Source organism: Streptomyces sp. NPDC048248, assembly GCF_043201875.1.
Classification (GTDB): Bacteria; Actinomycetota; Actinomycetes; order Streptomycetales; family Streptomycetaceae; genus Streptomyces.
This window is the reverse complement of sequence record NZ_JBICZL010000014.1, coordinates 147662-204419: the sequence shown is the minus strand read 5'-3', so window position 1 is coordinate 204419 and position 56758 is coordinate 147662. Positions and strand designations below refer to the sequence as shown.

At 72.9% G+C, this 56758-nt stretch carries 45 protein-coding genes (1 of these 45 only partly in view); 16 read left to right on the top strand and 29 right to left on the bottom strand.

The genetic code is table 11. The annotated features are described in order from the left end of the window. Positions 1-254, bottom strand: partial view of a roadblock/LC7 domain-containing protein gene (locus tag ACGFZW_RS29100; RefSeq protein ID WP_393896217.1) — the 5' portion only. It extends 193 nt beyond the left edge of the window; only the first 254 of its 447 coding nucleotides appear in the window; the start codon lies at positions 252-254; its stop codon lies beyond the left edge, outside the window. Next, positions 251-3133: a nitrate- and nitrite sensing domain-containing protein gene (locus tag ACGFZW_RS29095; RefSeq protein ID WP_393896216.1), complete on the bottom strand. Its 2883-nt coding sequence runs from the start codon at positions 3131-3133 to the stop codon at positions 251-253. The genes ACGFZW_RS29100 and ACGFZW_RS29095 overlap by 4 nt, the downstream gene beginning before the upstream one ends. Positions 3134-3502: 369 nt before the next feature. Here ACGFZW_RS29095 and ACGFZW_RS29090 point away from each other — a divergent pair, with 369 nt between their 5' ends. Further along, complete coding sequence (locus ACGFZW_RS29090; protein WP_393896215.1) at positions 3503-3898, top strand: hypothetical protein; 396 nt, start codon at positions 3503-3505, stop codon at positions 3896-3898. Between the two features lie 105 nt (positions 3899-4003). Here the strand turns inward: ACGFZW_RS29090 and ACGFZW_RS29085 are convergent, their stop codons facing one another. Beyond that, positions 4004-4333, bottom strand: coding sequence for a bifunctional 3-phenylpropionate/cinnamic acid dioxygenase ferredoxin subunit (locus ACGFZW_RS29085; protein ID WP_393896214.1), 330 nt, complete (start codon positions 4331-4333; stop codon positions 4004-4006). 162 nt (positions 4334-4495) lie between these two features. Here ACGFZW_RS29085 and ACGFZW_RS29080 point away from each other — a divergent pair, with 162 nt between their 5' ends. Together ACGFZW_RS29080 and ACGFZW_RS29075 are read left to right on the top strand one after the other, a co-directional pair. Continuing rightward, positions 4496-5302 carry an IclR family transcriptional regulator gene (locus ACGFZW_RS29080; RefSeq protein WP_393896213.1) on the top strand — a complete coding sequence of 269 codons (807 nt, stop codon included), beginning with the start codon at positions 4496-4498 and terminating at the stop codon, positions 5300-5302. A gap of 233 nt (positions 5303-5535) precedes the next feature. Next, the gene (locus tag ACGFZW_RS29075; RefSeq protein WP_393896212.1) at positions 5536-6621 is read left to right on the top strand and encodes an S-(hydroxymethyl)mycothiol dehydrogenase; all 1086 of its coding nucleotides are present in this window, start codon (positions 5536-5538) and stop codon (positions 6619-6621) included. 57 nt (positions 6622-6678) lie between these two features. Here ACGFZW_RS29075 and ACGFZW_RS29070 read toward each other — a convergent pair whose 3' ends face one another. The 8 genes from ACGFZW_RS29070 to ACGFZW_RS29035 all read right to left on the bottom strand — a co-directional run bounded on the left by ACGFZW_RS29070 (position 6679) and on the right by ACGFZW_RS29035 (position 18444). Then, positions 6679-11430 carry a hypothetical protein gene (locus tag ACGFZW_RS29070; RefSeq protein WP_393896211.1) on the bottom strand — a complete coding sequence of 1584 codons (4752 nt, stop codon included), beginning with the start codon at positions 11428-11430 and terminating at the stop codon, positions 6679-6681. Between the two features lie 69 nt (positions 11431-11499). Continuing rightward, positions 11500-12438, bottom strand: coding sequence for a hypothetical protein (locus ACGFZW_RS29065; RefSeq protein ID WP_393896210.1), 939 nt, complete (start codon positions 12436-12438; stop codon positions 11500-11502). A gap of 79 nt (positions 12439-12517) precedes the next feature. Then, entirely contained in the window at positions 12518-14041 is a 1524-nt protein-coding gene (locus tag ACGFZW_RS29060) for a hypothetical protein (protein ID WP_393896209.1), read from the bottom strand. A gap of 84 nt (positions 14042-14125) precedes the next feature. Then, on the bottom strand, positions 14126-15232 hold the full coding sequence (locus ACGFZW_RS29055; protein WP_393896208.1) for a DUF2891 domain-containing protein: 1107 nt from the start codon (positions 15230-15232) through the stop codon (positions 14126-14128). Next, complete coding sequence (gene pcp / locus ACGFZW_RS29050; protein WP_393896207.1) at positions 15229-15873, bottom strand: pyroglutamyl-peptidase I; 645 nt, start codon at positions 15871-15873, stop codon at positions 15229-15231. Before pcp ends, ACGFZW_RS29055 begins: the two co-directional genes overlap by 4 nt. A gap of 51 nt (positions 15874-15924) precedes the next feature. Beyond that, positions 15925-16893, bottom strand: a complete 969-nt coding sequence (locus ACGFZW_RS29045; protein ID WP_393896206.1) for a DUF979 domain-containing protein — start codon at positions 16891-16893, stop codon at positions 15925-15927. Further along, complete coding sequence (locus ACGFZW_RS29040) at positions 16890-17597, bottom strand: DUF969 domain-containing protein (protein WP_393896205.1); 708 nt, start codon at positions 17595-17597, stop codon at positions 16890-16892. The genes ACGFZW_RS29045 and ACGFZW_RS29040 overlap by 4 nt, the downstream gene beginning before the upstream one ends. A gap of 103 nt (positions 17598-17700) precedes the next feature. Beyond that, complete coding sequence (locus ACGFZW_RS29035; protein WP_393896204.1) at positions 17701-18444, bottom strand: GntR family transcriptional regulator; 744 nt, start codon at positions 18442-18444, stop codon at positions 17701-17703. A gap of 291 nt (positions 18445-18735) precedes the next feature. Between ACGFZW_RS29035 and ACGFZW_RS29030 the strand changes: the two genes are divergently transcribed. The 3 genes from ACGFZW_RS29030 to ACGFZW_RS29020 are packed head-to-tail and all read left to right on the top strand — an operon-like array spanning position 18736 to position 21121. Next, a complete protein-coding gene (locus ACGFZW_RS29030; protein ID WP_393896203.1) occupies positions 18736-19512 on the top strand; it encodes a LamB/YcsF family protein in 777 nt (258 codons plus the stop codon). Continuing rightward, positions 19509-20201 carry a 5-oxoprolinase subunit PxpB gene (pxpB, locus tag ACGFZW_RS29025; protein WP_393896202.1) on the top strand — a complete coding sequence of 231 codons (693 nt, stop codon included), beginning with the start codon at positions 19509-19511 and terminating at the stop codon, positions 20199-20201. Before ACGFZW_RS29030 ends, pxpB begins: the two co-directional genes overlap by 4 nt. Further along, positions 20198-21121, top strand: coding sequence for a biotin-dependent carboxyltransferase family protein (locus ACGFZW_RS29020; protein ID WP_393896201.1), 924 nt, complete (start codon positions 20198-20200; stop codon positions 21119-21121). Before pxpB ends, ACGFZW_RS29020 begins: the two co-directional genes overlap by 4 nt. Here the strand turns inward: ACGFZW_RS29020 and ACGFZW_RS29015 are convergent. The 4 genes from ACGFZW_RS29015 to ACGFZW_RS29000 all read right to left on the bottom strand — a co-directional run bounded on the left by ACGFZW_RS29015 (position 21106) and on the right by ACGFZW_RS29000 (position 28920). After that, positions 21106-24729, bottom strand: coding sequence for a hydantoinase B/oxoprolinase family protein (locus ACGFZW_RS29015; protein ID WP_393896200.1), 3624 nt, complete (start codon positions 24727-24729; stop codon positions 21106-21108). The genes ACGFZW_RS29020 and ACGFZW_RS29015 overlap by 16 nt on opposite strands. Before the next feature lie 91 nt (positions 24730-24820). Continuing rightward, positions 24821-26110 carry a glycosyltransferase gene (locus ACGFZW_RS29010; RefSeq protein ID WP_393896199.1) on the bottom strand — a complete coding sequence of 430 codons (1290 nt, stop codon included), beginning with the start codon at positions 26108-26110 and terminating at the stop codon, positions 24821-24823. Next, a complete protein-coding gene (locus ACGFZW_RS29005; protein WP_393896198.1) occupies positions 26107-27234 on the bottom strand; it encodes a glycosyltransferase family 4 protein in 1128 nt (375 codons plus the stop codon). Before ACGFZW_RS29005 ends, ACGFZW_RS29010 begins: the two co-directional genes overlap by 4 nt. A 261-nt stretch (positions 27235-27495) precedes the next feature. Then, on the bottom strand, positions 27496-28920 hold the full coding sequence (locus tag ACGFZW_RS29000; protein ID WP_393896197.1) for a HEAT repeat domain-containing protein: 1425 nt from the start codon (positions 28918-28920) through the stop codon (positions 27496-27498). 323 nt (positions 28921-29243) lie between these two features. Here ACGFZW_RS29000 and ACGFZW_RS28995 point away from each other — a divergent pair, with 323 nt between their 5' ends. Then, the gene (locus tag ACGFZW_RS28995; protein ID WP_393896196.1) at positions 29244-30731 is read left to right on the top strand and encodes a PP2C family protein-serine/threonine phosphatase; all 1488 of its coding nucleotides are present in this window, start codon (positions 29244-29246) and stop codon (positions 30729-30731) included. 182 nt (positions 30732-30913) lie between these two features. Here ACGFZW_RS28995 and ACGFZW_RS28990 read toward each other — a convergent pair whose 3' ends face one another. Further along, a complete protein-coding gene (locus ACGFZW_RS28990; RefSeq protein WP_393896195.1) occupies positions 30914-32449 on the bottom strand; it encodes a hypothetical protein in 1536 nt (511 codons plus the stop codon). Between the two features lie 285 nt (positions 32450-32734). On the opposite strand from ACGFZW_RS28990, the gene ACGFZW_RS28985 reads away from it, so the two are divergent. Both ACGFZW_RS28985 and ACGFZW_RS28980 read left to right on the top strand, forming a co-directional pair. Continuing rightward, positions 32735-33868, top strand: a complete 1134-nt coding sequence (locus tag ACGFZW_RS28985) for an aminoglycoside phosphotransferase family protein (protein WP_393896194.1) — start codon at positions 32735-32737, stop codon at positions 33866-33868. 319 nt (positions 33869-34187) lie between these two features. Next, positions 34188-36197 carry an N-acetylmuramoyl-L-alanine amidase gene (locus ACGFZW_RS28980; RefSeq protein ID WP_393896193.1) on the top strand — a complete coding sequence of 670 codons (2010 nt, stop codon included), beginning with the start codon at positions 34188-34190 and terminating at the stop codon, positions 36195-36197. Positions 36198-36294: 97 nt separating this feature from the next. Here ACGFZW_RS28980 and ACGFZW_RS28975 read toward each other — a convergent pair whose 3' ends face one another. The 3 genes from ACGFZW_RS28975 to ACGFZW_RS28965 form a co-directional block, all read right to left on the bottom strand. Beyond that, positions 36295-36795 (bottom strand): hypothetical protein, encoded by a 501-nt coding sequence (locus ACGFZW_RS28975; protein WP_393896192.1) that lies wholly within the window; start codon positions 36793-36795, stop codon positions 36295-36297. Between the two features lie 111 nt (positions 36796-36906). Further along, the gene (locus tag ACGFZW_RS28970; protein WP_393896191.1) at positions 36907-37302 is read right to left on the bottom strand and encodes an ACT domain-containing protein; all 396 of its coding nucleotides are present in this window, start codon (positions 37300-37302) and stop codon (positions 36907-36909) included. Next, on the bottom strand, positions 37292-37921 hold the full coding sequence (locus tag ACGFZW_RS28965; RefSeq protein ID WP_393896190.1) for a CGNR zinc finger domain-containing protein: 630 nt from the start codon (positions 37919-37921) through the stop codon (positions 37292-37294). Before ACGFZW_RS28965 ends, ACGFZW_RS28970 begins: the two co-directional genes overlap by 11 nt. A gap of 49 nt (positions 37922-37970) precedes the next feature. Between ACGFZW_RS28965 and ACGFZW_RS28960 the strand changes: the two genes are divergently transcribed. From ACGFZW_RS28960 to ACGFZW_RS28950, 3 genes are all read left to right on the top strand, one after another. Next, entirely contained in the window at positions 37971-38624 is a 654-nt protein-coding gene (locus tag ACGFZW_RS28960; protein WP_393896189.1) for a pyridoxal 5'-phosphate synthase, read from the top strand. Continuing rightward, positions 38624-39334 (top strand): maleylpyruvate isomerase family mycothiol-dependent enzyme, encoded by a 711-nt coding sequence (locus ACGFZW_RS28955; protein ID WP_393896245.1) that lies wholly within the window; start codon positions 38624-38626, stop codon positions 39332-39334. Before ACGFZW_RS28960 ends, ACGFZW_RS28955 begins: the two co-directional genes overlap by 1 nt. Positions 39335-39401: 67 nt before the next feature. Further along, positions 39402-40142, top strand: coding sequence for a leucine-rich repeat domain-containing protein (locus ACGFZW_RS28950; RefSeq protein WP_393896188.1), 741 nt, complete (start codon positions 39402-39404; stop codon positions 40140-40142). Positions 40143-40189: 47 nt separating this feature from the next. Here ACGFZW_RS28950 and ACGFZW_RS28945 read toward each other — a convergent pair whose 3' ends face one another. The 5 genes from ACGFZW_RS28945 to ACGFZW_RS28925 all read right to left on the bottom strand — a co-directional run bounded on the left by ACGFZW_RS28945 (position 40190) and on the right by ACGFZW_RS28925 (position 44749). Continuing rightward, positions 40190-40417: a DUF397 domain-containing protein gene (locus tag ACGFZW_RS28945; RefSeq protein WP_393896244.1), complete on the bottom strand. Its 228-nt coding sequence runs from the start codon at positions 40415-40417 to the stop codon at positions 40190-40192. Between the two features lie 149 nt (positions 40418-40566). Then, on the bottom strand, positions 40567-41733 hold the full coding sequence (locus ACGFZW_RS28940) for a thiolase domain-containing protein (RefSeq protein ID WP_393896187.1): 1167 nt from the start codon (positions 41731-41733) through the stop codon (positions 40567-40569). Next, the gene (locus ACGFZW_RS28935; RefSeq protein ID WP_393896186.1) at positions 41730-42773 is read right to left on the bottom strand and encodes a thiolase domain-containing protein; all 1044 of its coding nucleotides are present in this window, start codon (positions 42771-42773) and stop codon (positions 41730-41732) included. Before ACGFZW_RS28935 ends, ACGFZW_RS28940 begins: the two co-directional genes overlap by 4 nt. Beyond that, a complete protein-coding gene (locus ACGFZW_RS28930; protein WP_393896185.1) occupies positions 42773-43753 on the bottom strand; it encodes a Zn-ribbon domain-containing OB-fold protein in 981 nt (326 codons plus the stop codon). Before ACGFZW_RS28930 ends, ACGFZW_RS28935 begins: the two co-directional genes overlap by 1 nt. A gap of 15 nt (positions 43754-43768) precedes the next feature. Continuing rightward, on the bottom strand, positions 43769-44749 hold the full coding sequence (locus ACGFZW_RS28925; protein ID WP_393896184.1) for a crotonase/enoyl-CoA hydratase family protein: 981 nt from the start codon (positions 44747-44749) through the stop codon (positions 43769-43771). A gap of 106 nt (positions 44750-44855) precedes the next feature. Between ACGFZW_RS28925 and ACGFZW_RS28920 the strand changes: the two genes are divergently transcribed. Next, positions 44856-46484 (top strand): acyl-CoA synthetase, encoded by a 1629-nt coding sequence (locus ACGFZW_RS28920; RefSeq protein WP_393896183.1) that lies wholly within the window; start codon positions 44856-44858, stop codon positions 46482-46484. Positions 46485-46571: 87 nt separating this feature from the next. Here the strand turns inward: ACGFZW_RS28920 and aroQ are convergent, their stop codons facing one another. Continuing rightward, complete coding sequence (gene aroQ, locus ACGFZW_RS28915; RefSeq protein WP_393896182.1) at positions 46572-47198, bottom strand: gamma subclass chorismate mutase AroQ; 627 nt, start codon at positions 47196-47198, stop codon at positions 46572-46574. Between the two features lie 192 nt (positions 47199-47390). Beyond that, a complete protein-coding gene (locus tag ACGFZW_RS28910) occupies positions 47391-47918 on the bottom strand; it encodes a DinB family protein (RefSeq protein WP_393896181.1) in 528 nt (175 codons plus the stop codon). A 141-nt stretch (positions 47919-48059) separates the two neighbouring features. On the opposite strand from ACGFZW_RS28910, the gene ACGFZW_RS28905 reads away from it, so the two are divergent. Beyond that, positions 48060-48896 carry a class I SAM-dependent methyltransferase gene (locus ACGFZW_RS28905; RefSeq protein WP_393896180.1) on the top strand — a complete coding sequence of 279 codons (837 nt, stop codon included), beginning with the start codon at positions 48060-48062 and terminating at the stop codon, positions 48894-48896. A gap of 337 nt (positions 48897-49233) precedes the next feature. Here ACGFZW_RS28905 and ACGFZW_RS28900 read toward each other — a convergent pair whose 3' ends face one another. After that, positions 49234-49932, bottom strand: a complete 699-nt coding sequence (locus ACGFZW_RS28900) for an alpha/beta fold hydrolase (RefSeq protein ID WP_393896179.1) — start codon at positions 49930-49932, stop codon at positions 49234-49236. 122 nt (positions 49933-50054) lie between these two features. On the opposite strand from ACGFZW_RS28900, the gene paaK reads away from it, so the two are divergent. Beyond that, complete coding sequence (gene paaK / locus ACGFZW_RS28895) at positions 50055-51383, top strand: phenylacetate--CoA ligase PaaK (RefSeq protein WP_393896178.1); 1329 nt, start codon at positions 50055-50057, stop codon at positions 51381-51383. 76 nt (positions 51384-51459) lie between these two features. Here the strand turns inward: paaK and ACGFZW_RS28890 are convergent, their stop codons facing one another. Then, a complete protein-coding gene (locus ACGFZW_RS28890; protein WP_393896177.1) occupies positions 51460-52260 on the bottom strand; it encodes a VOC family protein in 801 nt (266 codons plus the stop codon). Between the two features lie 237 nt (positions 52261-52497). Further along, complete coding sequence (locus tag ACGFZW_RS28885) at positions 52498-54030, bottom strand: acyl-CoA synthetase (protein ID WP_393896176.1); 1533 nt, start codon at positions 54028-54030, stop codon at positions 52498-52500. A 177-nt stretch (positions 54031-54207) separates the two neighbouring features. Here ACGFZW_RS28885 and ACGFZW_RS28880 point away from each other — a divergent pair, with 177 nt between their 5' ends. Next, complete coding sequence (locus ACGFZW_RS28880) at positions 54208-56619, top strand: penicillin acylase family protein (RefSeq protein ID WP_393896175.1); 2412 nt, start codon at positions 54208-54210, stop codon at positions 56617-56619. Positions 56620-56758 lie beyond the last annotated feature (139 nt).

Here is a 56758-nt window from a genome sequence, read left to right as displayed (position 1 = left end):
ACCCGCCCCGCGTCGAAGTGCCTGCCGACCCCCTTGGCCAGGCTGTGGAAGCCCGAGGCCACCGCGGCCAGGTGCTCGCCGTCCTCGCGGGTCAGGTCCTTCGAGGCGCCGGTGGCCAGCCCGTCGCTGGAGAGGACGAGTGCCTTGCGGATGCTGCCGACCCGGTCGACCAGCTCGTCCAGGAGCCAGTTCAGTTCGCCGGTTCCCTTCGTTGCGCCCGATGCGGTGGAAGCTGCTGCCTTCGGTGCGGTCATGGACCGTCCCCTCCCGATGTGGTTCCTGGTGCTGTGTCCGAGCCGGCGTCGTCGCCGTCCCGCACGGTCGCGTCACGGGCCGGGCCCGTGCGCTGTGCTTCGTCGTGGTGCCGGGGATCGGCGCGCCCTGTTGCCGCCTCGCTCCCGGCGTCCTCGCGCGGTGTCCGCCGGCCCGCCCCGTGGGCGTCCTCCGGGGCCTCGCCGTTGTCCTGCCGACCCCGCTGCCAGCCACGCTGGAGCGAGGCCATCCGCGCGCGCACCGCGTCGGCGTCGCGATCCTCCAAGGGCTCCTCGACCCGCCGGTCCGTCTCGGCCCGACGCTCCGGGTCGGCCTTCAGCTGGGGCGCGAGGCTGGCCTGCCGTACCCGGCGGGGCAGTCCGACCGGCGTCCTGGAATGGGGGGCCTCCCCGGGCGGCGCGGTGGCGTCGTCAGCGCCCGGGGACGCGTCCGACCCGCCCTGCACGGGCTCCTGGGGACGGCGGCCGGGGCGATCGGAGTCCGGCCGGTCGGCGGCCGCCTTCGCGCGCGTCTCGCCGTCCTCCACGGTCCTGCCGTGGTCGGAGACCAGGACCGGGGGCCGGGGACGGCGCGGCAGGGGCGTGAGCCCGCCCGGCGCCTGGTCGCGCGTCTGCTGGTGCTGTTCACCGGACGGTACCGGGGGCACCGACGTGATGCCCGATGTCTTGGCCGGCCCGGCGCTCTGCCCGGCGGACGGTCCCCGTCGGCCCCGGCCCCGTCCGCGCTCCCGGTCACGGAAGATGTTGTCCTCGTCGTCGAGGGAGTCCAGCTCGTCCAGCCCGAGCGGCGCCTCGAGTTCGACCGGCCCGTCGAGGGCTGCGGGGGTACGCGCCTGCCGCGCCGGGAACGGCACCGGCGCCTGGGAGAGCGCGGCGAGTTTGCCGGCCGCGTGCTCCAGCTCGTTGCCGAACCGCAGGCCCGCAGGGTCCGCGGAGTCCAGTTCCCGGTCCTCACGGCCGCCCTCGGAGGACTCGGTGAGGATGGTCCCGGGGATGAGCACGACGGCGGTGGTGCCGCCGTAGGGCGACGGCTGGAGCGAGACCCGGACGCCTTGCCGCTGGGCGAGCCGGCTGACCACGAACAGCCCGAGCCGGTCGGTGTCCGACAGCTCGAACTCCGGGGTCTCGGCGAGCCGGAGGTTGGCGTCCAGCAGCTGATCGGGGGCCATGCCCAGGCCACGGTCGTGGATCTCCAGGGTGAAGCCGTTGGATACCCGCTCGCCGAGCACCTGTACGGCGGTGTGCGGCGGCGAGAAGACGGTGGCGTTCTCCAGGAGTTCGGCGATCAGGTGGGTGAGGTCGGAGACAGCGGGGCCGTCCACCGCGAGGCGCGGCAGCCGGCGCACCTCGATCCGTTCGTAGGCCTCCACCTCGGCGACGGCCGCGCGCACCACGTCCATCAGCTGGATGGGTTTGCGCCACTGCCGTGAGGGCGCCGCGCCGGACAGGATGACCAGGCCCTCCGCGTGCCGCCGCATGCGGGTGGTCAGATGGTCGATGCGGAACAGGTCGGCCAGTTCGTCGGTGTCCTCGGTACGCCGCTCCATCGCGTCCAGCAAAGTGAGCTGGCGGTGCAGCAGGACCTGGCTGCGGCGCGCGAGGTTGACGAACACCTCGGAGACGCCGCGTCGCATGTCGGCCTGCTTGACGGCGGCCTCGACGGCGGCCCGCTGGAGGGTGTTGAGCGCCTGGCCGACCTGGCCCGTCTCGTCCTGGCCGAATTCGAGCCGGGGCGCCTCGGTCTCGACGTCGACCTGTTCGCCGGCCGCGAGCCGGCGCATGACGCTCGGCAGCCGGACGCCGGAGACCTCGTGGGCGGCCTTGCGCAGCCGGGTGAGGTCCTTGACGTGCCTGCGACCGATACGGAAGGAGACGATGACGGAGACCAGCAGGGCGGCGAAGCCCAGGACACCGGCGATGCCCGCCTTGAGCACGACGGCGGTGGCCACCGGTTCGACGCGCTCCTGGTACCGGTCGCCGGCGTCCTTGCCCATCCGCTGGAGATCACCGAGCACCTTGCGGGCGGCGGTGTGCCACCGCTCGGCGTTGACGCTGCGCGGTCCGGCCTGGGCGCCGGCTGCGATCACCCGGTCCTCGTAGTCGGCCAGTTCGTGCGCGGTGGCGGTGCGCCAGTAGTCCTCGTAGAGGCCGCGGTCCTTGACGGGCAGGATGGGCAGGCTGGTGGCGTACAGCACCCGGCGCTCGGCGATCCGGTCGGAGAAGGACCGCAGATCGCGCTTGCTCATGCTGCCGGAGACGAGGGCGGCGGACATCAGGGCGTCCTCGCGGGAGAACGCCTCGCGGGCACGGGTGATGTTGACGAGCGCGCGGCCCTGCTTGTCCATCTCCACGTTCTCCAGGGCGTGGAGCGCGGCGAGGAAGTCGTACTGCGGGTCGACCAGGGCGTTGTACGCCTCCATGGCCTCTTCGCGGGTGACGGTGTTGTCCTCGACCTGGGCGCGCAGCGCGGGAAGGCCGGACAGTCCCTTCACGACGCTGTCCAACCGGTAGTCGGCGTCACCGGCCAGATCCTGGCGTACGGAGGGGTCCTGGGCGTTGGCCCGCAGCCGGTCGACGCTCTCGTCGGTGGTCCTGGCCTGCCGCCGCAGGGCGGTCAGCGCGTCGGCGCCGCGCCGGTCCGCGAGATACAGCAGACTCTCGCGGCGTTCGCGCTGGAGTGCCTGGACGACGTCCTCGGCCGGATACCCCACACTGCGGATGACGTTGCCGACATCGAGCAGCTGGTTGGCCTCACGCCCGGTGAGGTACGTCGCGAACGCCCACATGGCCGTCAGGGACACCAGCGGCACGAGCAGCAGCGCCACGATCTTCCGGCGGATCGACTTCCCGCGAAAGCGCATGGCCTCCCCTAGTCAACCCCGGCGCACGGGGGTGGTGTTCCGTCAACAAACGGCGCGAGCCTACTACTGTCGGGTGACCTAGCCGAAGACCTGTCCGAGCCTTCCGGAAAGGGGGCGGGGCGGGATCGTCATGAGTTGTCCGTCGATTACCGGACAACCCACCCACGGTGACAGCATCGGAATCACGCCGCTACGGGGTGTCATACGCGCCCGGTTGGCCGATTTTCCCCTACCCCGGGTAACGCCACATCCGGTCGATACCTGACGATGAGAGCGTCGGGTCCGGCGCCTCGGGCATGTATCCGGTGAATCCGGGCAGCCACCGAAGTGTCGGACGGGCGGGGAGAGTACGGGGAGTGTGACGCGTTCATGGACACCGGCAGGCGCCCCTTGTGGCAGGAGGAGCCGGCGACCCGGCGCCGGATGGCCGATCCGGTGCGCACCGCCGCGGTGCGCGCGGTCATCGTCGTGGCGCTGACCCTGATCCTGGCCATGGTGGCGTTCCTGAGCACACTGGCGGGCTCGTGGCTGGCCTTTCCCGCGGTCCTCTGCACGGTCGCCGGCACCATCGTGGCGACCTGGGCGGTGCTGGACGTCTGGGTGACCCGGCAGGTGTGGGTGCAGCGCAACGGCGTGCAGTCGCAGCCGAGCAGCACCGCCCGGGAGCTGCGCCGTGAGCGGCGACAGGCCCGCCGCCAGGAGCGGCGGGCGTCGCGGGACGGCGGGTCGCAGGTGGACTCGCCGCCGCGCGAGCGAGCGGCGTAGCCGGGGCGGCCGTACACCCCACCGGCGGCGGGTGCCTCACGAGTTGCGTCGGAGGACGACGGCAGGTGAGCCGGGACAGGACGCTCCGGCGCCCGGTCCGGGCCTTTACGCCACGGCCTCTTCCCTGACCGCCGGCCGGACGTGGATCATTCCGTCCAGGACGCTGACCTCGTGTGTCCGGACGGGCCGCCGGGCGGGCAGACAGGTCGGTGCTCCGGTGCGCAGGTCGAACAGCGCCGCGTGCAGCGGGCATTCGACGAAGCAGCCCTCGACCCAGCCCTCGGAGAGCGAGGCGTCCTGATGGCTGCAGGTGTCGTCGACGGCGTAGAAACCACCCTCGGCATGGAAGACGGCGATGGCCGGCATGGCGTCACCGAGCTCGATCCGTACGGATTCGCCCTCGGGCAGGTCCTCGACACGGCAGACGGGAAACATCTGGCCCCCCTGGCACTGATCGGTATCATGGCGTTTTGAATAACGCATCGCAGAGCGCGATACGCAACAGAATCCAAGTCGGGAAGCGGGCCGTCAAGAGCTTTCCGCCGAGAGCCTCAGACGTGCCCCTCCAGGGGCCACCGGGTGGTGACGCAAAGACCCATGCCGAACACGACCGATACACCGGACGAGCGTTCCGAGGAGCGGCGCGGAGGGGCGGGCTCCGTCCAGTCCGTGGACCGCGCGGTGAGCGTTCTGGAGATCCTCGCCCGGCTGGGCGAGGCCGGAGTGACCGAGATTTCGGAGGAGCTGGAGGTCCACAAGTCCACCGCGTTCCGGATCCTCGGCGTACTGGAGAACCGCGGGCTGGTGGAGCAGGAGAAGGAGCGCGGGAAGTACTTCCTGGGCGCCGGGGTGCTGCGACTGGCCGGCGCCGCGGCGATCCGGCTCGACATCTCGCAGGAGGGTCAGCCGGTGTGCCGGGCGCTCGCCGACGACACCGGGGAGACGGCGAACATCGCGGTGCTGGACGGGGACGCGGCGGTCAACATCATGCAGGCCAGAGGCTCCGCCGCGGTGACCGCCTACAACTGGCTGGGCCGCCGCACCCCACTGCACGCCACCGCGAGCGGCAAGGTGCTGTTGGCGCATCTGCCCCGGGAGCGCCGAGAGACGCTACTGGCCCGCAAACTGCCGCGCTTCACCGAGAACACCCTGACCACGCCCGCCGGGCTGCGCGACCAGCTGAGCGCCGCGCTCGACGACGGATTCGCCTGTTCCTCCGAGGAGTTGGAGATCGGACTGAACGCGGTGGCGGCGCCGGTGCGGGCACACGACGGGGCGGTGATCGGCGCCATCGGCGTGTCCGGGCCGGCGTACCGCATGGAGGAGCCGCTGCTCGCCGAACTGGCCGAGCGTTCCGCGAAGGCGGCCGAGGATCTCTCCCGCCGCATGGGGTACGCCGGTTGAGGCCGGCGCTGCGAAAAATCGCCTCTTGACGGATTCCTGGCGAACTTCCAGCATGTCTCCTATGGCGCAACGAAGCGCGCCATGGGCAACACGCTACGGGCTGCGGGCGGCCCGCTGTTCACCGCCCTCCCCCGTCACCACCGAGCGCACCACCCAACCCCTCACAGGCACCCGTGCCAACTCCACGCGCACCCGCCCCTGCCGCCCGCGCAGGCGCTGTTTAGGAGTGAGACATGCCGCACGAAGCCCGCGCCGTCGTCGCCGTCAAGAAGGGCGCACCCGTCGAAGTGCTGCCGATCCGGGTGCCGGATCCCGGCCCGGGCGAAGTGCTCGTGGCGGTCCAGGCTTGCGGGGTCTGTCATACCGATCTGCACTACCGGGAGGGGGCGATCGGTGAGGATTTCCCTTATCTGCTGGGGCATGAGGCGGCGGGTGTGGTCGAGGCGGTCGGTGCGGGGGTGGCCGATCTGGCGCCGGGTGACTATGTGGTGCTCGCCTGGCGTGCGCCGTGCGGGAGTTGCCGTTCCTGTCGCCGTGGCCGTCCCTGGTACTGCTTCGACTCGCGCAACGCCACCCAGCCGATGACCCTGCTGGACGGCACCCCGCTGACCGCGGCTCTTGGCATCGGTGCGTTCGCGGAGAAGACCCTGGTCGCCGCGGGGCAGGCGGTGAAGGTCGATCCCTCGGCGCGGCCGGAGGCGGCCGGTCTCATCGGCTGCGGGGTGATGGCCGGCTACGGCGCGGCCGTGCACACCGGCGCCGTCGGCAGCGGCGACACCGTCGCCGTCATCGGCTGCGGCGGCGTCGGCAACGCCGCCATCGCCGGCGCCTCCCGGGCAGGGGCGCGCCGGGTCATCGCCGTCGACATCGACGATGCCAAGCTGGACGCCGCAGAGCGCTTCGGCGCCACCGACACCGTCAACTCCCGTGGTACGGACCCGATCGAGGCGGTGCGCGGCCTGACCGGCGGGCACGGCGCTGACGTGGTGATCGACGCGGTCGGCCGCCCGGAGACCTACCGGCAGGGCTTCTTCATGCGTGACCTGGCCGGCACCCTCGTCCAGGTCGGTGTCCCCGACCCCGACATGCGCATCGAACTGCCGCTGATCGAGCTCTTCTCCCGCGGCGGCGCCCTGAAGTCCTCCTGGTACGGCGACTGCCTGCCCAGCCGCGACTTCCCCGTCCTCATCGACCTCTATCTGAGCGGCAAGCTCGACCTGGACCGGTTCGTCACCGAGACCGTGGCCCTGGACGACGTCGAACCCGCCTTCGGCAAGATGCGGCGGGGCGAGGTGCTGCGTTCGGTCGTCGTGCTCTGACGGCAGCGGCAGCCTGCTGTGGTGACCCGGCGCGGGCACCACAGCAGGCTCCCGGCCTCACCTGTCGGCGTCGTCCGGCTGCGCGCCGGGCACCGGATCCGTGGCCTCATCGGGAGCGGTCTCCTGCTGGGCAGGCACCTTCGGCTGCTGCTCCGGCCTGCGGTACATCCGCGTCGCCGTGATCTGGCCGTGCACCGCCTCCTCGCCCGGGTCCTGCTGCTGCGGCAGGCCGGGGCGCAGATGCTCCTCGACGCTGATGTACTTCAGCCCTGCCCGCAGGTCGGCGTCGTTGCGCAGCCGGATGACCAGCGGGAACTCCGCCAGCGCGGTGGTGTCGAAGAGGCCGGTGGTGTAGAGGAGCTGGACGCCCAGCGCATCGGCGACGGCGCGCTGGAGCTCCAGCAGATACGTGGCGTTGGCGCGGCCGATGGGGTTGTCGAGGAACAGCGTGCCGGCGTGCCGCTGCTTGTCGCGGCCCCGGTCGTTGCTGCGCAGCGCCGCCATCGTGCAGTACAGCGCGATGGCGGCGGTCAGCAGCTGACCACCGGAGAAGACGTCGCCCATCTGCCCGACGGGCACCCGCTCGGCGCGCAGCACGGCGTCCGGCTTGAGGATCTCCACGGCCACCCCGCGTGGCTGGAGCGCCGCGCTGACCCCGCGCAGCAGCAGCGTCATACCGTCCCGACGCAGGTCGCTGTTCTTCTTGACCGCGGAGCGTGTCGCCTCGTCGATGACCTCCCCCAGCCGCTCGGTGAGCGTGGCCTGGTCGGGGTCCTCGAAGCGGATCCGCAGGAACTCCTGCCCGGACCACTCCCCCAGCCCTTCGGGAAGACGGGACAGCCGCTGCGCCGAGCGCAGCGTCGTCAGCGACGACTCCACCAGGCCACGGAGGCGGTCGACGATGCTGTCGCGGTTGCGTTCCAGCTGCTCCAGCTCGTCGGTGAGCACCCGCAGACGCGGAGCGAAGGCATCGGCCCACTTCGCGGCGTGGTCCGGCAGCGCGGCGGCGGGCAGCTCACGGATCTGCTGCCGGGCGGGGGTACGAACCTGTTCGTAGCGGGTGGAGTTGGCGTGGCGTACGAGGATGTCGCTCGCCTCGCGCACCGCGGCCTCGGCGGCGGAGAGGTCGGCGGCGCAGCCGCGCAGCGAGCGGCGGGACTCCGCTGCGGCCTGCCGGGCCTCCTCCAGCCGGCCGGCGTACGGCTCGGTCTCCTCCGCACCCCGGTCGCCAGGACCGGCGGCGGTGTCGTGGTGGTCACGCAACAGATCGCGCAGCAGGGCCGCGGTCTCGTCGAAACCGCCCGCCGCGTCCTCGGCCGCGCGGTGGTCGCGCAACAGCGCGTCGTGCCGGTCGCGGGCGGTGTCCAACGCCTCGGTGGCGGTGGCCAGTTCGCCGGCGGCCAGGCGCAGCAGCTCCTTGGCGCGGTCGGCGTCGGCGGGCACCATCTCAGCGGGGAGCTCGGTGTGCGCTTCGCCGTCGGTCGGCGCCAGCCGCTCGGCCTCGCCACGCAGCCGCCCCAACTGCTCGCTGGCGGCGGACGCGCGGGTCTCCAACATCTGCACCAGTGCCTCGGCACGGGAGGCGGCGGCCTGCCGGGACGGGCCGTCGGCGGCGTCCGGGCTCTGCAGCAGCTGCTCGGCGCGGGTGCGGACCTTGTTGGTGAGGCGGTTCAGCTCGGCGAGGGAGGCGCTCTCGTCGCCCTCGGCGCGGGCCTGTTCGGCCCGGAGGTCGGCGCCGACACCGACCTTTTCGTAGAGCTGGGAGGCGGCGCGGTACGCCTCGCGCAGCGCTGGCAGCGACGCGCTCGCGTCCTCCGGTGCCTCACCCAGGTCGTCCGGTACGCCGGCGATCTCGGCTCGCTCGGAGCGCAGCGCGCGTGCCGTACGGCGGGCGTCGTCGGCGGCTCGCTGGGCGGCTCTGCGGTCCTCGTCAGCGGCACGCGCACGGTCCACGCACTCCTCGGCGCGCGCCTCGAACTCGGCAGTCTCGTCGGCGAGTTCACGCAGCCGTGACTGCCATGCGGCGCGCTCGCGCAGCCGGTGCGCGAGCCCTGCCAGCACGTCGGCGACCCGGCGCGCGCGCTGCGCGGTCTCCTGCCGCTCGTCACGGACGGCGGTGGCCTCCGCCGCGGCCTCCTCGGCGTCGTCGCGCGCGGAGCGGGCCTCGCCCAGTTCGGCCGCGGCCTCGTCCGCGTCCGAGCGGGTCTGCTCGGCGGCGGCAGACAGTTCGGCGAGCCGGCCGGCCGGGCAGCCGCTGCGCCACGACCCGAGGCGGGCGGCCAGCGCACGGTCCCCGGAGAGCCGCGCGGCCAGCGCGCGGATCTCGTCGTCACGCTCCATGGCCCGCGCCCGCAGCGCCTGCCGCTCCTCGTCGGCGGCGGATTCGTCGTGCATCGCAGGGTTCGGCGGGACGAGGAAGACGCCGGTGTCGCGGCCGTCGGGGGCGGGGGTGGGGGCGAGCAGCGCGGCGGCGGTGCCGACGGCGACGGCGGAGCGGGGCAGCAGCGCTGCCTGGGCGAGGATGTCGCGGGCCCGTGCGTGGGTCGCGGGGTCCGTGATGATGACGCCGTCGACGAGTTCCGGACGGGCAGCGAGCACCCGCGCGTGGTCGGCGGGGTCGACGGACTGCGCGAGATACCGCCAGCCGGGCAGCGCCGGGACGCCGTGTTCACCGAGGTACTCGACGGCGGCCAGCACATCGGGCCCGGGGGGCAGCAGCCCGCCGTCACCCAGCGCGCCGAGGATGCGGGAGTCGTCGGCTGCGGCCGTGCGCAGGTCGAACAGCTGCCGCTCGGCGGTGGCGACGCCCTGCTCCAGCAGTTCGGCCAGCTCGTCGGCGTTGCGGTCCAGCTCCTCCGCGGTGAGCGGTCCGGCAGCGGGGCGGCGGGACCGCACGACCTCCACGCCCCCGGTGGCCGTCCGCGGGCCTGGCAGCCCGATGGACTTCGTCTCGGACTGCGGGAGGCCGAGGAGGTCGGCCAGACGCTGCTCGGCGCCGATCGCCTCGGCGGCGCGCCGCTCGGCGTCATGGGCACGTTCCGCGGCCTGTGCGGCGTCCTCGGCGCGGGCGGCGGCGAGTTCCGCCGCGGCGTGCCGTGCGGTGGTCTCGCGGGCCCGGTCGGTGGCCAGGCGGGCGGCCTCGCGGGCGGAGTCCCATGCCTCGACGGCGGTCTTCTCGGCGTCGGAGGCGGCGAGCGCGGCGCGCGCGGGGTCGGCGTCCGGGGCGGTGTCGTCCAGCCAGCCTGCCTCGACCGCCTCGGCCGTTTCCTGTTCGACCTCGGCGAGCCGCTGCTTGAGGTGGTCGACCTCGCTGCGGGCGCGCTGGGCGTGGGTGGCGGCGGCGGTGGCGTCGCGGTGCGCGGATTCGCCGGCCTCCTGGAGGGCCGCCGAACGCTCCTCCTCCTCGTTGGCGATCCGCTCGCCCGCCTCGGCGGCGCTGTGCAGGGCGCGGACGAGGTCGGCGGCGGCGGTGGCACGGGCGGCGAGCGCCGGTGCCGCGTCCCGCTCCGCCTCGCGAATGGCGGCGGCGACGCGCGCGGAGCGGTCGGCGGCGGCTCGGTGCCGCAGGGCGATCTCGGCGGCCTGCCAGGCGCTGTGCAGGGTGCGCGCGTCGTTCAGTTCGCGGCGCTGGGCGGCGGCGCCCTTCTCCGCGGCGGCCAGGGCCAGCGAGGCGTGCCGGTAGGCGATTTCGGCGGAGACCAGGGAGCGGCGCTCACGGGTGCCTTCGGCGTCGGTGACGCGGTGGGCGGCGGCGGCGACCTGCTCGGCCAGCTCGGCGGCGCGGCCGCGCTCCTCGGTGCCACGGGCGTGCAGCCGCTGGGCGAGGCCGCGGGTGCGGCGCTCGGCTCCGGCGTGCACCTCGCGGGCGCGCTCGCGGTGCTCCGCGGCCTCGGCGATCCGCGACAGCAGGTCGAGGGAGCCGGCGGTGAAGTCCCGCTCGGCGGTGAGCTCGGCGCGGCGGCCGAGCTTGTGGGCGAAGCCGTGCACGAGGTCGGCGAGGCCGTCGGTGTCGCGGGTGTCGGTGACGGCGCGCAGCAGCAGGTCGGTGAAGTCGGAGTCGTTCTTGACGGCGAAGAGGCCGGCCGCCTCGCCCTCGTCGGCGTTCATCTCCCGCTGGTAGCGGAAGAGTTCGGGGTCCAGGCCCAGGACGCCGAGGTGTTCGTTCCAGCGTTCGTGGATCTCTTCCCAGACGACGTCGAGGTTCGGGTAGTTCTTGCCCGCCTCGGTGAGGACGTCGCGGAAGCCCTTCATCGTGCGCCGGCGGCCCTGGGCTCCGGACGCGCCCTCGCCGCCCTCCTGGCGGGGCCGGACGATGGTGGCCTCGGCGACGGGCAGGGAGTCCAGGCTCATGCCGGGCCCCGGCCGGAAGCTGTACCAGGCCTCGGCGAACTTGCGCGGGTCGTTGGACACCTGCCGGCCGCGCCACTCGCTGACCTTGCCGACGACGATGCTCTCGCCGGTCAGGACGTGCTGCCACTCCAGGGCGACGTGCCCGCAGTCGTCGGCGAGCAGGAACTTGCGCAGCACGCCGGAACTGGCGCCGCCGAGGGTGTTGCGGTGGCCGGGGAGCATGACCGAGAAGATCAGCTTCAGCAGGACCGACTTGCCGCCGCCGTTCTCCAGGAACAGCACACCCGCGGGGGCCGGGCGGCGCGGGGGGCCGACCGGTTCGTCCTCGAAGAAGTCCGCCTGGGCCGGGGCCGGGTGGGGTACGGACGCACCGACTCCGCGCAGGTCAAGCACGGTGTCGGCGTAGCGCGCACCGGCGGGTCCGATGGAGTAGAGGCGGACCCGGGACAGCTCGTACATGGCGGACTTTCGTTGTCGTGTCGGGCGGAGGTCGGACGGGCGGGGCGGTGGTGCGGTGGTGCGGTGGGGTCAGCCGGAGTGGAAGGGGAGTCCGGCATCGGAGACCAGGTCGAGGTCGTCGGTGTCCTCGCCGGGCATCAGGGAGGCGCTGCCGTCGGCGACGGGCACCACGCCCAGCTCCAGGAGTTCGGCCATGGCGGCGCTGCCCGCCATGTCGCGTACCTGGAGCTGGTAGCGGGCGGTGGTGCGGTAGGCGCCGCCCGCGTCGTCGCCGGTGCGCTGCAGGAATCCGGAGTCGACGAGGAAGGTGACGGCCTTGGCGATGATGCCGGTGGTCGAGCCTGCCAGTCGCCGGGCGTCCTTGGTGGCACCGGTCGCGCTGCGGCGCGCGTAGACCCGCCAGGCGGATTCCAGGCCGGGTGCGTCGGTGGCCGGGTCGGTGTTCTCGCCCTCCTGCTCGGCGCGCTCCTCCAGGCGGCGGCAGGCCTGCCGGACGAAGGCGTCGACGCCGTTGACGGTGATCCGGCCGATATAGCCGTCGTCGGCGAGGTCCTCGGGGCGCGGGAAGGCGAGGGCGGCGACAGCGAGATGTGCCAGGCCGTGCAGGAAGCGGTCCGCTGAGTCGGCGGAGGCGCGGCGGGCGTAGTCGCCCATCCGGACCGCGAAGACGGAGTCGTCGGCGGCGGTGACTGCCATGCCCGCGCGGGTGGAGACCTCCAGGACGATCAGGCCCAGGCCGGTGGCGACGGCGTCGGCGAGCCGGGCGAAGGGCGGGTCGTCGCGGTAGCGGCGCAGCAGTTCGGCGTACTCGGCGTCGCGGGCGGGCAGGAGCTTGGGCTGGAGTCCGAAGGAGACCAGCCGTGCGGCGTCCGCGGCGTCGGCCGGGGTGACCGGTGCGGTGACCGCGGCGCCGGGGACCGCGTCGGCGGGCAGGAACCGGCCGGCCGTCTCGCCCGGGGCGGACGTCGGCTCCGGCGCGGCCGGCTCGGCGGCGTCGTACTCGGTCACGGTTGCGGCTCCTTGTGCGGGTTCCGGGCGGCGCCGGGGTGGAATGCGGTGGTCTGGGCTGCGTCGTGCACCCGGGGCATCAGGCCACCTCCGAGCGGTCCGCGGCCATCCCCGCAGCGTCCAGCAGGGCCGTGCCGACGATGAGGTCGGCGCCGCCGAACTCGGGGTCGGACAGCTCGGTGCCGTCGTCGACGGCGAAGAGCAGCTGCTGCTCGCCCTGGCGGTAGGCGGTGCCGACCGGGGGGCTGGCGGCGTGCACCGCCAACAGGGCGACGAGGTAGGGGAGATCGGGGTCCGTGCGGCGCGCGTCGGCGAGCAGACCGGAGAGCCTGCGGGGCGCGTCGGCGGGCAGGTCGAGCAACTCCATGGCGGCGTCGAGCTGCTCCTCGCTGAAGCGGCTGTCGTCGGGCGTCGCCACCAGGTCGGGCTCGGGCATCTCGGCGCCGAGGTGTTCACGCTCCACGGGCGGGGTGAGCAGCACCTCGACGAGGTCGCCGACGCGGACGGCCGAGGGGGTCCGCAGGCCCGTGCCGCGGGCGAAGAAGGCGTCCGTGACGCGCACGGCGCGCTCGGCGGGCAGCGGCAGCAGCGGGGCGAGGAGCTGGCCGTAGAGGTCGAGTCCGGCGTGCGCCGCCGGGGTGGCGAAGGCCTGTCGGTCCTGTTCCGCGCGGAAGAGCGGACCGGCCTCCAGGAGGCGCGACTGCAGCTGGGTGTGCCGGCGGATGCAGTCCTTGACGATGTCGACGAGTTCGGCGGCGCGCCGCTTGTGCTCGGGCTCCTCGGTTTCGTCGCGGGCCTTGCGGATGTTGGTGAGGATGGCGTTCTCGTGGCGGTAGCGGTCCGCGACGTGGTCCAGCGCCTCGGTGATCATGTCGGGGACGGTCTGCAGCCAGTCGACGGCGCGGACGTTGCGCCGGGTGGCGTCCAGGGTCCTGCGGAGCGTCTCTGCATACTGCACGGTGCGGTAGCGGGCCTGCTCAGCGGCGAGCTGGGCGTCGGCCAGCCGGCCACGGCTGATCAGCACCTCCAGCTTGACCTCGGCGGCGATCTGGGCGCTGGTGACGTCCGTGTCGAGCGCGCCGACCAGGACGTTGACCGCTTCGTCGGTGGCCCGGAGGTAGACGCTGCCGCCCGCGCCCGGCACCTCCTCGATGAGCTTGAAGTCGTAGTCGCGCCGGACGTACTCGCCCTCGGGGTTGAAGGTGCCGTAGACGGCGCGGAAGCCGCGGTCCACACTGCCGACGTTGATGAGGTTCTCCAGCACCCAGCGGGCCACCCGCTCGTGTTCGCCCGAGGGGCGGCGCGGGGCCTGCGCGGCGATCCGCGGGAGCACCCTGGCCACTATCTCCTCGTGGTCGGCGCCGGTGTCGAAGTCCATGTTGAGGGTGACCAGGTCGATGACGGCGAGGGCCACCTCGGCCATGGCGTAGACGCCGTACTCACCCGCGAGGTTGGCCTTGCGCACGTCGAGGTCGTGCAGCGGCGCCGTGCACGCCAGGGCGCGCAGACGGCGGGCCAGGCCTTCGTCGGCGGCCGGGCCCGGCGCGGGCCGGTTGGGCCCGTTGAGCTGGGGCGCAGCGGCCCTCGGGGCAGGAAAAGTCACGTCGCACAGAGTAGGCGCTTGCACTGACAACGGACGAAACGGCGCGGATCCGCTCATGACGGGACCCGCACGTCGGCCGACGCATCAGTCTACGGCGTCGCCTTCAAAGGGCACGTCCGCGGTCCGGTGACGGGCGGTTCGCGCACCGGACGCGGTGGCGGGCGGGCCGTCCAACGCGAGGGCGGCGAAGGACGCGAGCCAGTGGTCCGCGGTGAAATCGCCCGAGATGGCCCGCGGCAGTCCGGCCGCCAGGTGCCGGCCGGCCGCGGACCGCAGCACGGCGCCACGGGGGTCGTCCGCGGGCAGCGCGGCGGCGAGACGGCGCTGTGCGGCCGCGCGGCTGAGCGACAGCCCGATGAGGTGGCCGATCTGCGGGTCGGCGGGGTCGGAGACGGTGGGCGGGGTGAGCAGCGTCCGCGGGGCGCCGTGTTCGGTGCCGGGCAGGAACCGGGCGAGCCAGCCGGCGAATTCCGCATTCGGCAGCACCCGGCTCATCGCCTCGGCCTCGGAGAGCGCCGGGGAGAGGAAGTCCTGCCCGGAGGGCTCCCAGTGGGCGGGGGCGTCACGGTCGTCGGCGAACCAGCGCAGCAGCGCCTCGGTCACCGGCTCGGTGAGCGATGGCCGCCCGGCCGCCGCCGCGCTGTCCAGGACGAGCGCGAGGGCGAACGCGCTGTTGGTGTGGATGCCGTGGCGCACCGGGTAGGTGGCGCGCTCCAGCCAGCCGCGCAGCAGCTCATCGACGGCCTCGGCCGCCGGCGCCAGCGCGGCCGTCCAGCGCTCGCCCGGCGGGCCGCCCAGGGCCCGGCATTCGGCGGTGAGCGCCAGCAGCCAGGCCCAGCCGTAGGGCCGCTCGAACCACGGGTGGGTCCGCAGGTAGGCCGCCTCCGCCGCGAGGCGTGCAGGCGTGAGATGGCCGTCGAGCACCTCGGTGATCCGCTCGTGGTCCACCCGATCCCGGCAGCGGCGCAGCAACCGGACCAGCAGCCAGTGCATATGGACCGAGGAGTGCCAGTCGTAGGAGCCGTAGAAGGCGGGGTGGTGGGCCCGCGGGGGCACCAGGTCCTCGGGCCCCGTCAGCAGATGCATCGGGGCGTAGGGGTAGGGACGGGTGACGTTGCTCAGCGCGACGTTCGCGAACTGCCTTGCGTACGAGGGGAGTTCACCCTCCTCATGAGGTGTCGCGCCGGTCAATGGGTGGCGCCTTCGGCGACGCGGATGTCGGTACGGACGGTGGCTGCGGTGACGGCGATCTCCCGCAGGGCCTGTGCGACCGAGGCGACCGGCAGGGACGGCTGGGCGCGGTGGAGGACCTGCTCCGGCGCGTACGGGACATGCACGAACCCGCCGCGGATGCCGGGGAGTTCGGTGGCGATGAGGTGCGCGAGGGCGTAGAAGACGTGGTTGCAGACGAAGGTGCCCGCGGTGTTGGAGACGGAGGCGGGCAGACCGGCGGCGCGGACCGCCGCGACGCATGCCTTGATCGGCAGGGTGGAGAAGTACGCGGCGGGGCCGCCGGGCACGATCACCTCGTCAACGGGCTGGGCGCCGGAGACGTCCGGGATGCGCGCGTCGTCGACGTTGACGGCGAGCCGTTCGACGGTGATGTCGGGGCGGCCGCCGGCCTGGCCGACGCACACCACGATCTCGGGCCGGACTTCCTCGATCGCGTCGCGCAGCGCCACCCGCGCGGCTCCGTAGACACACGGCAGCTCGGCGGCGAAGAACTCCACTCCGGCGGGCGGCTCGGCCGCGGCGGCGCGCACCGCCTGCCAGGAGGGGTTGGCGGACTCGCCGTCGAACGGTTCGAATCCGGTCAGAAGTACCCGCGTCATGTGCTCGTTCCCAGGGTCGGACAAATGGAATCGGAATGCGGAGGGCCGTGGTCAGAAGGCGAACAGCGACATGATCACGATGTTGCAGCCGAGCAGGATGCCCGCGGTCGGCAGCTGGGCCTTGATCGGGCCGTACTGGTCCTTCAGTTCGAGCAGGGCCGCCGGCACGATGTTGAAGTTTGCGGCCATCGGGGTCACGAGCGTGCCGCAGAAGCCGGCGAGCATGCCGATGGCCAGGACGGCGGCGGCGTTGCCGTCGAAGTGCCCGATCAGCACGGGCCAGCCGACGGCGGCGGTCATCACCGGGAAGGCGGCGAAGGCGTTGCCCATGACGATGGTGAACAGGAACATGCCCACGCAGTAGACGACGACCGCGATGTAGAGGGAGTCCTCGGGTAGTGCGGCGGTGGCGATCTTGCCCACCTGGTCGCCGACTCCCGAGACCTGGAAGATGGCGCCCAGCGTGGCCAGCATCTGCGGCAGCAGCATCGCCCAGCCCATCGCCTCCAGCATCGAGCGGCCGGACTGCACGGGCACGGATATCCGCTTCTCGCGCAGCATGATCATGCCGACGATGAGCGCCGCGATGGCCCCGATACCCAGGCCGAGGATGGTCTCGCTGCCCTCCTGGAGGAGCGGTTCTCCCCCGAAGGAGATGTGCTTGACGCCGATCGCGCAGACCATCGCGACGGCGGGGATGGTCAGCGCCGGGACGAACAGCTTGTTGCCGAGCCGGGCGGCACTGGCGACCCGCTGCTCTCCGGTGGTGGTGCGGGGCGTGCCGCGCCCGGTGAAGCCGAATCCGGCCAGACAGGCCATGAGCAGGACGGCGACGCCCAGAGGTTCGGCGGGCGCCTGCTCGGTGGCGACCCAGCTGCTGTAGATGAAGCCGGCGCCGATCAGCCCCCAGAAGGCTCCGGTGCCGATGCGCTTGGGGTTGCTGCGGTCGGTGACCATCTGGGCGGCCATCACCAGGAAGCTGAGGCCGACCAGCCAGTAGAACCACTCTGCCTTGATCACTTGGTGGCCTCCACGGCAGCGGGTGCGACGTCGGCGGTCAGCAGCTCGCGCTCCAGGGCGCGGTCCAGGCGCAGCAGTCGCCAGCCGTGGACGGCGAAGGCGCACAGCGCCGTGGGGATCGCCCAGAGTGCGAGGTGCAGCGGTTCGAGATGCGTGCCGTAGGTGGTGTTGACGAAGCCGGTGATCAGCAGGATCGAGCCGACCGCGAGGAAGACGTCCTCACCGAAGAACAGGCCGACGTTGTCCGCGCTGGCGGAGAACGACCTGACCTTCTCCCGTGTCCTGTCCGGGAGGGTGCCGTACTTGCGCTCGGCTGCCCCTTCGGCCATCGGGACGGCGAGCGGGCGGACGGTCTGGGCGTGCCCGAAGACATTGGTCAGCCCGACGGCCGCACCGATCTGGCGCAGGCCCAGGTAGAGCGCGAGAAAGCGCCCCGTGGTGAGCTTGCCGAACCGCGAGATCAGGTTGCGGGCCTGCTCCTGGAGGCCGTAGCGCTCCAGGAGACCGATGACCGGGAGCGTGATCGCGAAGATCGTCACCGCCCGGCTGCTCGCGAAACCTTCGCCGAAGGCGGCGAGCACCTTGCCGGGTGTCAGGCCGCCGAGGAGGCCCGTGGCGATACCGGCCACCCCCACCACCAGCAGGGGATTGCGTTTCGTGGCGAAGCCGATCACGACCACGAGCACGCCGAGAAGCACGATCATGGACCCGCCTTCCGCGTACGGGACCTCACGCGGGCCGTGAGGAGAGTGCCCAGAGGCTAGGTGATTGTTGAACGATCCGACAAGGGGTGTGCGGGGGTGAAACTCACCCCTCGGCGATGCGCTGTGCGTACGCCCCCGAAAGCTGGCTCCGCGAGTCCTCCAGGTAGGAGGCCAGCAGCTCCTCGGCCTCGGTGACGGCGCCCGACTGCAGCGCCTCCAGGATCTGGCGGTTGCGGGTCAGATAGGGCGCGTGGAAGCGCCGGGGGTCGTCCATGACGTGGAAGACCAGCCGCAGCTCGGCCAGCACCCCGCGCATCAGCTCATCCGTGCGCGGGCTGTCGGCGAGGGCCACGATCGCCTGGTGGAAGCGGATGTTGGCGGTCGCGAGATCCTGCCAGGACCTGGTCGCGGAGGCGGCCTCCCCCGCCTCCACCGCTGCCGCCACCCCGCCGACCGCGGCTGTCGCGTCGCCCCCCTTGAGCTCGCTTCCCAGACGGCGCACCGCCGCGCACTCCACCAGCGTACGCACGCGGTAGATGTCGTCGAGGTCCTCGACCGTCACCATGCGGACGAACACCCCGCGGTTGAGTTGGTGCACCAGCAGCCGTTCGTGGGTCAGCAGCCTGAAGGCCTCCCGCAGGGTGTTGCGGGAGACGCCGAGGGCGCCGCCGATGCTCTCCTCCGACAGCCGGGCGCCGGGCGGGAAATAGCCCTCGGCGATCCTGTCCCGCAGGATGTCGGCCACCCGCTCGGCGGTGCCGGCCCGCCCGAGCAGGGCGCGGTCCGCCTCCAGGCCCGAGACCTCGGCGAGCCTTCGCCGATCGTTCTTCGTCACTCCGCCGGCCATGCCGCTCCCCGCTCTCGCCCGCCCCGGACCACCCGTTCGAGGCCCCTCCGACCGTCATTTTCGTAGGAAGTCAACCCCAGATACGGGAAGGAGACAACACACCTCTTGTCGGATCGTTCAACGATCCTTTACGTTGGAGCGCAACGCCGGTCGGCTCGAGTGCCTCGGGGGAGAGCCACTACGGATACGGGCCGGCCGGCCCCGAAGCTCCCGCCCGCCCCCGCCCGCAATCGGACCGCCGCACTGCACGCAGCGCGCACCCTCGGCACCGAGCACCTGGAACGGACACACATGAGCGACGCGGTGGCCCCCTTCGTCATCGATCTGAACGCCGACCTCGGGGAAGGCTTCGGCCGCTGGCAGCTCACCGACGACGACGCCCTGTTGTCCACGGTCACCAGCGCCAACGTCGCCTGCGGCTTCCACGCCGGCGACCCGAGCACCATGCGGCGGGTGTGCGAACTGGCCGCCGAGCGCGGTGTCGTCATCGGCGCCCAGGTCTCCTACCGCGACCTGGCCGGCTTCGGCCGCCGCGCGATGGACGTACCGCCCGACGAGCTGGCCGACGAAATCGCCTATCAGATCGGCGCGTTGGAGGTCTTCGCGCGCGCCGCCGGGGCCCGCGTCGGTTACGTCAAGCCGCACGGCGCGCTCTACAACCGCTGCGTGCACGACGAGGAGCAGGCCGCCGCCGTCATCCAGGGAGTGTCCACCGCGGGGGGTGCCCTGCCGGTGCTCGGGCTGACCGGCTCCCGGCTGCACGAGGCCGCCCGGCGGGCCGGACTGCCCGTCGTCGGCGAGGCCTTCGCCGACCGGGCCTATACCGCCGAGGGCACCCTCGTGCCGCGCCGCGAGGCGGGCGCCGTGATCCACGACCCGGACGAGGTCGTCAAGCGCGCCCTGGGCATGGCCCGCGACGGCGCCGTCACCTCGCTCGACGGCCGGCCCGTCGAGATCGCCGCCCGCTCCCTCTGCCTGCACGGTGACACCCCCGGCGCCGCGGCGCTCGCCCGCCGCGTCCGGTCCGAACTGGCCGCAGGCGGCGTGCTCGTGCGGAGCTTCGTATGAGGCCGCTGCCCGTCGGGGAGCACGCGCTCCTCATCGAACTGGACACCGCCGAGGAGGTCGAGGCGCTGCACGCCGAGCTGCTGCGCCGGGCCGCCGCCGGGGCCCTCCCGCCGGTGCGCGAGATCGTGCCGGCCGCCCGCACGGTCCTGCTGGACGGACTCGACGACCCCCGCGGTCTCACCGCCGAACTCGCCGCCTGGGACATCCCCGCACTCACCACCGGCGACCGCCCCGCGGTGGAGATCCCGATCCGCTACGACGGTCCCGACCTCGCCGAGGTGGCCGCGTTGTGGGGCGTCACCGAGGACGAGGTGGTGCGACTGCACTCCGCGACGACCTTCCGTGTCGCCTTCTGCGGCTTCGCGCCCGGCTTCGGCTATCTGACCGGCCTTGCCGAGCCGCTCCACGTACCGCGCCGGGCCACTCCCCGCACGAAGGTCCCGGTCGGTTCGGTCGCGCTGGCCGGCCCGTACACCGGCGTATACCCCCGCTCCTCCCCCGGTGGCTGGCAGCTGATCGGCACCACCGATGCCGTTCTGTGGGACCCCCGCCGGGAACCCGCGGCGCTGTTCGCGCCCGGCACCCAGGTCCGGTTCGTGCCGCAGGATGCCCCCGACCGCTCCGTCCCCGCCGCGCGCGACGCGGCGTCCCGGGACGACAGCCCCAGCGCCGAGGAGAGCGCCCGATGACCGACCGCGCCTTCTCGGTGGCCCGGGCCGGTGCGCTCACCACCGTCCAGGACCTCGGCAGGCCCGGCAACGCGCACCTCGGCGTGCCGCGCGCCGGCGCCCTCGACGAGCCCGCGCACCGGCTCGCCAACCGGCTCGTGGGCAATCCGGAGTCGGCCGCGACCCTGGAGACGACGCTCACCGGATGCGCCGTCCGCCTCCGCACCGCCACCACCGTCGCCGTCACCGGCGCTCCCTGTCCGGTGACGATCGACGGCCGGCCCGCCCCCTGGGGCGCTCCGGTCCTGGTGCCTGCGGGCGCCGTGCTGGACGCGGGCCCGGCCACCCACGGTCTGCGCTCCTACCTCGCCTTCGCCGGCGGTGTCACCACGGAACCCGTGCTCGGCAGCCGCGCCGCCGACCTCCTCTCCGGTCTGGGCACCGAGCCGCTCACCGACGGCGCGGTGCTGCCCCTCGGTCCTTCCTACAGCCCACCCGCAGGGGCCGACGCCGTCCCGCATCCCGGCCCCGTGCGGGAGCTGCTGCTGCCGTTCGTCCCGGGTCCGCGCGACGACTGGTTCACCGCCACGGGAATGCACACCCTCACCACCGGCCGCTTCCGGGTCTCCCCCGCGAGCAACCGCATCGGCCTGCGCACCGAAGGGCCGCCGCTGGAACGCGCCAGGACCGGTGAACTCCCCAGCGAGGGAATGCCGTTGGGCGCCCTCCAGATCCCACCCGACGGCCTGCCGGTGCTCTTTCTGCACGACCATCCCACCACCGGCGGCTACCCCGTCATCGGTGTCGTTCCGGAGCGCTATCTGGCGCCGGCGGCCCAGGCCGTACCAGGGACACCGGTGCGCTTCGTACCGCGCAGGCCGATCGCGGCGCAGGCCCGCCGCGCCGGCCCGCGCGGGCGCCCGGCTCAGCCCGCCCCGTAGCCACCGCCCCCCGGCGTCCGCAGCACCAGGACGTCGTCCACGCCGACCTCCGCCGTGTCACAGCCGTGCAGCTGCTGCCGGGAACCGTCCGCACGCTCCACAAAGTTGTCGCCGAGGGCACCCGGCTCGCCGCCCGCCATGCCGTACGGCGGCACCCGGCGGTGGTTGGTGAGCAGCGCGATGGTCATCGGTTCGAGGAAGCGCAGCCGGCGCTCGACACCGCAGCCGCCGTGCCTGCGGCCGGCGCCGCCGCTGCCCGCGCGGATGGCGAAGCTGTCGACACGGACCGGGTAGCGCCATTCGAGCACTTCGGGGTCGGTCAGCCGGGAGTTGGTCATATGGGTCTGCACGGCGTCCGCGCCGTCGAAGCCGTCGCCCGCGCCCGAGCCGGAGGCCACCGTCTCGTAGTACTGCACCCGGTCGTTGCCGAAGGTGACGTTGTTCATCGTGCCCGAGCCCTCCGCCTGGGCGCCCAGCGCGGCGTACAGCGCACCGGTGACCGCCTGGGAGGTCTCCACGTTCCCCGCGACCGTGGCCGCGGGGAAGACCGGGGCCAGCATCGAGCCCTCCGGGATGCGCACCGCCAGGGGCTTGAGGCAGCCGCTGTTGAGGGGGATGTCCTCGGCGACCAGGGTGCGGAAGACATAGAGCACCGCGGCCATCACCACGGAGCTGGGGGCGTTGGCGTTGCCGGGCTGCTGCGGTGAGGTGCCGGCGAAGTCCAGTACGGCGCTGCGGGCCGCGCGGTCGACGGTCAGCGCGACGTTGATCTCCGCGCCGCTGTCGGTCTCGTAGCGGTAGGAGCCGTCGGACAGCTCCGCGATGATCCGCCGCACCGACTCCTCGGCGTTGTCCTGGACGTGTCCCATGTAGGCCCGGACGACGTCGAGCCCGAACTGCTCGGTCATCCGCCGCAGTTCCTCGATGCCCTTCTCGTTGGCGGCGATCTGTGCCCGCAGATCGGCGATGTTGGCATCCGGCGCGCGGGAGGGGTAGGGGCCGGAGGCGAGCAGTTCGCGGGTCTCGCGCTCGCGCAGCTTCCCGTCGCGCACCAGCAGCCAGTTGTCGAAGAGGATGCCCTCCTCCTGGACGGTGCGGCTGAAGGCGGGCATCGACCCCGGAGTGATGCCGCCGATCTCGGCGTGATGGCCGCGGGAGGCCACCAGGAACAGCAGCTGCGGCTCCTCCGCCGCTTCGCCGGACGGCGCGTCGAAGACGGGGGTGACGACGGTGACGTCGGGCAGGTGTGTGCCGCCGTGGTACGGGTCGTTGATCGCGTACACATCGCCGGGCCGCATCGCACCGGCACGCCGGTTGAGCACCTCCTTGATGGATTCGCCCATCGAGCCCAGGTGGACGGGGATGTGCGGGGCGTTGGCGATGAGATTGCCGTCGGCGTCGAAGAGCGCACAGGAGAAGTCGAGGCGTTCCTTGATGTTGACGGAGTGCGCGGTGTGCTCCAGGCGGACCCCCATCTGCTCGGCGATGGCCATGAAGAGGCTGTTGAAGACCTCCAGCATCACCGGGTCCGCCTCGGTGCCGACCGCCACCCTGCGGGGGCGCGGCTCCGCGCGGGTGAGCAGCAGATGCCCCCGCTCGCCCATCGCCGCCTGCCAGCCCGGATCGAGGACCGTCGTCGCGTCCTCCTCGGCGATGATCGCCGGGCCGGTGAGGGTGTCGCCTGGGAGCAGGTCGGCACGCCGGTGGAGGCCGGTGTCCTGCCGGCGCCCCTGGGCGTACATCCGGACCGTGGCCACGGGTCGCAACGCGCCCTCCCGGGCGGCCGGCCGCGCCTCGTGCCCGGCCGCGCCGCCTGCCTCCCCGAGCGCCTCGACCGACACCGCCTCGGCGATCAGCGGCTTGTCCATGGTGAAGGCGTACCGGAGGCGGTGCGCGCGGAGGAACGCGTCCTTCATGGTCCCGGCGTCCGCCAGGGGGACGCCGATGGTGGAGTCCGTCCCGGCGTACCGGACGAGCACCCGCGCCCGGGTGGTGATGCTGCCGGACGGCACGCCGTCGTCGAGGAGTTCCCCGCGGGTCTGCTCGGCGAGTGTGTCGCAGACCTCCCGCACCCGTGCGAGGGCCTCGGGGTCGTCGAACTCCGCCTCGACCGCCTGCTCCCGCATCGCGGTGGCGTCGGCGACCCCGATGCCGTACGCGGAAAGCACCCCGGCGAGCGGCGGGACGAGAACGGTGTCGATACCCAGGGCGTCGGCGACCGCGCAGGCGTGCTGGCCGCCCGCGCCGCCGAAGCTGGTGAGGGCGTAGCGGGTGATGTCGTGGCCGCGCTGAACGGAGATCTTCTTGACGGCGTTGGCCATGTTGAGCACGGCGATGTCCAGGAACCCCGCGGCGACCTCCTCGGGGCCGCGGTCGTCGCCCACCGCCCGCGCGGCCTCGTCGGCCAGCTCCGCGAAGCGGGTGCGCACCACCTCGGCGTCCAGCGGCAGGTCACCGTCCGGGCCGAACACCGCAGGGAAGTGCTCGGGTTGGATGCGGCCGAGCATCACGTTGGCGTCCGTGACGGTGAGCGGGCCGCCCCGCCGATAGCAGGCGGGGCCGGGGTCCGCACCGGCGGAGTCGGGGCCGACGCGGTAGCGGCGGCCGTCGAAGTGCAGCACCGAGCCGCCGCCCGCAGCGACGGTGTGGATGTTCATCATCGGGGCCCGCATCCGCACCCCGGCGACCTCGCTGCCGAAGACCCGCTCGAACTCGCCGGCGTAGTGCGACACATCGGTGGAGGTGCCGCCCATGTCGAAGCCGATCACCCGGTCGTGGCCGGGGCCCGCCTCGGCCGCGGCCCGGACCATGCCGACGACCCCGCCTGCGGGCCCGGACAGCACCGCGTCCTTGCCGCGGAAGTGGGCGGCCTGCCGCAGTCCGCCGTTGGACTGCATGAACATCAGCCGGATTCCGGGGAGTTGCGCGGCGATCTCGTCGACGTAGCGGCCCAGGATCGGGGAGAGATAGGCGTCGACGACGGTGGTGTCCCCGCGCGGCACCAGCTTCATCAGCGGACTGACCTCGTGCGAACAGCTCACCTGCGTGAATCCGGCGCTCCTGGCCAGATCGGCGACGGCCTTCTCGTGGTCGGCGTGGCGGTAGCCGTGCAGCAGCACGACGGCCGCGCTGCGCAGCCCGTCAGCGCGGGCGCCGGCCAGCGCCCCGCGCACCTCGTCGGTGTCCAGGGACCGCACGACCGTGCCGTGCGCGTCGACCCGCTCCGGCACCTCGATCACCCGGTCGTACAGCGCCTCGGGCAGCACGATCCGCCGGTCGAAGATCCGTGGCCGGTTCTGGTAGGCGATGCGCAGGGCGTCGCGGAATCCCGCGGTGGTGAGCAGCACCGTCGGCTCGCCCTTGCGTTCCAGCAGCGCGTTGGTGGCGACGGTGGTGCCCATCTTGACGACGGAGACCAGCTCGGCGGGCACCGGATCGTCCGGGCCCAGCTCCAGCATCATCCGGATGCCCGCCACCGCGGCGTCGCGATAGCGCTCGGGGTGGTGCGAGAGCAGCTTGCCGGTGACCAGCCTGCCGTCCGGCCGCCTGCCGACGACGTCCGTGAAGGTGCCACCGCGGTCGATCCAGAACTCCCAGCGTCCGGTCATCCGGCCATTGTCCCAGCGACCCCGGCCCGGGCCAGGCCCTGTCCGGGTGACCCGCCGACCGGGACGGTGCTCTCGGCCCTCGTCGCCCTCGTCACCACCCACTCGGGTACGGGAGCCCGGCCGGGCCGGTCTCCACGCTCTGCCGATCCCCAGGAGCGTCGTGGGCCGCCAGGAAGGCGTCGACGGCGGGCCGCCAGCCGTACCCCTCGGCCCGCTGGCGGGCGGCCGCGCGGCGAGCGGGTTCGGGCCGCGCCGTCACACGCTGGATCGCGTCGGCGAAGGACGGCCCGTCGTCGAGCGCGGTATCGCCGCCACCGCCGACCAGACCGGCGAGCGCCGAGGACGCGCTGACGACGACCGGGGTACCGCACGCGAGGGCCTCCAGGGCCGCGAGCCCGAAGGTCTCGGCCGGCCCGGGGGCGAGGGCGACATCGGCGCTCGCCTGGAGCGCCGCGAGCCGGGCGCGGTCGGCGAGATGCCCCAGGAACGCCGCGGGCAGCCGCTCAGCCCGTACCCGGGCCTCCAACCGGGCGCGCAGCGGCCCGTCGCCGGCCACGACCAGCGCCGCGTCGACACCGCGCCGACGCAGCTCCGCCAGGGTGTCCAGGGCGCGTCCCGGCCGCTTCTCCGGCGACAGACGTGAGCACAGCACGAGCAGTACGGCGGCCCGGCCGGCGCAGTGCTGCCGCAGCGCCGTGCTGCGGCAGCCCGGATGCCGGGCCGCGAGGTCGACGCCGAGCGGCGCGAGCACCACATTGCGCGCCCCGACCCTGGTGAACTCGGCCGCCGCCCACTCGGTCGTGCACACCACCCGGCTGTAGGCATGGGCCGTACGGGAGTTCAGCCGGTCCGCGGTGGACCGGGCCAGGGAGCGCGGCACTCCCCAGGTGCTCAGCACCCCGTCGACGCTCTCGTGCGAGACCATCACCGACGGCACCCTGGCCCGCCGCGCCCATTCGCCCGTCCAGCGCAGCGTCGTACGGTCGGAGACCTCCAGCCGGTCGGGCCGCAGCGCCCGGAGCAGCCTCTGGAGGCAGCGGCGGTCGGTCAGTACCCGGTAGCCGCCGGTCCCGGGCAGCACGGGTGCCGGCACGGTGATCACCCGCCCCTGCTCGGTGTGTTCGGACCGGATCCCGAGGTCCGGGAGGCCGAGTACGCCGCCCGCCTGCCCCGTGCCCCTGCCGCCCGTAGGCGGCGGCCCCGGCACGATGAGCACCGGCTCGTGCCCGGCGGCCCGGTACCCGGCCCCGAGTTCGCGCAGCGCGGTGCGCAGCCCGCCGGAGACCGGCGCGATGAAGTTGGCGATCCGTACGATGCGCAGACCGGTCCCGCCGAGCGACGGCGTCCACGGAGCCACCGCGATGTCCCGCCGAGCGCTCATGCCGCCACCGCCGTCCGGCCGGCGAGCACCTCGTCGTAGTGACCGAGGAGTTGATCGCCCACCACCTCCCAGGTGCGGTGCTCGACGGCCCTGCGGGCGGCGGCGCCGTACCGGATACGCGTCTCGGTGCTCTCCGCCAACAGCCGCACCGCGTCCCGGAAGGCCCTTCCGTCACCAGGAGTCACCAGCAGCCCGGTTCGGTCGTGGTCCACCAGATCGAGCGGGCCGCCGGCGCGCGGCGCGACGACGGGCACACCGGAGGCCATCGCCTCCTGCACGGTCTGGCAGAAGGTCTCGTAAGGACCGGTGTGCACGAAGACGTCCAACGAGGCGTGAAGACGGGCGAGTTCGTCGCCGGTGCGGCGGCCCAGGAAGCGCACCTCGGGCAGGGCGGCACGCAGACCTGCCGCGCTGGGCCCGTCGCCGATGACGACGGTCCGCACACCGGGCAGCCGCGAGGTCTCGGCCAGCAGTCGCACCTCCTTCTCGGGCGCCAGACGCCCCACATACCCCACCAGCAGCTTCCGCCCCGCGGCCAGCGAGCTGCGCAGCACCGCATCCCGCCGCCCCGGGTGGAACCGCGCGGAATCGACCCCGCGCGGCCACAGCCTGACTCGCGGCACGCCACGCTCGGTCAGCTCCCGCAGCGCGGCACCGGAGGGCGCGAGGGTGCGGTCAGCGGCGGAGTGCACAGAACGAAGGCGCCGCCACGCCGCGGCCCCACCGCCCCCGAGGTAGGTACGGGCGTAACTGCCCAGGTCCGTCTGGTAGACGGCGATCGTGGGCAGCTTGCGCCGGGCGGCCACCGCCATACCCCGCGCGCCGAGGACGAAGGGGCCGGCGAGGTGCACCAGGTCGGGCCGGTGCCCGTCGAGCGCGGCGGACAGCCGGCGCCCGGGGAGCGCGATCCGCACCTGCGGATAGCCGGGCAGCGGCATCGACGGCACCCGTACGACGGGGCACGGGCCGTCGAGATCGCCGCCGACCGGTCCTGAGCCACCGAGCGGCGCGATGACAAGCGGATCGTGGCCGCGCCGGACGAGGTGGCGGGCGGTCTCCAGGGCGCAGCGGGCGACGCCGTTGACATCGGGCGGGAAGGATTCGGTGACGATGACGACTCGCATACCGCTGTTGTCGACGCACCGTGCGTGGGCAGCACCAAAGGGATCTTTCCAACCGGATAACACCCCATGAGCGTTCCGCTCCGGGCCCGCCGCGGGCCGTCCTGCCACCGCATACCGCCCACGGGCAGCCGCTCCGGCGGTCTCGGACCCGACGACCCCGGCCACCCCGACGACTCGGCCGACCCTCCGTACGGTCCTCCGAACTGTTCGGAGGGAGGACCGCTCAGAGGGCCGTTCCGGCCCGGTCGTGACGGAGCCCGCTCATACCGCCGAGGCGTCCGGTCCGAATCTGGCGCGGACGGCCGTCTGGACCTCGGCCTCCTCGGCAGGGTCCGCGGCGAGGCGCCGGAGCTGCTCGACGACCCGGTCGTCGCCGGTCGCGGCGTGCCGGGCGGCCAGTTCGCGGGTGGTCTCCTCGCAGTCCCACAGGCATTCGACGGCGAACCCGGCCGCGAATCCCGGGTCGGCGGCGGCGAGCGCGCCAGCGGCCCGGCCACGGAGGTGGGAGGAGGAGGTCTCGCGGTAGACGTGACGCAGAACGGGGGCGGCACAGGCGACGCCGAGGCGCCCGGCCCCGTCGACGAGCTCCCAGAGCCGGTCCGCGTCCGGCCCCTCCTCGCGCACGGTCCTGCGCAGCGCGGCCAGCACCAGCTCGCTGTCGCGCTTGGCGCCGCGGCGGGCGAGCATCGCGGCCGCGGACGCACCCAGGCGATCCGCGCGCCGGGCCCAGATCCGGGCCCGCTCGACGGCGGCCACACTGCACATACGCTCGAAGGCGGCGAGCGCGGCCGAGATCAGGGCATCGCCGGAGAGCGGGTCGACGGCCACGATCTCGATCAGGTCGAGAACGTCGGGGTCACCGCGCTCGGCGAGGTGGTGGAGCGCGGCGGCCCGGGCGGCGTCCGGCCCGCCACGCGCGGCCCGCAGCAGTTCAGGACGGTTTTCGGGCCCCGCGACGGCGGACAGGCAACGTGCCGCGGCAGCGTGCCGGCGCTCTTCCGGGTGCAGGTCGAGGCCCTGCTGGGCCCACTGCAACACCTCGGTCACGCTCCAGCCGGGGCGCGGCCCACGAGGCCGCAGCTGCCGCTGCCATCGGTCGAAGGAGCCCTGCTCCCCCGCGGCGGCCAGGCGAGCGGCGTAGCGCGCGTCCTCGGCCCAGAGCCGCCAGGGCCGGGGCTCGAAGGCGTCACGTACAGCGGCGGCCAGCTCCGCCTCGCCCTCCGCCGTCTCCGGGAAGCGCGCGAGGACCGCGGGGGCCAGCGTCATCAACCCGGCGTCGTCGTCACGCAGCGCGAGCTCGTCCAGAGCCCAGCGCCAGTTGCTGCCGACCGCGGCGTAGCTGCGCAGCAGCAGTCGGGCCGCGTCCCGGCCGTAGGAGGCGAGGTGGCCCAGTACGGACAGGGCGAGTCCGGTGCGCTCCTCGCCGGTGTCGATGCGGTCGTCGGAGTGGAAGAGGTGCCGTTCGATCTCTTCGAGCCCGCCGTCGAGCTGCATGTAGAGGCGTGCGTAGTAGAGCGAGCGGTTCTCGACCTGCCAGTCGCGCCGGGGGTCACGCAGCACGCAGGTGTTGAGTTCCGCGAGCGCCTCGGCCCGCGGCGCCGCGAGGGCATGCAGGGTCCCGTCGCCGCGGCCTCGCTGAAGGAGGCCGAGGAGGGTGCCACTGGGCGCTATGTCTGGATCGAACATGAGGTCAGCATCCGGTGCGGGGGGCAGGCTGGCAACGGGATTTCCGCTGACCGGCATTCTTGCCGGTGACCGCGGGCCGTATGCGTCGTTCCCACCGTGGATCGGCGGGCATGACTGCTGTACGGCGGCCGCAGCCTAGCCTGGAAGCTGTCATTCCGCCGATTCGCCCCAGGGTTGCGCCAGGAAGGCCTGGGGCATATGCCAGCTGCACCACCGTATCGGGTAATGCCAAATCCCTTACGGACAGTCGCAGCCTGTGCAACAGTCGTTACCGGCCCTTCTGTCAGACCTGGCCCCGGCGCCGCCTGATCACGGAGTACGTCATGCCGTCCCCTCTCTTCGCGGACCATCCAGCCGACCGGCCTCCCGAGCGGGACACGGTCGAGGCACTCATCACGCAGGCCCGCCGCCTGCGCGGTGGCCTCGATGCCGTGCGCCGGGAGTCGTCGCCGGATGCCGATGTCGCCACGGCCGATCCCCAGCTGCGCTGGCAGCGGGCCCTGTGCGACCTCGCCGTCCACCACCTCGACGACCTCGGCGGGCATCTCGACCAGCTGAGAGAGGGCCTGCCCGCCGACTGCGACGAGCTCGCCGGGTACGACGACGGCACCGCCGCGCACCCCGAGCTGCCCGCCGCGCCGCCCGAGTCCGAGCCGCATGAGAGCGGCTCACTGCTGCGCCGGGTCGGCAGCGCCGAGTGGAACCTCCTCACCGACGAGGTCAGCTGGTCCGACGAGCTGTTCGCGATGTTCGGCAGGCGGCCGTCCGACGGCCCGCTGACCCTCGACGAGCTGCCGTCGCTGATCCTCGCCGAGGACCAGGAGCGGCTGGCCACGATGGTCACGGACTGTCTGGTGGACGGCCGGCCGATCGACGGTGAGTTCCGCGTCGTGCGTCCGGACTCCGACATCCGGACGGTGCACATGGTCGGCGAACCGGTGCTCGACGCCGACGGCAGTACGGCCTGCATGTGGGCCGTACTGCGGGACGTCAGCGAGCTGCGCCGCAGCCAGCAGGCGGTGCGCGAGACCGGTGACTCGCTCCAGCGCCAGCGGCAGATCGCGCAGACCGAGCGCCGCATCGCGGTGGAGCTCCAGGAGGCCGTACTCCCGCCGTGGCGTGACTCCCTGCACTTCCCGCAGGGCGGTCCGGCCGCCCTGGACCTCGCCGGCCGCTACCTCCCGTCCGGCACCAGCGCCCTGATCGGCGGCGACTGGTATGACGCCCTGCAACTCCCCGATGGTAAAACGCTGTTGAGCGTCGGCGATCTCACCGGCCACGGCGTCGCCGCCACCTCCGGGATGGCGATGGTGCTCGGCGCGCTGCGCGGGATGGCCGTCACGGGCCAGCAACCGGGGCCGCTGCTGGGCTTCCTCAATCAACTCCTGGACACCACGGCGCAGCCCGCCCTGGGCAGCGCGCTGTGCGCCCACTTCGATCCCGCCACCCGTCGGCTGGAATGGGCCCAGGCCGGGCACCCCGCGCCGCTGCTCTTCCGCGGCGGCACGGGGCGCGCGCTGGACCCGCCCGAGGGCGTCCTGCTCGGGGCGACCACTGGCGCGAGCTACGCCCAGTGCACCGAGCAGCTGGAGCCGGGCGATCTGCTCGTGTTCCACACCGATGGCCTCGTACCGCGCCGTACGCCCACCGCGGGGGCCGCCCATGAGGGTGCCGAGCGACTCCTCGCCCTCGCTCCGCGGTTCGCCGTGGCCCGCAGCGCGCAGGACAGCGTCCGCATCGTCGTCGAGGAGTTCGGCAGCACGGAGCGTGAGGACGATGCCTGTGTCCTGATCGCCAGGATCGGCGACTGACACACCACACCGCCGACTCCGGCGGCAACGCGGACAGCGGCAGAGCCGATACCGGGGGTACGGTCGGCTCCGGGAGCGCCGCGTAGCGAGGACCGGCCGGCGCTGAGCCGGCTGGGCCCGCAGATGAGTTGTCGTCAGTGCTGTCGTCGGCCGTGGTGCCGGGCCTTGGGGGCTCGAACCGCTCAGACCGAGAACTTCCGGCCGATTTCCGCCCCGAGGCCCGGCGCGAGACCGGAGCCCTTGCTCTTGGGCTTGCTCTTCTCCTTCGGCAGGACATGCTGGATCTCCTCGCGCAGGTCCTGGATCTTGGCGAAGTTCGCGTACTGCCCGGTGAGCCGGAACATCTCACGCAACCGGTCCCAGGTGCGGTGAGAGCTGTTCTCGCCGATGGACACCAACGCCAACCTGGCGTAGCGGTCGGCCTGTTCGGGGTCGTTGCCGATGAAGCACGCCGAGGCCAGGGAGATGTAGTCGAAGATCTGTGACCGCTGGCGGCCGTTCTCCCGCAGCCTGAGGGCCTGCTTGGCGTGCTGCTGGGCGATGCGGGCGGCCGACGGGTCGTGGTCGGCGAGCGTACGGAACGCCAGCGCCTGCATGCCGTGCAGATCCGCCTCGTCGAACATCTGCATCCAACTGGGCGGTGGCACATCGCCCTTGTCGGAGACGAAGAGCTCCTCCGCCTCGCCCAGGGTGCGGCGCATTGCCTGACCATGCCCCTTGGACGCCTGCGCCCAGGCTTCGATGGTGTGCAGCATGGCGCGGGTGCGCGGCAGGGTCTCCTCGCCGGAACCGGACTTGGCCAGCTTCATCAGGTCCAGAGCGTCATCGGGGCGGCCGAGGTGGACCATCTGACGGGCGGCGCGGGAGAGCGCCTCGCCGGCCCGCGGCCGGTCGCCGCCCTCGCGCGCCGCATGGGCCGCGATGATGAAGTACTTCTGGGCGGTGGGCTCCAGGCCCACGTCGTGGGACATCCAGCCGGCCAGCACCGCCAGATTCGCCGCCACCCCCCACAGCCTGCGCTGCAGATGATCGGGGTGGCGATAGGCGAGCATGCCGCCGACCTCGTTGAGCTGGCCGACGACCGCCTTGCGCTGCAGTCCGCCACCGCGGGCGGCGTCCCAGGCGCGGAACACCTCCACCGACCGCTCCAGGGCGTCGATCTCCTGCGACCCCACGGGCGCCGCCTCGTAGCGGTCGAGGCCGATCTGGTCGAGGTCCTCCAGGGAGTCGGCGGCGAACGCGTCGTGGGGTGCGACGTTCGAGGTCGGAGCCGGGTCGGTGTGCAGCCAGTCGTACATGGCGCCGGTGAGTGCGGAGCCCGCGGCGAGCGCCGCGCCCGCACCCACCAAGCCGCGTCGGTTGAGCATGAGGTCCATTCCCGTGAATTCCGTGAGGACCGCGGCGGTCCGTTCGGGTGCCCACGGCAGACCGTCCATGGCCTGCCGTTTCCCCGAGCGACCGGTTCTTGCGAACCCGAGGTCCTCGATGGTTACGACACGGCCGAGTCGCTCGGTGAAGAGGGAAGCCAGGACCTTGGGCACCGGATCGCGGGGGGTCTCCCCCATGTCGATCCAGCGCCGCACTCGCGAGGTGTCGGTCGCCAGCTGCGGATGGCCCATGGCCGCCGCATGCCGGTTGACCAGTCTTGCCAGTTCTCCCTTGGACCATCCGGCCAGGCCGAAAAGGTCCGCGAGACGGGTGTTCGGCTCCCTGTCCACGTCAAGCCCCCAGGTTCCTCGACTGAGTTGACAGTAACGGCCCGTGACGTGGGCTGCGACCATTCGCCAGGGTTCGCCAGGGTGCGCCAGATGGTCTGCCACCCGCGCCCGCGTGTTCTGTAGATGTGCAGCCCCCGGCCCGGTGGCGGGACCGCATTCCCCAGGGTGCGTGCCCTTCACAGGGACCCTGGATCGGCCTCCTGCACGGGGCCCGTTCAACGGGTTCTCACCACCGGGCCGGGAGCGCACGCAACTCGTCGGCGCACGAAGGGATCTGTCTCACCCATGTATGCAGCATCGTCCGCCGTGACCGCCCCCGTCCGGCAGTACCGCCCCCGCCCCTCCGGCAGCGGGCCGTACCTCGACCCCTCCCCTGCCGCGGGGGCGGTCACCGGTCTCGCCGGCGGCCGTGCCCGGCGGGCACAGGGGACGGGGGGCCAACCGCTCAGCGGGAGACTTGACCTGTCCGGTCCCCAGGGCGCCCAGCTGCGCGCCGCCGTCGCCTCGGTGCACCGCATCTGTCCGGAGTTCAACCCGGTCCAGGTGCTTCGCCGCAGCGGCAAATCGGTCCTCCTGGTGGGGACGACGGGCCGGAGCACCGCGGTCGCGAAGTGTTTACTGGACCAGTCCCCCGCGTGGTCGGAGAGCTTCCGGCAGGAAATAGCTGCTTACCGCGCGTTCGTCCGGCACCGTCCGCCGGTACGGGTGCCGCGGCTCGTGGCGGCCGATCCCGACAACTGCACCCTGGTCGTGGAGCGTATGCCGGGCCGGATCGCGGCCGCGGCGCGGCACCCGTCCGAAGCGCCTCCCCGCGCGGACGTACGGGCCGCGCTCGGCGCGATCTGCCGGATCAACCTCTGGCGTCCGCCGGCTGGGCTCTTCGACGCCCCGCTGGACTACGCGGGCCGCATCGGCCGCTACCACGACCTGGGGCTGCTGACCGACCGGGACCTGGGTGACCTGCAGAAGCTGCTGCACGGCCTGTCGCACACCCAGGGCCAGTTCTGCCACGGCGACGCCCTGCTGAACAACGTGCTGCTCTCCCCCGCCGGACCGGTGCTCCTGGACTGGGACAACGCCGGGTGGTATCTGCCGGGGTACGACCTGGCGACCCTGTGGTCGGTGCTGGGCGACGCTCCCGTGGCGCGCCGTCAGATCAGTCAGCTCGCCCAGGCGGCCGGTCCGGCCTCGCGGGACGCGTTCCTGGTGAATCTGATGCTGGTGCTGACCCGGGAGATCCGGCGCTACGAGACCGCGGTCCAGCGCACCATGCGCGAGCCCACGCCGACGGGAACACCGGGTCCGGGACAGCCCGGGGTGCTCGCGGCGGGCGAGGAGCAGCGGCTGCTCCTCCGCCGGCTGCACGACGACTGCCAGATGGCGCGTCGTGCGGTGAGGGCGGCGGTCGGCACGCGCTGACCGCCGAGGGGGGATTGTGAGCGGCGCACCCGTCATGGGCGCGCCGCTCACCCATGTGCGCAGGTTCTCCCGCTCCCCGTTCGTGGTCGGCGATTGGTCCATTCCACTGACGCCCCGCAGGCCCGCCGCCCGGACCGGGAAGACTCCTCGGGATACGCCCTGACATGCAAAATTCCGATCGTGTTCGATGATTGACGGATCGTCGGCGAACCGATACCCCTAAGCCCCAGAGGGGCTCTGTGTCGGGTCCCGCCCCGCACGGCCGTTTGCCTACCCATCGTCACACCGACCCGGCTCGGGCCGGCTCGAGGAGGCTGTTTTGCGAGGATCCGCCCCGAAGGACGTCAAGAGAACTCCCCGCTCCGCCCTGCGGAGGTCCGCCACCGCCGTCGCCGCCGCGGCGCTCCTGTTGCCGCTGGTCTCGGCCACGCCCTCCGAGAGTGCCGGGCAGCCTCGTCCCGATGCCTTGGACCGGGCCTTCACCGACGCCGCCGCGCGCTTCCATGTGCCGCGCAGTGTGCTGCTCGGCGTCTCCTACCTGGAGTCCCGGTGGGACAGTCACGGCGGCGCGCCCAGCGTCTCCGGGGGCTACGGCCCGATGCACCTGACGGACGCCCGCACCGCCCTGGCACGAACGCCGAGCTTCGGTGACCACGCCGAGGACGCGCGCGGCGACGGCTCACGCACCCGGCGAACGGTGCGGGCCGCGCAGGGCGCGGTGGTGCCCCGGGACCTGCCGGCGCGGCTGCGGACCCTGCTCGCGGCCGCGAAGCTGACCGGGCTGTCGGCCGAGCGGCTGCGCACGGACCCGGTGGCGAATGTGCTCGGCGGCGCCGCGCTGCTGGCCGCGGAGCAGCGCAAGCTGGGGCCGGCCCGCAGCTCCGACCCGGCCGCGTGGTACCCGGCGGTCGCCCGCTACGCCGGTGAGGACAACGCGCGGGCCGGCACCGCCTTCGCCGACGAGGTGTTCGACGTCATGCGCCGGGGCCTGGCGCGGACCACCGACACCGGACAGCGCATCACGCTGGCCGCCATGCCCTCGCTGACGGTCAGCACCCAGGAGAAACGTCTCGGCATGGGCACCGCCGCCTCGCAGCAGGCGTCGGAAGGCGGCAAGGCCCGGCCGGAGTGCCCGGCGAGTGTCGCCTGCGAGTCGGTTCCGGCGCCGTACGAGGAGTTCGGGGACGGCGACTACGGCAACCACGACAAGGCCGACCGGCCGAAGGACCAGCGTGTCGACGCGATCGTCATCCACGACACCGAGGGGTCCTGGGAGACCACGCTCAAGTTGATCAAGGACCCGGCGTATGTGTCCTGGCACTACACGATCCGGTCCGCTGACGGCCTGATCGCCCAGCACGTCCCGACCAAGGACGTCGCCTGGCACGCGGGCAACTGGTACATCAACTCGCACTCCGTCGGCATCGAGCACGAGGGTTTCCTCGCCGCGCCCGACGCCTGGTACACGGAGGCGATGTACCGCACGTCGGCGCGCCTGGTGAAGTACCTGTCGCACAAGTACGACGTGCCGCTGGACCGCCAGCACATCCTGGGCCATGACACAGTGCCCGGCACGACGACCTCGACGATCAAGGGGATGCACACCGACCCGGGCCCGTACTGGGACTGGCAGCACTACTTCTCCCTCCTGGGCAAGCCGTTCCGGTCCACCGGCAGCGCCAAGGACGGCGTGGTGACCATCCGCCCCGACTACGACCGCAACCAGCCGGTGTACACCGGCTGTGAGAAGGCCGGTGAGCCCTGCGCCCCGCATGGTTCTGCTGCGGTACGGCTGCACACCGGACCGAGCGGGAACGCACCGCTGGTGAAGGACATCGGGCTGCACCCGGACGGCGCCGACTCGACGACCGGCGTCAACGACACCGGGGCCCGTGCCACGACGGGCCAGCAGTTCGCGGTGGCGGGCCGCTCCGGCGACTGGACGGCGATCTGGTACCTCGGGCAGAAGGCGTGGTTCCACAACCCGGCCGGGCAGCCGACGGCGGTGCCCGCCAAGGGCCGGGTCATCACGCCGAAGAACGGCTCGGCGGAGATCCCGGTCTACGGCCGGGCATATCCGGAGAAGGAGGCCTATCCGGCCGGGGTGCCGGTCCAGGCCGTATCCCCGCTGCCCTACAAGCTGGCCGCGGGGCAGGAGTACGTCGTCGGTGAGCGGATGCGGGGCGAGTACTTCTACGCCCCGACGTTCGACGTCACCAAGCACGCGATCGTGCGCGGCAAGGACATGTACTACGAGATCCAGGTCGGGCACCGCGTCGGCTACGTCCGGGCAGCGGATGTCGACGTCCGGCGGGCCGGTCAGGAGTAGGCAGGAGCGGGCCCCGGTGGGGGATAAGACCTCGCGCCCGGTGGACGGCGGACCGTCCACCGGGCGCGAGGTGTGTCCGCTCCCGTACGCGCCGGGGTCAGCTCTGCTGGAAGAGCTCCGCCGGCAGCGGCTTGAGAAGGGCGTAGAGGTCGTCGGTGATCGGCCGGTCCCAGCTGGCGATGGTGACCAGCACGCCGTCGCTGCGGTCGAACTGGGCGCACGAGATCCGGCTCTCGGAGCACTTGATCCGCTTGACGATCAGCAGGTTGTCCTCGTGCATCACGGGGGTGTCCTCGGTCTCGACGACCACCACGGGCTCGTCGTTGCCGAGCGCCGCCAGCAGCTGCGCCACCTCGAAGGGCACCTGGTCATCGTCCAGCTCGCGGGCCGGGGAGCCCTCCGGCAGGTTGCCGATGACCATCGCGGGACCGCGGCCGCCGAACAGGTCGTAGCGGAGGAAGACGCCCTGGCAGCTTCCGTCGGGGGCGGGCAGCAGCCCGGCTCCGAGGTTGCCCGGCCAGTCCCCGGGGTCCATGGCGAGGACGTCGAAGTCAGGCCCGGCGGGCGTGGCTGCGCTGCGGCGGCGGAGGAAGGACATGCCGCCATCGTACGTGGCCGGACCCGGCTCGCCGCGCCGACGTCGGCATCGGCACCGGCCGGTGCGCCCCGGGCCCGGCGGGCGCCTGCGGGCGGGCGAGCGCTCTGCCGCTCACGCCCGGTCGGCGAGGGCGGTGAGCCGGCGGAGCGCATCGTGGGCCGCGTCGTGCGGAACGAAGAGGTGGTCATGGTGGAAGCCGGCGACGACGTTGCAGCTGAGCCCGGCGGCGGCGAGTTCGGTGGCCACGGCGGCGGTCAGGCCGACGGCGTCCAACGCGGAGTGCACCCGCAGCGTGATCCACGCCGCGACGTAGTCGTACGCAAGGCCGGCGCGGTCGGCCTCCTCCTGGCGGACGACAAGGGTGACGCCCTCGTGCTCGGCGACGGTGACCACCGGAGTCAGGCCCTCGGGAGCCGTGCCGGGAACGGTCGTGAAGACGTAGCGCCCTTTGTTCAGCTGGGGCCGCATGCCGCTCAGCAACAGCCGCAGATCGCTTTCACCGCTCATGGGACTCCACACCACGGGCGCCGCCCTGCCCGGACCTGCGGCGTTCGTGGTGGCGGGCCACCCGGGCGCGGTTGCCGCAGGAGGGGGCGCACCATTCCTGCCGGGCGTGCGCCTTGACGAAGTAGCGCACGCAGCGCGGTGCGGGGCAGGCCCGCAGCAGTTCGCGTTCGGGGCCCTGGAGGAAGGCGATGGCGGCGCGGGCGAGCTCGGCGGTGAGCCGGTCGGCGGCGGAGGGGCCCCCGGTCGGCCGTAGCCGCACCTGGGGCGACCCGCCCGCCGCCCAGGTGAACTCCGGCACCGTCGCGACCCGGGCCGCGGCGGCGTTCAGCCGGCCGATCGCCTCGTCCTCGGGGAGCAGTCTCCGGTCGTCGGCGCGGCTCGGCGGCCCCGGACGGACGGCGCGCGCGAACAGGGCACGGACGGCGGCGCGCAGCTCGCGCACGCCATCGAGCAGCGCCCGGTCCACGGTGTCCGGATGGGCGCCGCAGTCCAGCAAGGCGGCGCGGTCGCGCACCCACGTGGTGAGCCCGGCCGTATCGGCCAGGTCGTCGGCGACCCCGCCGTGACCGTCGTGGCGGAGGGTGACGGCGAGATCCAGTGCGAGCCGTGTGGCGGTCATGGTGCTAATGGTAACGTCGTGATCAACCATTAACACCTGAGGGGGCATCATGGCCGAGGTACGACAACTGCTGCGCGGTCTCCCGGTTTTCGGGGGTGAGCTGCCGGCGTTCGATCCACTGGACACGCCCGACGATCCGGTGGAGCTGTTCACCGCATGGCTGCTCGGCGCCATACGGGCGCAGGTGCCGGAGCCGCATGCGATGACGCTCTCGACAGCCGGTGCCGACGGCCTTCCTTCGGCCCGCACGCTGATCCTGAAGGACATCGACACGGACGGCTGGCGCTTCGCCGCTGACGCCGGCAGCACCAAGGGCCGGGAGCTGGCGGACCGCCCGTACGCCGCCCTGACCTTCTACTGGCAGCCACTGGCCCGGCAGGTACGCGTCCGCGGCCCGGTGGTGCGGGAGAGCGCGGAGCGCGCGGCCGCGGACTTCCTCGCCCGGGGCGCAGACGCGCGCGCCGAGGCGCTGCTGGGTCGGCAGAGCGAGCCCCTGGCGGATCTCGCTCAACGGGACACCGCGGTGGCCGAGTCGGCGACCCGGCTCGCGCGGGAGCCCGGTCTGGTCGCGCCCGGGTGGACGCTTTACACCGTGCAGGCCACATCGGTGGAGTTCTGGCAGGGCGCCGCCGACCGCAATCACACCAGGCTCGCCTATCGCCGCACGTCGTCGAGCTGGACCAAGGAGCTGCTGTGGCCGTGATGTCCGAGAACGACGTGCGTGACCGCATCGAGGCCGGCCATGCCCGCCTGCTCGCCCTGCTCCCGGGCCTGACGGACCAGAACGTAACCGAGCCCAGCGCACTGCCCGGCTGGTCGCGCGCCCATGTCCTCTCCCACATCGAAGGCATCGCACTGGCCATGGCCCGGCAGGCCCGCTACTCGCTGCGCGGCGAGCTGATCGAGCCGTACGACGGCGGGCGGCCGGCGCGTACCGCCGCCATCGAGGCAGGGGCGGTACGCGATGCGGCGGCGCTCCGGCGGGCCGTCGGGGACGCGCTGGCCGAGGCGGCGGCGGCCTGGTCGGCGGTCGGACCGGCCGACTGGGCACGCCCCGTGCGCTACCGCGACGGCGATCTGCGCGCGGCGTTGCTGTGCTGGTGGCGGGAGTTGGAGATTCACACGGCGGACGCCCGGCTCGGACCCGGCCCGCAGGACTGGCCGCGGCAGCTGTGCCTCCACCTCATGGATTTCCTGGCGCCTCGTGCGCCGCGGGAGTTGCACCTCGTCCTGGAGGCCACCGACGAGACGTTCTCGCGGTCGTACGGGCCCGGCACCGCGCCGACGGTCACGGTCCGCGGCCCGCTCACCGCTCTCACGGCCTGGCTGGCGGGCCGTGACCGGCACCGACCACTCGACTGCCGCCGTGCAGGCGCGGGCGCACCGCTGCCCGAGCTGCTCGACTGGCCGTAGCACCAGCGGGCCGGCCGGGCCGCCACACCCGGCCGGTCGGCCCCGCCCCACGACAGAGAGCTTCCCGATGCCGAAGAGCCGGCCCACGCCACCGTTGACGGTCAATCTCTGGAAGGCGGGGCTGTCGTCGGTGCCGCCCGAGATCTGGCGGCGCGACGACTGGGAAGTGCTGATCCTCGCCGACAACGACCTGACCGAGATCCCGGCCGTGCTCGGCCGGCTCCGCGCGCTGCACACCCTCGACCTCGGGCACAACGCCCTGCGCGCCGTACCCGACGAGATCGGCGAGCTGCACGGGCTGACGCGGTACCTCTACCTGCACGACAACCGGCTCACCCAGCTGCCCGGCGCGCTCTGCGCCCTGGACCGGCTCGGCTACCTCAATGTCGGCCACAACCCCCTCGGCCGGCTGCCCGAGACACTCGGCGCGATGGCCGGCCTCGTGGAACTCCGGGCACAGTCAGCGGAGTTGTCCTCGCTGCCGGACTCGGTGGGGCAGCTCCTCCTGGTACGGGAGCTGTGGCTCGGCGGCAACGCCCTGACGGACCTGCCGGAAGGCGTCGGCGCCCTGGGCGAACTGCGGCTCCTGGAGCTGCGGGACAACGCCCTGCCTCAGGTCCCCGAGGCACTGCGCGCGCTGCCGCTGCTGCGCCGGATCGACCTGCGGGGCAACCGGATCGAGGAGCTGCCGTCGTGGATCGGCGAGCTGCCGTCCCTGGAGAAGCTGGACCTGCGCTGGAACGCCGTGGACGACGCGTCGGAGGCGGTCGCGGCACTGCGCGAGCGGGGGTGCGTGGTGCTCACGTGAGAGCGCGGTGGCCCCGCCCCGCGGCGGCCCGGCTGGGCCCGGCCCGCCTACGTGAGGTCGAACTCGCCGTCGCGGGCGCCGACGACGAACGCGCGCCACTCGGCGGGGGCGAAGATCACCGCGGGGATCTCCGGGTTGCGGCGGTTGCGCATCGCGATGAACCCCTCGACGAAGGCGACCTCGACATCGCCCACGCCTCGGCTGCTCGACTGCCACTGGGCATGTGTCAGGTCGAGTTCGGGCCTGGGCCCGCCCACGAGCCGCTCCTCGGTCATGCTGTCGGCCACGGCCGCACTCCTCCCGGTTCGTCGTCCGCGGTCAGCCTAACCACTGCCTCCGGTGTCGGACAGGGTGCGGCGCGAGGAGGTGATGCGGCCGCTCGGGGAGGGGCGCGCCGGGGCCTCGCGCCCGCCCCCTGGGAGCGTCACCCGGCCGGCGGCTCGGCGCCCACCAGCCACATCGCGAAGAACTGGGCACCGCCGCCGTAGGCGTGTCCCAAGGCCCGCCGGGCGCCGTCGACCTGGTGCTCCCCGGCCTGACCGCGTACCTGGAGTGCCGCCTCCGCGAAGCGGATCATCCCCGAGGCGCCGATCGGGTTGGTGGACAGCACCCCGCCGGAGGGATTGACGGGCAGGTCGCCGTCCAGTTCGGTGACGCCGGACTCGGTAAGCTTCCAGCCCTCCCCCTCCGCGGCGAAGCCGAGGTTCTCCAGCCACATCGGCTCGTACCAGGAGAAGGGCACATACATCTCGACCGCGTCGATCTCGCGGCGCGGGTCGGTGATCCCGGCCTGCCGGTAGACATCGGCGGCGCAGTCCTTGCCGGCCTGCGGGGAGACGAAGTCCTTGCCGGCGAAGAGCGTGGGCTCGCTGCGCATCGCCCCGCCGTGCACCCAGGCGGGCGGGTGCGGTGCGCGGGCGGCTCCGGCCCGGTCGGTGAGGATCATCGCGCAGGCACCGTCGGAGGACGGGCAGGTCTCGGAGTACCGGATGGGGTCCCAGAGCATCGGCGATGACTGGACCTTCTCCAGCGTGATGTCCTGCTCGTGGAGGTGGGCCCAGGGGTTCTTGAGGGCGTTGCGGCGGTCCTTGTAGGCGACGAGGGAGCCGACGGTGTCCGGGGCCCCGGTGCGCCGCATGTAGGCGCGGACGTGCGGGGCGAAGAATCCGCCGGCGCCGGCCAGCAGCGGCTGCTGGAAGGGGACCGGCAGGGAGAGGCCCCACATCGCGTTGGACTCGGACTGTTTCTCGAAGGCGAGGGTGAGGACGGTGGTGTGGACCCGGGCTGCGACGAGGTTCGTGGCGACGAGTGCGGTGGAGCCGCCGACCGAGCCGGCGGTGTGCACCCGCAGCATCGGTTTGCCGACGGCGCCCAGCGCGTCGGCGAGGTACAGCTCCGGCATCATCACGCCCTCGAAGAAGTCCGGGGCCTTGCCGATCACCACCGCGTCGATGTCCGCCCAGGTCAATCGGGCGTCCTCCAGGGCGTTACGGGCCGCCTCCCGGACGAGACCGGCGATCGAGACGTCGCGGCGGGCGGCGACGTGCTTGGTCTGGCCGATGCCGACCACGGCCACGGGCTCCTTGCTCATGACTCCCCCTCCAGAACGGCGACCAGGTTCTGCTGCAGGCACGGCCCCGAGGTGGCGTGCGCGAGGGCGCGGTCGGACTCGCCGCGCTGGATCCGGGCGGCGGCCTCGCCGAGGCGGATCAGCCCGGTGGCCATGACGGGGTTGGCGGCGAGCGCGCCGCCTGACGGGTTGACGCGGACGGTGTCGTCGAGGGCGAGGGCGTGGCGCAGCACGACCTCCTGGGAGGTGAACGGTGCGTGCAGTTCGGCGGTGTCGACGGGGCGTTCGAACGCTCCGGCGCGTTCGGCGGCCAGCCGGGTGGACGGGGAGTCGGTGAGGTCGCGGACGCCGAGGCTGTGTGCCTCGATGCGGTGGTCCAGGCCGCGGATCCAGGCCGGGCGGTCGGTCAGCCGGCGTGCGGTGTCACCGGCCGCGAGGATGACCGCGGCCGCGCCGTCGCCGATCGGCGGGCAGTCGCCGGTGCGCAGGGGGGCGACGAGATGCTCACCCGCGGGCACCTCGCCGCGCAGTTGGGCGTGCGGATTGCCCTCGGCGGCTGCGCGGCTGCGGGCCGCGATCCCGGCGAGCTCCCGCTCGTCGGTCCGTCCCGCGTCGATCAGGGCGCGGGCCTGGAGGGCGGCGAGCGCCACCGAGTCGGGCCACAGGGGCGCGAGGTAGTACGGGTCGAGCTGGCGGGTGAGGACCTCCCGGACGTCGCCGGGTGAGGACTTTCCGTACGCGTAGACCAGCGCGGTCTCCGCCTCGCCGGTGAGGATCTTCACCCATGCCTCGTACAGCGCCCAGGCTCCGTCCATCTCGACATGGGATTCGGAGATCGGCGGCCAGGCGCCGACGCCGTCGAGTGCCATGGTGAAGGAGAAGGCGCGGCCGGCGAGGTAGTCGCTGGATCCGGAGCAGGTGAAGTCGATGTCCCGGGCCTTCAGGCCGGTCCGCTCCAGGACGGAGTGCAGCACCGGCATCAGCATCTCGACCTCGGAGGTCTCCGCGCTGTCGCGGACGTGGTCGCTCTGTCCGAAGGCGACGATGGCGACCTCGCGCATCAGATCAGCTCCTTGTAGTTGTCGTAGTCGGCGTCGGGTTCGCCGGTGGGGCGGTAGTGGTCGGGGAAGCGGCCGCCGTCGGCCCATACGGGCTCCACGCGCAGGCCCATGCGGACCTGGTCGTAGGGGATGCCGCCGATGCGGGCGTGCAGGGCCAGGTCGGCGCCGTCCAGGGCGATATGGGCGTAGACGTAGGGCACTTCGATGTCGTTCGCGCTGTGGCGGGCCTTGATGTTGACGATGCAGTAGGTGGTGACGGTGCCGCGTGGGCCGACCTCGACCTGGGTGTCGGTGGCGATGCCGCAGGTCGGGCAGGCTCCGCGGGGCGGCACGTAGACCTTGCGGCAGGAGGGGCAGCGTTCGCCGATGGTCCTGTGTTCCGCGAGCGCCTGGAGGTAGCGGGACTGGGTGCGGCCCGGTGCGTAGGTGTAGTCGAGGCGGGCGTGGGCGACGATGCCCGTGACTGCTGCTTCCCCTGTTTCCCCTGCGTGCGCGCTCTCCTCCGCCGGAGCGCTCTCCCCCACAGCGTCCCGCTCGGGCGTCCCGTCGTCGGGCTCGAAGCAGGCGATGTCGGTGATCGCGCCGGTGCGCCGGGCGGCCCAGCGGACGCGGACCCGCATGCCGGTGCGGACGGCATCCGGTCCCGGCGCGTCCAGGGCGTGCAGCAGCGCGGTGTCGGCGCCGTCGAGCCGGACCAGCACCCAGGCGAACGGGGTGCCGAGCGGCTGGCCGCGGCGCGGGGCGGGGTTCCAGGCCCAGGTGGTGACGGTGCCGGTCACGCCGACCTCGACCAGGTCACGGATCTCCTCGGCGGTGACCGGATCGTATTCGGCGGGCGGCACGATCACCCGGCCGTCGCTCGCCCGGACGCCGAGGACGGTGCGGTCGCGCAGCCCGGTGAGGAAGGCGCTCTGGACCGGCCCGAGCGAGCGGGTGAAGGGAAATTCCACGACGAGGGGTGCGGTAAGGACCTCTGACATGCGGGTCTCCTTGGCTCAGGTGCGCCGGTAGACGGGCGGGCGTTTCTCCGCGAAGGCCCGGGAGCCCTCCTTGGCGTCGGCGGTGTCGAAGATCGGACAGCCGCGCGCGAGTTCGGCCTTCAGGCCCTCCTCCTCGGTCATGCCGGCGCTCTCGTGGACGGATGCCTTGACCGCCTCGACGGCGAGCGGGCCGCAGGCGTTGATCTGCGCGGCGATCTCCAGCGCTTTCTCCAGCGCGGTGCCGTCCGGAACGACATGGCCGATCAGTCCGATCCGCGCCGCCTCCGCCGCCGGGTAGGGGCGGCCGGTGAGCAGCATCTCCAGGGCGTGGGTGCGCGGGATCTGGCGGGCCAGGCGGACGGTGGAGCCGCCGATGGGGAAGAGCCCGCGCCGGACCTCGAACAGTCCGAAGACGGCGCTCTCACCGGCGACGCGGATGTCGGTGCCCTGAAGGATCTCGGTGCCGCCGGCGACGCAGTACCCCTCGACGGCGGCGATCACCGGCTTGCGGGGCCGGTGGTGACGCAGCATCGCCTTCCAGTGCAGGTCGGGGTCGTCGCGCAGCCGGTCGCGGTACTGCTCGCCGGCCATTCCGTCCCCCGCGAGGGCCTTGAGGTCCATGCCCGCGCAGAAGGCGCCGCCGGCTCCGGTGAGGACGATGGAGCGGATGTCGTCGTCCTCGTCGGCGGCGATCCAGCCGTCATGGAGCCCCACCAGCATCGGCAGCGAGAGGGCGTTCTTCGCCTCCGGCCGGTCGAGGGTGAGCACCAGCGTCGCTCCGACGCGCTCCACGGTGAGGTGCTCGGTACCGCGCGTCCGGCCCGTGGTGTCGCTGTCCGACGGTGTCCCTCCTCGGCCCCGCGTGCGCTCCTCCCGCGCCGCCGCCGCGTCGTCACTGCCCGCAGCGGCGCGCTTTTCGGCCCCTTCTGTCCCACCCATTCCGTCCTCCCGTCTCACGACGTAGAACAGGTTGCAGTAGCCGCACACCGACTTCAAGAGTTTTCTGACAGGTAGTCAGTTTTCTTCGCCGTGGCCCTTCCCTGCTGCTCCCCGCGGCGCTCTAATGACCGCCAAGCCGACGTCCGCCCGGTCTGGAGGAGACGTGGAGTACAACCTTGCCGACCTCTTCGAGTCGATCGTCGACGCGGTTCCCGACCGCGAGGCACTGGTGTACGTCGACCACCCGGGGACGGGGGCCGAGCGGCGCCTGACGTACGCGGAACTGGACCGCGCCGCCAACCGCCTCGCCCACCATCTGCGTGACCGCGGCATCGGCCCCGGACACCACGTCGGTCTGCACCTCTACAACGGCGTGGAGTACCTTCAGGCCGTCTACGCCTGCCTGAAGATCCGCGCCGTCCCGGTCAACGTCAACTACCGCTATGTGGAGGAGGAGTTGGCGTACCTCTACCGCGACGCGGACCTGGTGGCACTGGTCTTCGACGCGGAGTTCACCGCGCGGGTCGCCACGGCGCTCCCCCGGGCGGGCCGGCTTCGACACCTCGTCCGGGTGGGCGCTCCCCCCTCGGACGCCCCCGAGCCGGGCATCCGCCCGGTCCCCCTGGCGGAGGCCGAAGCCGCCGGGTCACCCGACCGGGGTTTCGCTCCGCGTTCGGCCGACGACCAGATCGTCATCTACACCGGCGGCACGACCGGGATGCCCAAGGGCGTGATGTGGCGCCACGAGGACATCTTCCTCTCCGGCATGGGCGGCGGGGCGCCCACCGGCGAGCCGGTGAAGCGCCCGCAGGAACTGGCTGAGCGGGTCGCGGCGGGCGGCGAAGGACTCGTCTTCTTCCCCACGCCCCCGTTGATGCACGGCACCTCCACCCTCACCGCGTTCATCGCCTTCCACTACGGCCAAAAGGTCGTCATCCACCGCAAGTTCGTCCCCGAAGAGGTGCTGCGGACCATCGAGCGGGAGAAGGTGACCTGCGTTTCGTTGGTGGGCGACGCGATGCTGCGCCCGCTCGTCGACGCGCTCGCCGGGCCGCTCCGGGGCACCGACTGCTCCTCGCTGTTCAGTGTCAGCAGCTCCGGCGCGATCCTGTCCGAGACGGTACGGGCCCAGTTCGGCGCCCTGGCCCCCGGCACGATGCTGCTGAACAACTTCGGCTCCTCCGAATCCGGTTTCAACGGCACCGCCACCGAGGACTCCGGCCCGGACAAGGGGTTCCGACTGCGCGTCGACACCCGTATCGCCGTGGTGGACCCGGCCGGCCGCGAGCCGGTCGCGGTCGGCGAGGTCGGCCGGATCGCGCTGCGCGGCCATGTACCGCTGGGCTACTACAACGACCCCGAGAAGACCGCGGAGACCTTCTTCGAGGCACACGGTGACCGGTGGGTCCTGCTGGGCGACATGGCGACGGTCGACGAGGAAGGCATCGTCACCGTCCTCGGCAGGGGTTCTCAGTGCATCAACTCCGGTGGGGAGAAGGTCTATCCGGAGGAGGTCGAGCAGGCCCTGAAGTCCCATCCGGACGTCTATGACGCGCTGGTGGCCGGAGTCCCCGACGAGCGGTGGGGCACGCGCGTCGCGGCCGTCGTCCAACTGCGCCCGGAAGCACCGCCGTTGGATCTGGCGGGTGTCCAGGCACACTGCCGCTCACGGCTGGCCGGATACAAGATTCCGCGCGCCGTCGTCTTCACCGACCACATCCAGCGCTCCCCCAGCGGCAAGGCGGACTACCGCTGGGCGAAAGCCGTGGCGTCGGGCGACCGGGAGGCCTGAGCGGCCGGGGTACGGCCTCCGGCACCACCGGTCGTGCGGCATCCCGTCGTGCGGTCTGCCGCCTCTCGCGCCCGGGACCTGACCGGTTCAGGCACCTGCGCAGACCGACCGGAGCGAGCGGGCCAGCGCCACCGCGTGCAGACCGTCCATATGCCGGTCGTGACCAACCCGCACCGCGGCCGCGGTCAGCAGGGGCCCGCAGTACGGCGCGGAGCGGGCGGCCGGCGAATCGGCGATCGCGCGCACCAGGGCGCCGTTGATGCGGTTGATCTCCTGGCGCACCTCGTCGAGGTCCGGGCGCTCGGTCGGCGCCTGCGAGGGGTCCGCCTCCCACGCTCGGTGCAGTCCCCGCTGGACGACCTTGTTCGCCTCGATCTGGTCCCGGAAGATCCGCACCGTCACCGCCGGGTCCGCCCCCAGCTGCCGTGCCTGCGCGGCCACCGCATCGAGCACCACCTGCTCGCGGGCCGGGTCGTCGATCGGGCCGCCGGTCCCCCACTTGGCCGCGGCCACCAGGTCCCCGGTCGCCAGCCGCTCCGCGGACAGCGCGGCGAGCGGGCGCAGTTGGCCGTACGGAGAGGACGCGGCGACGACCGGGCGGGCGGCCGCCGACGTGTCCGACGGCGCGGCGACGGCCCCGCCGGCTCCGGCGAACAGGACAGTGGCGGCCGCGCCGGTGATCAGCACACGGCGCACGGAGGTGGTCAGCTGCACAGTCGGCCTCTCTCGAACCTTCGGAACGGCCCTCGCTCCCCGGCAGGTCGGCGGTCCGATGACGCGGCCGAACCGGGCGGCGGGTGCGAGGGCGTACGGCCGTGAGCCTAAGCCCTTCCGGGGGCTGCGTGGCGACTACACCTTCCGTGGCGCGATCAGGGTACGCCGCGCCCCGCGGCTCGCCGGGCGCTCTCACGCTCCGGTGACGCCGTCGACGCATTCCCTGAGCAGATCCGCATGGCCGTTGTGGCGCGCGTACTCCTCGATCATGTGGACGAGGATCCAGCGCAGCGAAACGCCCTCGTCACCGACGATCCGGGCCTCCTGGGGCGGCAGCTTGCCCGAGGCGGTCAGCGAGGCGCCGGCGGTGAGCTCGCGGCCGCGCGCGACCTCGGAGCGCCAGGCGGCGAGCACCTCGTCGATGCCGCGGTCCGGGTCGAGCGTGAAACCATCGGCGTTGTCCTCCTCGAAGACGGGCGGCACGTCCTGTGCGGCGAACACCCTCTGGAACCAGTTGCGTTCGATCTCCGCCATGTGCTGGACCAGACCCAGCAGCGTCATCGCCGACGGTGGAACCGGGGCCAGCCGCAGCTGACGGTCGTCGAGCCCGGTGCATTTCAGCGCGAGCGTGGCCCGGTGAAACTCCAACCAGCTCTCCAGCATGGCGCGTTCGTCGGCATGTGCGGGCGGAATCAGACGCCCGTCCGGTGTAGTACCCATGTGCGTCACCCTTCCACAACCCGAAGTCAGGCAGCTGCGGGCGGGCAGCCGGAGGGCGAAGCGGCCCGCGCGGTGCCCGTACACGGAGCACCGCAGGGCTCTGGCACGATGTTGAGTCCCGAAGGAAGGCGAGGGCACACCATGGCCATATGGGACGCGGAGTCGTTCGACCGGTTCGAGCGGACCGGCTGGTCGGGCCGCGCCGACGCCTACCGCGCGGGCTTCGGCCGGGTGACGTCGCACCTCGTCGAGCCGCTGCTGGACGCCGCGGGTGTGGGCCCGGGGAGCCGGGTACTGGACGCGGGCTGCGGGCCCGGTCCGGTGGCCGCCGCGGCACTGCGGCGGGGCGCGAAGGTGACGGCTGTCGACGCTTCTCCCGAGATGGCCGCACTCGCCGGGCGGAGCCACCCCGGCCTCGATGTCCGTATCGCCCTGCTCGACGAACTGCCCTTCGCGGACGGCGGGTTCAACGCCGTCGTCGGCAACTTCGTGATCAATCACCTCGGCGATCCCGCGGCGGGCCTCGCGGAGATCCGCCGGGTGCTCGCCCCCGGCGGGCGGCTCGCGCTGACCGCCTGGGAGAAGGAGGCGATGCGGGCGACCGCGCTGTTCGGCGAGGCGGTCGCCGAGTCGGGGGTGCCGCGCCCCGCCGACGTCCCGGCGGCCGGACCGTTCCTCGCGGGCGCCGAGGGCCCGGACCGTCCGGCCGCCTTCTTCCGGCTGCTGAGCGGCGCTGGGTTCACGGCGCCCGATGTCGAGACCGTCCGGTGGCTGCACCGCGTCGACCCGGCCCAGTGGTGGACGGATGTGGTCACCGGCACCCCGCTGACCGGCGCGGTCATCTCCCGGCTCGACCCGGAAGGGCAGCGGGCCGTCCGCCGGATCTACGACCGCAAGGTCGCCGCGCACGCCGTCGGCGACGGCTTCGTGGCACTGCCTGCCGTCGCCCTCCTCGCGAGCGCGACCCGCCCCGCCTGAGGCGAAGGGGAACGCCGGGCGCGCCCGGCGAACAGGCGCGCGTCGCGGGCAGCTCCGGGCCGCGTCCGCAGAATCACACCGGGCCCGCGACGCGGACATCCGCCAGGGCGTGTCCGCAACGTCCCTTCGTCCGCCCGTAGGGCGGGGTCCGCGGCGTCCGGTGCACTGCGCTCGTTGCACTCGCTCCGTCTCGGCTCGGAGTCGCCTTCGGAGGCCGAGCGCGATCGCGAGGCGGAGGGTCGTCCTCGTAGTGGGTCCACGTGGGCGATCCCGACAACGCAGCGAGCGTGCGTGCCAGACGCCGCGGGCCAGGCGGGACTTCGCGGACACTCCCGCCCTAGGCGTGTGGCGTCAGGAACGTGTTCACCGCGGCGAGGAATTCCAGCGGACGCTCCTCGTGGACGAGGTGACCGGCGCCGTCGATCGTCACCAGACGCGCGTCGGGGATCCGGTCCACCAGGTCGGCGAGGTGCGACTGCGGGATATGGCTGGTCGGGCCGCCGCCGATGACCAGGGTGGGGGCGGCGATCCCGGCGAGGCCGGACCACCAGGCCGGGTCGGGGGCGTTGCGCTCCGCGACCACCGCGGCCTTGGCGCGCCAGTCGAAGGCCAGGGGGCCCTCCGGGGCCTCGGGGACCTCCAGCGGGGGCTCCGCACGCACCGGCGGCGCCGGCTCCTCGACGATCAGCCGCTCCACCCGCTCCGGGCTCGCCTCTGCCGCCAGCAGGGCGGCGACCGCGCCCAGCGAGTGGCCGATGAGCGTCACCCGCTCCAGGCCCAGCGCCGCGAGAAAGCCGATCACGTCGTCCCGCCACCGCTCGAAGCCGTACTCACCCGGCCAGTCGCTGTGCCCGTGGCCCCGCTGGTCGAGGGCGTAGACCCGGTGGGTGGCGGTGAGCCGTGCGACCACCCCGCGCCAGTCCTCGCCGTCCTCCCCGAGGCAGTGCAACAGAACGGCCGGGGGCGCCGCCTCCTCACCCCACACCCGGTATGCCAGCTGGACCTCACCGACCTGCACCTTCTGGACGTCACTCATGCGCTGGACGGTACCCGCGAGCCGTCCGCGTCACGCCCCTTGACGTGTTCGCCGCGCGCTGATTACTTGGATGCGCATTCAGCTACCGAATGATCGGTAGGGAGATGAGGCGGTGACACTGCATGGCGCCAGCGGCCACGGGCGGCGAGAGGTTCGACGAGGCGGAGCGGCTCTCGGGTGACGCGTTGCGCGAACTGCAACTGACGCGGTTGCGGGAGTCGTTGCGGCACGCGTACGACAACGTCCCCTGCTACCGCGAGTCCTTCGACAAGGCGGGGGTACGGCCCGAGGACTGCCGCTCGCTCGGCGATCTCGCCGCGTTCCCGTTCACCGTCAAGGACGATCTGCGCGCGCAGTACCCCTTCGGGATGTTCGCCGTCCCCAAGAGCGAGGTGCGCCGCCTGCACGCGTCCAGCGGCACCACCGGCCTTCCGACGGTCGTCGGCTACACCGAGCGCGACCTGTCGACCTGGGCGGATGTCGTCGCCCGCTCGATCCACGCGGCGGGCGGCCGCCCCGGACACACCGTCCACATCGCCTACGGATACGGGCTGTTCACCGGCGGCCTCGGGGCGCACTACGGCGCGGAGCGGCTCGGCTGCACGGTCGTGCCGGCCTCCGGCGGGATGACCAGCCGGCAGGTACGGATCATCCAGGACTTCCGTCCCGAGATCATCATGGTGACCCCGTCGTACATGCTCACGCTGCTGGACGAGTTCGAGCGGCAGGGCATCGACCCGCGGACCACCTCGCTCAAGGTCGGCATCTTCGGCGCGGAGCCCTGGACGGAGGAGATGCGCCGCGAGATCGAGGAGCGCTTCGCGATCGACGCGGTGGACATCTACGGCCTGTCGGAGGTCATGGGGCCGGGCGTCGCCCAGGAGTGCGTGGAGACCAAGGACGGGCTGCACATCTGGGAGGACCACTTCTATCCGGAGGTGGTCGACCCGATCACCGGTGAGGTGCTGCCGGACGGGGAACACGGTGAGCTGGTGTTCACCTCGCTCACCAAGCAGGCGATGCCGATCGTCCGCTACCGCACCCGGGATCTCACACGGCTGCTGCCCGGCACCGCCCGTCCGGCCTTCCGCCGCATGGAGAAGATCACCGGTCGCAGCGACGACATGATCATCCTGCGCGGGGTGAACCTCTTCCCCGCACAGATCGAGGAGATCGTGCTGCGGACGCCCGGGGTGGCCCCGCACTTCCAGCTGCGGCTGACCTGCGAGGGCCGGATGGACCAGTTGACCGTACGCGCCGAGGCCCGGCCCGACGCGACCACCGAGGAGCGCGCGGCCGCCGTCGGCAGCATCGCCCGCGGGGTCAAGGACGGTATCGGGGTGTCGGTGGTGGTGGAGATCGTCGATCCCGAGACGCTGGAGCGCTCCGTCGGCAAGATCAAGCGGATCGTCGACGCCCGGCCGCGGGACACCGGACGTCGCGCCCCCTGAGGAGCGCGGCCCTGGGGGCACCGGGGCGGCTGTGAGCGAGACCCGCCGCGCTACGGCACGCTCCTGGTGAGCCGGATCAGCTCGTCGTGGGGTCGCCCTTGATCAGTGCGAACGGCGCCCCCGCCGGGTCCTTGAGCATGGCCAGCCGGCCGACGCCCGGGGCGTCGCTCGGCGGCATCAGGACGGTGGCGCCGCGCTCGGCGGCGGTGGCGAAGGTGGCGTCGCAGTCGGTCACGCCGAAGTACGGGTGCCACTCCGGCGCGTTGCCGGCGTCGAGGTTCTCCTGCGGCAGCTGCATGATCCCGCCCTGGCTCGTGTCACCGGGCTTGCCGCCGCCCGGCGAGGAGACGAGGGAGTAGACCATGTCCTCGCCCATGGGCATGTCCTGGTACTCCCAGGAGAACGCCGAGGTGTAGAACTTCTTCGCCCCGGCCGCGTCGGTGGTGAACAGCTCCGTCCAGCACATCGCGTTGACGTCCATCACCTTCTCCAGGCCCTGGACGTCGCCCGGCTGCCATACGCCGAAGTCGGAGCCCTGCGGGTCGGTGAAGGCCGCCATCCGCCCGGCCGTGAAGACGTCCATCGGCGGCACGCGCACCGAGCCGCCGGCCTGCTCGACGGCCTTGCTCGTGGCGTCCGCGTCGCCGGAGTGGAAGTACACCGTCCAGGCGGAGGTCGCCCCCTCCTCCGTCAGCGGGCCGACGGCGCCTACGGTCTTGCCGTCCAGCTGGAAGAAGCCGTAGCCGCCGGCTTCCGGTCCTGCCGACAGGAAGGTCCAGCCGAAGACGGCGGAGTAGAAGGTGACGGCGGCGTCGATGTCCGGAGCGCCGAGGTCGAGCCAGTTGGGTGTACCCGGAACGTAATCGGTCGTCAGCATGGGTGATCCTCCGATGTCCTGGTCGTGACGCCGGCCGGTGGAGCCGGGCGGGCGCACGGTCGGCCGGGGGCGGTGTCCTCGCCGCCGTCCGCAGCAGCCCAGCAGCCCGGCCACGGCCGTACTCCCGCCACTTCCCAGCATGGCAGGGGGCACTGACAGCCGCTCTCCGTGCGCACCCGGGCCGGGCCCGTCCTGGCGCCGACCGCCTTCCGTCCGGTCGTCACGCGCGGTGACCGGTCAGGACGCCCCGAATCGGTCCCGCAGCTCCCGCTTGAGGATCTTGCCGCTGGCGTTGCGCGGCAGCGCGTCCACGAACACCACGCGTTTGGGAGCCTTGAACGACGCGAGGCGGGCACGTGCCGCGTCGATCAGTTCCTGCTCTCCCGGCCCGGCGCCGTCCGCGCGCCGGACGACCACGGCGGTCACCGCCTCGATCCAGCGCTCGTCCGGCAGTCCGATGACCGCGACCTCGGCCACCTCGGGATGCTCGTAGAGGACGTCCTCCACCTGCCGCGAGGCCACCAGCACCCCACCGGAGTTGATGACGTCCTTCACCCGGTCGACCACGGTGAAGAAGCCCTCCGGGTCCCGCACGGCCAGGTCGCCCGAGTGGAACCAGCCGTCGCGGAACGCCTCGGCGGTCTCCTCCGGCTTGTCCCAGTAGCCGGTGCACAGCTGCGGGGAGCGGTAGACGACCTCGCCCGTGGTGCCGTCTTGCACCTCCCGGCCGGTCTCGTCCACGATCCGCGCCTCCACGAACAGCACCGGACGGCCGCAGGAATCCATCCGGCCCACGTGCTCCTGCGGGCCGAGCACCGTGGCCAGCGGCCCGATCTCGCTCTGCCCGAAGCAGTTGTAGAAGGCGAGTGCGGGCAGCCGGGCGCGGAGCCTCTCCAGGACCGGCACCGGCATGATCGAGGCACCGTAGTACGCCTTGCGCAGTCCGCTCAGCTCCCGCACGGCGAAACCGGGGTGCTGCGACAGCGCGATCCACACGGTCGGCGGCGCGAACAGGCTGTCCGCGCGGCCGGCCTCCACCAGATCGAAGATCCGGTCCGGGTCGGGACCGTCGAGGATGGTGTTCTCGGCGCCCACGGCCAGATACGGCAGCAGGAACACATGCATCTGGGCGGAGTGGTAGAGCGGCAGCGAGTGCAGGGGCCGGTCCGTCTCCTTCAGATCCAGCGCGATGACGGCGCTGGTGTACTCGTGCACCAGCGCGCGGTGCGTCATCATCGCGCCCTTGGGCAGCGCGGTGGTTCCCGAGGTGTAAAGGAGCTGGACGAGGGTGTCGTCCGGCAGATCGGCGGCCGGGCGCTCGTCGGCAGACCGGTCGTCAGCGGCGGGGTACTCGGCGAGTCGCACCAGCAGCGAGTCGGCGGCGTCGCTCAGCGGCAGAGTGCGTACGGAGGCGGGCAGCCGGTGCGCGAGTGCGGGGTCGGTGAGCACCAGTGAACTGCCCGACTGCTCGACGATGTACCGCAGATCCTCGCCGGTGAGGCCGTGGTTGACGGGCACATGGACCAGTCCGGCGCGGGCGCAGGCCAGGAATCCGATCAGGTACGCGTCGGAGTTGTGCCCGTAGGAGGCGACCCGGTCGCCGGGCCGCAGCCCGTCGGCGAGGAGCACCCGGGAGGCGACGGTCACCGCGTCGTCCAGTTCGCGGTAGGTCCAGGACCGGTCGGCGTACCGGATCGCCGTCCGCTCGGGCACCCGGCGGGCGCTGCGCCGCAGGACTCCGTCGACCGTGTTGCTGCGCGCTTGCGTCATGGCGCGATCCTCGGCCGCGGTCCGGCGCGGGTCAAGGCGCCCGGCCGTACCGTCTCGTGCCGTCCGCGGGGGCCGCGGCGCCCGGTCCGGATTCTCCGTCCGCGCGAACGCACCGGCACATGACCGACCGCTTGGTACGCTCAACCGCCTTTGCTCTCAAGTCTGTTGGGAGGAACCATGCGCAATCGCCGGAGAACGTTCGCGCTCGCCGGGGTGGCCCTGCTGATATCCGCGGCCGCGCCACCGGACACACCGGCCGGCGCCCGGCACCACCCGTCGGCCGGCGGCCTGTCCGCCGTCATCCGCTACACCGAGTACGGCATCCCACACATCGTCGCCAAGGACTACCCGAACCTCGGGTTCGGGGAGGGCTGGGCGCAGGCCGCCGACCAGGTGTGCACCCTCGCCGACGGGTTCGTGACCCTACGGGGCGAGCGGTCGCGGTATTTCGGCGCCGACGCCGCCCCCGACCAGTCGCTGTCCTCGGCGGCGACCAACCTCTCCAGCGACCTGTACTTCGCCGGCGTCCGGCGGGCGGGCACGGTCGAGAAGCTGCTGCGGCAGCCCGCACCGGCCGGCCCGAGCCGTACCGTCAAGGACCTGATGCGGGGCTGGGCCGCGGGCTACAACGCCTGGCTGAGCCGGCATCGGACCGAGGACCCCGCGTGTGCGGGCAAGCCATGGGTCCGGCCCGTCAGCAGCCTCGATGTGGCCCGGCGGGCCTTCGCGCTTGCCGTACTGGGCGGGCAGGGCCGGGTGGTGGACGGCATCACGGCCGCGGCGCCACCCGGAACCCGTCCCGTGTCGGGTGACCGGTCCGTGCGCGGCGGGGACGGCGGAAAGGACGCCGTGGACGCCGTACGCCGGCTGTTCTCGCAGGACGGCTCGGACATGGGGTCCAACGCGGTCGCGTTCAAGGGCTCCACGACGGCGAACGGCCGGGGCCTGCTGCTCGGCAACCCGCACTACCCCTGGTCCGGCGGCCGCCGCTTCTGGCAGTCGCAGGTCACCATCCCCGGCGAGCTGAACGCCTCCGGCGGCTCCCTGCTCGGCTCCGTCACGGTCTCCATCGGGCACAACGCCGAGGTCGCCTGGAGCCACACGGTCGCCACCGGTGTGACGCTGAATCTGCATCAGCTGACCCTCGACCCTTCGGATCCGACCAGCTACCTGGTCGACGGCGTCCCCCACAAGATGACCCGACGCCTCGTCACCGTCCCCGTCAAGGACGGCCCGGACGTCTCACGCGTCCAGTGGTGGACCCGCTACGGCCCGGTGGTCAGCTCCCTCGGACAGCTGCAACTGCCCTGGACCGGCGGGACGGCCTTCGCCGTGAACGACCCCAACGCGGTGAATCTGCGGGCTGCCGACACCGCCCTGCGCTTCAGCAAGGCGACCGGTGTGGACGGCATCGCGCGCTCGCTGCGCGACACCCAGGGACTGCCCTGGACGAACACCATCGCCGCGGACGCCGCCGGCCACTCCTACTACAGCCAGTCGCAGGTGCTCCCCCGCATCACCGACGACCTCGACCGGCGCTGCTCCACGGCCCTCGGCCGCACCACGTATCCGTCCACCGGTCTCGCGGTACTGGACGGCTCCCGCTCCGAATGCGCCCTCGGGCGGGATCCGGACGCGCTGCAACCGGGCGTCTTCGGGCCGTCCGCGATGCCCACGCTGAAGGACGTGCCCTACGTCGAGAACTCCAACGACAGCGCCTGGCTGACCAACGCCGACCGGCCTCTCACCGGATATCCGAGGGTCTTCGGCACGACGGCGACCCCGCGCTCGCAGCGGACCCGCGGCGCCCTCCAGGACGTCTCGGCGATGGCGGCGCGCGGCGGGCTGACCCTTGACGACCTGCAGCGCCAGCAGTTCGCCAACCGCGCGCCGGCCGGGGATCTGGCCGCCGCCGACACCGCACGCGCCTGCCGTGACCTGCCCGAAGGCACGGCAACGAGTAGTGAAGGCAGGGCAGTTGATGTCTCCGCGGCCTGCCGGGTGATCGGCTCCTGGGACCGGACGATGCGGACCGGCAGCAAGGGGGCACTGCTCTTCGACCGCTTCTGGCGGGGGCTCACCGCGAAGGTCCCGGCAGCGGAACTGTGGCGTGCCCCCTTCGACCCGTCCGACCCGGTAGGCACGCCGCACACCCTCGACACCGCCGCCCCCGAGTTCGCCACCGCCCTCGCCGATGCCGTGAGCGAGCTGCGCGCGGCGCGGATCCCGCTGGACGCGCCGCTCGGTGCGCACCAGTTCGTGGTGCGGGGCGGAAAGCGGATCCCGATCGCCGGCGGCACCGAGGGGCTCGGCATCTGGAACAAGACCGAGGGCCGGTGGGATGCCGCGGCCGGCGGATACCACGAGGTGACCACGGGCTCCAGCTATCTGCAGGCCGTCGGCTTCAACGGCGGTCGCTGCCCCGACGCCCGGGTCCTGCTGACCTACTCGCAGTCCTCCGACCCGGGATCCCCGCACTACCGCGACCAGACCGAGCTGTATTCGGCCGGCCGGATGGTGCGGGCCCGCTTCTGCGAACGGGACATCCTCGCGTCACCGGAGCTTCGGGTGGTACGCGCCCACCAGTGACGACGCGGCGGAGGGGGGGCGGCCCCCCCGGGGGGGGGCCCCCCCCCCCCCCCCCCCCCAAAGGGCGGGGCCCCCCCCCCCCCGCAAGCCGGCGCCCACGCCCGGTGGTTTTGGTGGGTGTGGGGGTTGGGGGCGAGGT

Coding starts and splice junctions, on each gene's coding strand:
- ACGFZW_RS29095 (WP_393896216.1), bottom strand. CDS start 3,133: ATGCGCTTTCGCGGGAAGTCGATCCGCCGGAAGATCGTGGCGCTGCTG.
- ACGFZW_RS29090 (WP_393896215.1), top strand. CDS start 3,503: ATGGACACCGGCAGGCGCCCCTTGTGGCAGGAGGAGCCGGCGACCCGG.
- ACGFZW_RS29085 (WP_393896214.1), bottom strand. CDS start 4,333: ATGTTTCCCGTCTGCCGTGTCGAGGACCTGCCCGAGGGCGAATCCGTA.
- ACGFZW_RS29080 (WP_393896213.1), top strand. CDS start 4,496: ATGCCGAACACGACCGATACACCGGACGAGCGTTCCGAGGAGCGGCGC.
- ACGFZW_RS29075 (WP_393896212.1), top strand. CDS start 5,536: ATGCCGCACGAAGCCCGCGCCGTCGTCGCCGTCAAGAAGGGCGCACCC.
- ACGFZW_RS29070 (WP_393896211.1), bottom strand. CDS start 11,430: ATGTACGAGCTGTCCCGGGTCCGCCTCTACTCCATCGGACCCGCCGGT.
- pcp (WP_393896207.1), bottom strand. CDS start 15,873: ATGACGCGGGTACTTCTGACCGGATTCGAACCGTTCGACGGCGAGTCC.
- ACGFZW_RS29040 (WP_393896205.1), bottom strand. CDS start 17,597: ATGATCGTGCTTCTCGGCGTGCTCGTGGTCGTGATCGGCTTCGCCACG.
- ACGFZW_RS29035 (WP_393896204.1), bottom strand. CDS start 18,444: ATGGCCGGCGGAGTGACGAAGAACGATCGGCGAAGGCTCGCCGAGGTC.
- ACGFZW_RS29030 (WP_393896203.1), top strand. CDS start 18,736: ATGAGCGACGCGGTGGCCCCCTTCGTCATCGATCTGAACGCCGACCTC.
- pxpB (WP_393896202.1), top strand. CDS start 19,509: ATGAGGCCGCTGCCCGTCGGGGAGCACGCGCTCCTCATCGAACTGGAC.
- ACGFZW_RS29020 (WP_393896201.1), top strand. CDS start 20,198: ATGACCGACCGCGCCTTCTCGGTGGCCCGGGCCGGTGCGCTCACCACC.
- ACGFZW_RS29015 (WP_393896200.1), bottom strand. CDS start 24,729: ATGACCGGACGCTGGGAGTTCTGGATCGACCGCGGTGGCACCTTCACG.
- ACGFZW_RS29010 (WP_393896199.1), bottom strand. CDS start 26,110: ATGAGCGCTCGGCGGGACATCGCGGTGGCTCCGTGGACGCCGTCGCTC.
- ACGFZW_RS29005 (WP_393896198.1), bottom strand. CDS start 27,234: ATGCGAGTCGTCATCGTCACCGAATCCTTCCCGCCCGATGTCAACGGC.
- ACGFZW_RS29000 (WP_393896197.1), bottom strand. CDS start 28,920: ATGTTCGATCCAGACATAGCGCCCAGTGGCACCCTCCTCGGCCTCCTT.
- ACGFZW_RS28995 (WP_393896196.1), top strand. CDS start 29,244: ATGCCGTCCCCTCTCTTCGCGGACCATCCAGCCGACCGGCCTCCCGAG.
- ACGFZW_RS28985 (WP_393896194.1), top strand. CDS start 32,735: ATGTATGCAGCATCGTCCGCCGTGACCGCCCCCGTCCGGCAGTACCGC.
- ACGFZW_RS28975 (WP_393896192.1), bottom strand. CDS start 36,795: ATGTCCTTCCTCCGCCGCCGCAGCGCAGCCACGCCCGCCGGGCCTGAC.
- ACGFZW_RS28970 (WP_393896191.1), bottom strand. CDS start 37,302: ATGAGCGGTGAAAGCGATCTGCGGCTGTTGCTGAGCGGCATGCGGCCC.
- ACGFZW_RS28965 (WP_393896190.1), bottom strand. CDS start 37,921: ATGACCGCCACACGGCTCGCACTGGATCTCGCCGTCACCCTCCGCCAC.
- ACGFZW_RS28960 (WP_393896189.1), top strand. CDS start 37,971: ATGGCCGAGGTACGACAACTGCTGCGCGGTCTCCCGGTTTTCGGGGGT.
- ACGFZW_RS28955 (WP_393896245.1), top strand. CDS start 38,624: ATGTCCGAGAACGACGTGCGTGACCGCATCGAGGCCGGCCATGCCCGC.
- ACGFZW_RS28950 (WP_393896188.1), top strand. CDS start 39,402: ATGCCGAAGAGCCGGCCCACGCCACCGTTGACGGTCAATCTCTGGAAG.
- ACGFZW_RS28945 (WP_393896244.1), bottom strand. CDS start 40,417: ATGACCGAGGAGCGGCTCGTGGGCGGGCCCAGGCCCGAACTCGACCTG.
- ACGFZW_RS28940 (WP_393896187.1), bottom strand. CDS start 41,733: ATGAGCAAGGAGCCCGTGGCCGTGGTCGGCATCGGCCAGACCAAGCAC.
- ACGFZW_RS28935 (WP_393896186.1), bottom strand. CDS start 42,773: ATGCGCGAGGTCGCCATCGTCGCCTTCGGACAGAGCGACCACGTCCGC.
- ACGFZW_RS28930 (WP_393896185.1), bottom strand. CDS start 43,753: ATGTCAGAGGTCCTTACCGCACCCCTCGTCGTGGAATTTCCCTTCACC.
- ACGFZW_RS28910 (WP_393896181.1), bottom strand. CDS start 47,918: ATGGGTACTACACCGGACGGGCGTCTGATTCCGCCCGCACATGCCGAC.
- ACGFZW_RS28905 (WP_393896180.1), top strand. CDS start 48,060: ATGGCCATATGGGACGCGGAGTCGTTCGACCGGTTCGAGCGGACCGGC.
- ACGFZW_RS28900 (WP_393896179.1), bottom strand. CDS start 49,932: ATGAGTGACGTCCAGAAGGTGCAGGTCGGTGAGGTCCAGCTGGCATAC.
- paaK (WP_393896178.1), top strand. CDS start 50,055: ATGGCGCCAGCGGCCACGGGCGGCGAGAGGTTCGACGAGGCGGAGCGG.
- ACGFZW_RS28890 (WP_393896177.1), bottom strand. CDS start 52,260: ATGCTGACGACCGATTACGTTCCGGGTACACCCAACTGGCTCGACCTC.
- ACGFZW_RS28885 (WP_393896176.1), bottom strand. CDS start 54,030: ATGACGCAAGCGCGCAGCAACACGGTCGACGGAGTCCTGCGGCGCAGC.
- ACGFZW_RS28880 (WP_393896175.1), top strand. CDS start 54,208: ATGCGCAATCGCCGGAGAACGTTCGCGCTCGCCGGGGTGGCCCTGCTG.